We start from the raw sequence: 55,517 nt of genomic DNA on the forward strand, positions 1-55,517 counted from the left end.
GCCGTCTTGCTCGGTAAAGTACGCTGCCTCCGGCTTGATCGTCGCCAGGATACGCTCAATGACCTCGCCCACCTTCCCGCCCCTGACGAGAACGTTGAAGGGCTCATGAGGAAATTCGACTGTGAGTAGCATCTTCATGATCCACCTTCTCCTTACATAGTCGCTGCCCGGTAGCCAGACTGTTGCCTCAGGCGCTCCTGCCGCTTAACGTTGTCGCTGGCGGTGGGTGGGCAAACCGATGCCGCCGCTCGCCGGCGCGCCGATACTACAAGATAGCACCGGCCACTGAAAAAGCTAGTTGGCGGCCCGTCCAAGCGCGCCGCGGACATTCTTGAACGCTTGAGCACGCGATCCTCCTTGGCAGTGGCACAGCAGGAGCGACTGCGTTGTTAGGCCGAGTGGCGTTCGGCGCTGCTTCGGCTGCTAGCCAACTCCGGCTTGATGGGGCGCTTGCATTCGGAACCGGATCGCCGACTGGGTAATGCTCGAGGCTTGGCCGGGATTCGGGGTGAGACGCTCATGCCGTCTTCTCCGAAGGCGCAGGTTCGAAGATGAAATTCGCGGCGGCGTAGCTGGCGTTGCAGTCCCAGACTTCCTTGCCGTCGCGGAAGAAAGTGCACCAGCGGCCATCACTGACACAGCGCGCCCGCGGAAACACTTCCTCGTGGCCATTCACAATGGCCAGCATATGGCTGGTCGGCCACCACCACCACCGCAACCGGCGCCTGGTCGTGCTGTGCCTCCGCCTCGCTCGCCTGCAGCACCACCTCCGTACGCAAAGCGGCCAGCTCACCGGCGGCGGCCGGCCTGCCAGATAGACTGCACGGCATTGGCGGAGATCGACTTGAGCGCACCCGGCAGTTCAGGGAGCGCGATGGTCACGCGCATCTTGTCGCACAGGTCCTCTCAGAACTGTGCCAGGACCTCGGCTGGCGTGCCCATGCGGGCCATAGAGCTTGTTGGCGGTGGGGGTGATGCCGTACCTAAAAAAGCAAGGCACAGACCTCGCGGGTCTCGGGGAACTGCGCACGGACGGCGGCCACGTCTGCGGAGAGATGCGGTTGGGAGAATCAGGAGCCGAGCGCTGTGAGGGCCACTCAGACCGCGGCATGGCCGCAGTGTCGCGCTGTCGCCTGACCGCACTAACCGTTCGATGTCCAAGCGTCGTCCGTTGGCGCGAGGCCAATTTGATTGGCCGCCAGATAGGGCCCCAATCCGGGAAAGTCGAACAGCCGAGTTGGCATACCTGCTAGTACCAGTTGGGCACGGTCATCGAAGATAGCAACGCTAGGCTCCCCGCCAGGCGTGACTGAAAATACAAGCCGTCGATCCGAGGAAATGCCGCGTGCAGCGCCGAACTCCACAGGTTCGGGCCAAGGTAATCAGTGACCGAAAACACGCGAGCGTCCATGCCAAGGGTAGTCAGCGGGCCGGTAAGATCAGCGAGCACTAAAGGTCGCCTATCGGCCACGGCCAGCCGGCAAATGCATCGACTGCTTAGTTCATGCTCATCGAGCAGTAGCGGCAGGTGTTGTCCTTGGAAGCGCTCCCGAATGACCGCTTCGGCCATGCACGCGGCAAAGCTGGGAGCTGCATAAAGGACGCCGAACTCGCCGCCGGCTGCATCGAACCGGTAATGGGTCACGCCCGGCGCGCGGCGGTTGTAGTAAATAGGGTCCAGGTGCGCGCGATGGATCCGCCAGAGCGCTACCCTCTCGAGATCGAGCATCTTTGTGGTAAGCCGACGGTCGGCCAGGTCGGCCGGCGGCAGCGGACACCCCAGATCTTCTGCGCTAAAGGTCATGCGGCGCCCTGCTCGTCGCGGTACCGCGCGTCGACGAGCCGCACAACGGCGTTTATTGGGGCCGCTGCATCGGCGATCCAATCCGCCGGCGTGCGTCCCTCCAGGCCTTCTTGCGGGCGATGCAGAAAATTATGGATAACCCAACTGCTCGCGCCGGCAGCCACAAATGGTGCAAGCACAGCGGTCAGCCGCTCGGAATCGACGTGGAACTGCCACGACGGATAGCGAAACCCTCGCTCGCGCCCCGGCAGCACGAGGGCATAGAGGCGACCCGCCTGGCGGTCCTGGTTGATGGCGCGGTCCGAACGTCCTGCATAAAGCGCGGCGTCCTTAAGAGACAGGTTTTCTGGCTGTTCCCACTCCCGGGCAGCTGCCAGTCGACCACGTTCGCGCGCCTCTTGCAGCGGATCGGAATGCGCTGCCCCGCCGGCATGTGCCACAGTCTCCCCGGCAGCAATAAAAGGACGCTCGCGGACCGGACGATTTGGCTTCGCAAAGATGCGGACGATCCGACCGAGTGCCGCGTCCAGTTCGTGTTGGACTTCGACGGACAACGCGACCTCACGGGATGCGTCGTTGACGAGCGCCACTGCCGTCTCAATTAGCTCCCGGGGGTGGCGTGTTGCTGGTCGCGCGCTACCGCAGACGATGCAGCACGACGAGCGCGGGCACTCGGGAGCTGCGTAGCTTCGAGCCGGACAGGGGCGGCCGGGAAACGCGCGCGAAGAGAGATACGGCGGTGTAGGGTCATGAACATATGATAGTTCATGAAGTTCATGACGCCAACTATTTTGGCCAAGCGTAGCAGTCGAGCACCCCGCCCCTGGTCTATGGCGACTCCCCATCACTTTGAAAGATGGCAAATATGTCTTTTTGTCCACTTTCATGAGGCATTGTGCCTACCAGCACCCGGCTTAGACGTGGCTTAGACGGGAAAGGCGCTACGCTTGAGCCCCCTCTTTCGTCAGACAGAAAGTGAACCGCAGATTGGGTAGTCTTCAGGACTCCATACAACGGGCAGCCGGCTTTTCGCTAGCGTCCATAGCACCTTCGGAGATATGCCGATTCTGCAGGTGGCTGTGCATCGCCTCACAGCGGATCAACATCGTCGCCGCGGGTTCCCCGTCAGCGCCGGGACTGCCAGCTTCCGCGGCGCCCCGCAGATAGACTTGCCGGGAGACCACGGCGATGTTCACAACCGACGCCGAACGCTCGGACTGCAAGGAGGAGGTATTGCGCCATGGCGAAACTGCACCTTATAGCAGCGAGGAGATTTGGCGGTGAGGCTACACGAGGATGTCTCGGGACGGTGCCACGCCGTTGCGGGATTGACACAATCCGGCTCGCCGCGGCGGGTCGGATCGCGCGTTGCGTGACAGCGCATGGCGGTACTGAAGAGAATGTCCAGAAAAGCGATCGAGGCCTTACCGACCGGCCGCTACTGGGCCACGCCACGCGCGCCCTTCCCGCTGGACGGTCCCAATGGCCATGATGAGGTCTTCCCCGGCGCCCAATGCATCAGCGACGGCAAATGGGTCACCTTCTATAAGGACGGGGAAGAAGTATGGGCGTGCAATGCCGTGTATGCCGCCGCCCATTTCGATTTTGCACCGGTTCCAACCCACCGCTCGCCGACGGACAACTGAGGGTCGGACGGTTCCCCGGGCCGTGGGGTACGTTTCGACAAACAGTCGAGTCCATGTCCAGGCTAAATTCAAATGTCCGCCCAGTGGCTAGATCAGAATGTCCGGTTTAATGCAGGATGGTTTTGGTTCTTTTGCGTCTTTTTCTTGGCTGTTTCCGTAAGGCAGTCGAGCTGGCCTGAGGCGGTAAGGTATCTACAGGGTGGGGCGGTTGCGCCAGTTCATCGATGGCGCGACGCAAGTCTTCCGCATTCAGCTGCCGTTGTGGTTTCGTGCCCGGGGTCGCCTGTTCGGGCCGTTGCCGCGGTTTTTGACCGGTCAGCGTGCGCGATGGTGTCGCTAGGATGCGACGATTGTCGCGCTGGGCCTGCACGCGCTGGGCGATCTCCAGCACATGTCCCAGCCGCTTGTTTTCCACCACCGCACCCTGATTGATCTCGGACAGCCGGTCATAGAGGACGTAGGGCAGGGAAGTCCCGTCGGCCCACAACTCGATGCGGCCGTCCGGATACTCGGCCACTTCGATGTAGCGATGAATCAAGGAGCGCTGCTCGGGTTGGTCCGTGATGAGGTACAGCTTGCGGTCGTATTGCAGCGTCAGTCGGTTGGAGACTTTGCGCCATTCACGCCAGGTAAAGATGCGCTCGAGGTCCTCGTCGGGCCGCACGGGACGGTGCGCGTTGAAGTCGCTTCTTGGCATCTTGGCGAACCGCACATTGAAGTCCGCCAGGAAGACCGGGGCAAAGGCATTGGCCTCGGCCAGCGTCGAGATGCCGCGCTGGCGCAGCTCCTTGACCAGCCGGTCCTGCAGCGTGCCATTCATTCGCTCCACACGGCCCTTGGCCTGACTGCTGTTGGCGCACAGGCTCTCGATGTTCAGCTCGTACAGCACGCGCCCGAACTGCGTATAGTCCCGCCCAGTCGTAACACCTTTGGCATTGACCCGAAAGATACTGGCCTTGTCGCTGTAGAACGCCACCGGCTTGCCATGGCGCTCAATATAGGCCCGCGTCGCGGCAAAATAGGCGAAAGTCGATTCGGTCGGCACGAACAGCAACTGCATCAGGCGGCTGGTGGCATCGTCGACATAGACCAGCAGCGTGCACATGGGCGCCCGCTCCTCGAACCACGCGTGCTCGCTACCATCGATCTGCACCAGTTCACCCAGGCAGGCGCGGCGCTTGCGCGGCTGGTGCATCTTGGGCGGGCGCAGCTTCCTGGGGACCCAGAAGCCGGCGTCAATCATGATCCGGCGCACCGTCTCCTTGGCCAGCTCGATGCCATGGCGCTCGCGCAGCTTCTCGCAGGCGAGCGTGGGGCCGTAATCGGCGTAATGCTGCTGGATTAGCGCGCGTGCCTGCGCTTCGAGCATCCGTGGCAGTTGGCGATGGCCTGGCTGCCCACGCTGGCGCGACAGCAAGCCCATAGGGCCATCGGCTCGCCAGCGCTGGACCAGCCGCCGGACTTGCCGCGCCGTCAAATCCAGGCGCTCTGCGGCGCGCCATTGCGCCAGGAGGCCCTCGGCCGTTGCCTGAATGACCTTGAAGCGGTCAACTTCGCGCAGACTCATGGTGATCAACCCTCGATCCTTCATGGCGCGCTCCCGTCCAACCCAGGCGCTACCAGTATAGGTCTATCCAGAGGACATTCTAATGTGGCTGGAAGCGGACATTCTGATTTGGCCTTTACAGTCCATTTTTCGCGGACCGGGCGTTATGTTAAACAAGGTGAATACGTTGGCAGAGCAGCTGCGGGCGGTGGCGACGTTGCCAGGCAAGGGCTGTGACAGGCCTGGATCGGCCCGGCATCAATCCTGGCCTTTCCTGACGCCAGTTGGTGCTATCTGCACTTGACTTGCAACACTGAAATAATCATTTCTCAACATTAGACATGCGAATGGCTGCCTCACCGGCTGCGAAGGTGGTCGTCAACGAGGCGATTTGGCAATGGAAACAGCGATGAGACGCCGTCAGAAGCGCGCGCGGGCAATCCTACGAGGTCGGTCGCGTGTCGTTGCGTGGCGTTGGCCACTGGAATTTCTGGGACTTGCGATTCAGGCCGTCGCGAAACGCAAGTCCGGTAAATTCCATGCGCAGCCACTGCGTGACCAGACCGGCCGTGACGGGCTGATTCATGCGCCATGGTGCGACCGCGTTCATCGGGAAGGTCTCGACAAGCACCAGACTCAGCAGTTGGTTCAAAGTCCAGGCCATCGAGCGAATTTGCATCCACAACTCCAGCACGGTGCGCGATTGCTGCCAGAGATTGCTCACGCCGAACCAGCGCTTGAGATTGTGAAACAGCGGTTCTATGCCCCAGCGGCGCGCGTACAACTGCACGATCTCCTGGGCGCTCAAGTCCGTTTCGCTCGCGAGCAGCAGACGGGGCTTGGTCCAGGCCTGTTTCTTCGCATCGAAGAACTGGCACCAGACGGCACGCACCAACGCGCCCTTGAGGAAGCGCGCGCGAGCCTCGGCAGAGCGCAGGCGAACCTGCTGGTCTTTGCCATAGAGCGGCATGCGCAGTTCGATCGCGGGCAGTGCTTCGATGGCCTCGGCGTTCAGGCGCTCGCCATAGATGCGCTTGCGACCACGTCTGGGTGTGGTTGGCGGTGGCGGCACGAGAAACAGCGCGGTGTCGATGCGCGCCTGTCCAATCACGTGCATTTGTCTGCGCAGCAAAGGCAATACCAGGCGGGCGCGCATGAACCACGAATCGAACAGTACGCGCACCGGCTTGTTGGCCACGCCCGCCAGAGAGCGGACCAGCACCAGCGCGATTTTCAGCTTGTTGCGGTTGCCGGTGTTTGGCACCAGCCGCGAGAGAATTGGCAGCACCAGGTTGACCCCGCCGTTGCCCAGCGCGCTCACGCCCAGCGTAACCCAGCACTGGGCCCGTATGAATTGCGGCCGATTGATCTTGCGGCTGTGGTCGTGGCGATACGCGCAACCGGGCGCCTGCTCCGAGGAGCGCGGCACCAGCGTATCGTCGATGACCAGTGTCAGCACATCGCATGGCAGCACTGTGAGCACCAGCAAGAACAATTGGCGGGCCAAACGCACGGTGCGCAAGCTGCCGCGCCCGAGAAGCTTGTAGTAGGTCGTCCAGTGCCTGCGTCGCGCGATGGCGCTGATAGCGCGCGTCACCCAGCCTTCTGGCGAAACCATACAGCCGCACAGCAGCTCGACAAAGCTCCCGCGAGAGCGAATTGGCACGGCCAGAAGCAGAAGGTTGATCCATTCGGACAGACACAGTCGTACACGGTTGGACAAAGACATGGGCAATCGCAAGAGGACCGAAAACGATCCTCATTGGCCGCCGCGCTGCTTGCGCTAAAACCCGCGCAAGCAGCGCGGCGGCCACACGATCATTGCCCCATGTCAAGCATTTTTCGATTTCTTGAATCCGTTTCCGACCCGCTCGTTGAGCGGGCCTGAATGTCTAAAGTTGAGTAATCATTTGTCAACGCGAAGAATGCCCCGACAACTACTGCTTGTCGGGGCGGGCGGTGAGTGCTGTCAAGAGAATCAGCTCTCCTTAACTGCCTCGATTACCTTCTCGGCAACCACGGTAACGACAGCAACCACAACAGCCTTGAACACTTCTCCCCACATGATGATCTCCTTCAAAAATTAATCTGTAGCAACACTACTGCCAGATGTTTTGGAACTTCCGCACGCCACAAGGGCTGCGCTTGGCGTGAACTATAAACACCCCCAATACCCGGTGCAATACTCGTGCACCAGTGGTGCACTGGTGCATAAGTCAGTGCACTTGCTTCGGGTTGGCGACCCCACCTATCATTGACCCCGTTCACAAAAGGGGCAGGACATGCACAAACCGATTACATCGCGACTAGCAAGAAAAGGTATTAATTCTTTAGAGGCACTTGCGCGGGAACTCATTCAGATATATCCCAGTGAATTTGCCGAACTTGAAGCACGTAGCCTCAGCGCCAGGATCGGGGCACTCAACAAAGGAAATCCGGTCTGGTGGGAAAAGCGGCCGGAACAATTAAAATGCCTGCTTGAATTATCAAACGGGCTCCTGCACCAGGTCAATCCCAGCTGCGCCAACCCTCAAGAAACGTTCTTCGGAAGGGGTAGAAGGCCGATGGGAAAGGTTGGCGTCGCTATCTGTTTCTGGCATATGGTTAGGTGGCCTGCTCGTCGTTCCGAGGCCGCCGATGGCGCCACCAAGGTCGCGTAGCATGTCCAACCTGAAACCGTCACCGCTCACGGTTCAACAGCGAGCGAGACAGGTCCGGAGTCGATCCACCTCGACACTTCATCCCTCACGCTGCCTGGCACCGTTCCGCTCAACACCGCGCCGGGCATCGCATCCAGCGCGAGCGACAAAGCTGTCGTGAACACCTCGTCAGCGAATCCGAAATGCGGCCCGGCGTCGATATTGGCGTCCGCCGTTGAAAGGCGGTCGATGGTGAGCGTCGGCACCGTGCCTTTCGTCGTTTGCGGATCGACTAGTGGCCAGGCCACGCCGGTGGCTTCGATCAGGGGCTCTACTCGGTCAGTCGGAGCGTGACTGTATGTGACGTCGAATCAGGACGCCCGACCGATTCCATAGTGGCTTCGCAGTGGTTAAGGTGGGACCACATCACACCTTCAGCAGTTTTTCGTGCGCCCACGGCAACTGCCGTTTGAATGGAACTCGCGAGCGCTTCGTTGTTGATCGAAAACAGCCATCCGCCTCGAATCGCGATCCCAACGGTAGAAAATGTCCCCGCCTCAACACGGTCCCCGATATTGTCCACCCGCTTGAGCTTTTCAGCGTTACCCGCGGTTGCGCACATGGCCTTAGAAGCCTTGCAAAGCGATGAGTTTTCCGCACCTGGAACACGAATTCGATCATCACCTACCGCCTCAAACAAAACACGTACTAAATCGGAAACGACGGCATTTGGGTCCACCTTGTTGGTAGATACCCGGCGGTTTCAAGTCCCAAGTGCAACACCCGCGTCAGTGAATTGAAGTTGGGGGTGAGAAACTTGTTTGAGCATACGAGCGAACACCTCCAGTGGGGAGTGGAACGCGTGCGTAGCACGAGGTCGCTTGTTCAAGCTGTCGGCAATTGCGTCGAGTTCTTCTTGTGTGTGCACGGACAAGTCGGTGCCCTTGGGCAGGTACTGGCGCAGCAGCCCATTGGTGTTCTCACAAGTGCCACGCTGCCAGGGGCTGTGCGGATCGCAGAAGTACACCTTGACGCCAGTGTTGGCGCTGAGCTCACTGTGGCGCGTCATCTCCTTTCCCTGGTCGTACGTCAGGCTCTGGCGCAGCGGCTCAGCAATCGAATTGAGCTTGGCAGAAAAGCCGGCCAGCGCCGAGGCCGCAGTAGCGTCATCCATCTTGGCCAACAGCACCAGACGACTGCTGCGTTCGACCAGCACGCCCACCGAAGACTTGTTGCCCGCGCCCTTGATGAAGTCACCCTCCCAGTGGCCCGGCATGACGCGGTCCTCGACCTCGGGCGGGCGCACATGGATGCTGACCATCTCAGGAATCTGCCCGCGTCGATCAACCCCGCGCTTGCGTGGCATGCGTGTGCTGCGGCCATGGCGCAGGCAGGCGATGAGCTGGCGGCGCAACTCGCCCCTGGGCTGCGCGTAAATGGCCGTGTAGATCGTCTCGTGAGATACATGCATGCTGGGGTCCTCGGGCCACACTCGCTTAAGGATACCGGCGATCTGTTGCGGCGACCACTTCCAATCCAACAAAGTCAGCACCGCGCCCCACCGAGCGTGTTGCGGATCGAGCTTCGCTACCGGGCGCGCCTGAACCCGCCGCGCCTGCCTCATGGCCTGCGCCGGCAGGCTCGCGTAGCCACGCAGCGCACAGCTGTTTCGCCTCAGTTCACGGCTGACGGTGCCCGCCGAGCGCCTGAGTGTGCGGGCCATGGCCCGCACACTCGAACCGCTCTGGCTCATGCTCGCAATCGTCATGCGCTCCTCAGGCTGAAGTTGTTGGTACGAAGTTCTGCTTTGCATCTGAGCACCTTACCCGAAGCAAGGTGTTGCACTTCAGATTTGAGGCCGCCCCCACTTCCTGCGCTTCAAGCAGCTCCTTGAGCTGGTATTGCGCCAAGCCCCAATTGCCACCGTTGGCTGCCCAATAGATATTAGTTAAACGGTAAGCCATCTCATGCATCACGGTCCCCAGCCCCGGCTGAATGGACGCGAGGGTCTTAACTCGGTTCTCAATGGGGCCTTGCTCAATGCTTTTTTCCGGCTCTGCCTTGGTCTGTGCTGCAGACCATGTTCCAAGGCCGAGACAAAGGAGAATGAATAGTCCGCGAAGCATGCCGTTCCCTCTCATGGGTGCTCAATCGTGCGTATATTGATATTCAGCTACGCCAGCCTCGCCGGCTTGCCGACACAGATTTTTACAATAGATCACGCTAACAAAAACACAAGCCCGTACGCGAGGGGAAGCCCACCGCCTCGAGGAAAGATTTCCACTTTGCGAGATACATAGACTTGCGCAAAGTTTGACACAAGGAGGCTTGCCGGCACTGAGTGGTTTGATTTGACCGGATGCACTGTGGGCGCGACGTTTCAAGACTCTCAAGAAGAAAAACAGAAGACGACAACTGTCATGCGGCCATCCCCATGGGATTGATTTGGAAGCCCAGTGCGGCGGCTCGGCGTTTGAAGGCGGCGATGCTGCGCTGGCGCTGTTGTTCTTCGTAACGCTGCCGGCCCTGATTGACGAAGGCCTCTCTGCGGGTCAGCATGAAGTACACCATCCGCGCGAGCTTGTGTGCGGCGGCGGTGTTGGCCCGCGGCTTGCCCATGCGGGCGCACAGCCGGCAGTAGAACGCGTCGAGTGCGGAGTCACTATGCGACAGCGCCATCTTCAACGCCTGCCCCGCCCGGTTGGCTGAACGTTTGGTACCTGAGGACAGCACCCTGCCGCCACTGTTCTTCCTGCCCGGACACAGCCCCGGCCAGGAACAGAAGTGCTTAACGCTGGCGAATCGGCGCAGGTCCGGGCCCATCCCCGACAGCAGCCATGCCAATCACGATGCCGGCGGAGCGGCGTGCCAGGTCTGTCGCCACCTCGACACGCGCGGCGCAGCCGGCATTCGCATCGAGGTCAACCAGTACTGTCTTGAAATCCATGCGGACGCCCTCGTGTCCCCGATTGCTGTTCAGATTTGGATTCAGACCCGCACCGGCGACCGGGCGGCCCAGCAATTCGCCTTGTACTGCGGCGCGTGCTGGGCGGGCGACAGCACGGAGCCGCCCCCGGCGGTGCTTGATGCCGCGCTGATCTTCGCGCCTGTCGGCGCGCCGATGTCGCTCGCGCTGCAAGTCGTGGCCAAGGGCGGTACGGTAGTCTGCGGTGGCATCCATGTGAGCGACATCCCTGCTTTCCCCTATCGCCTGCTTTAGGAGGAACGCCGCCTGCTCTCGGTGGCCAAACTGACCTGCACGGATGGCGAGGAATTGATGCGCATCGCCGCCGCCACGCCGCTGCGCACGCACACCACCGTCTATCCGATTGAGGACGCCAATCGGGCCCTGGCGGATTTGCGCGAGGGACAGCTTGCCGGCGCCGCGGTGTTGCGAATCCGCAGCTAAGCACCCCGCTGCGCTTGACATACGTCAGACCCTTAACGGCGTCATCCGTTACACTCAAAGCAATACAACGAGCCGGCGCCCTTCAATACGCTTGACCACCTCAGGAGACACGCCATGTACCAGAGAATCCTCCTTGCCGTCGATGGCAGCCGCGCCTCGGAACTCGCCTTGAGGCAGGCGGCCATCATCGCCCACGCGACAGGCAGCGAGGTCGAAGCGCTATTTGTAGCCGACAACAGCGACGTCTTCTTCGGGCTCAGCTTTTACAACCCAGCGAAAGTGATGGAGGGCGTCCTCTCGTTCGGGCGCGAGGCGCTCGCGGGCGCCGCCGCGTGCCTGGAGTCCGCCGGCATCAAGAACACCACAGTACTCCTGGAAAGACCCTTGGCGCCTGGAAAGATCTCCGCCACCCTCGTCGCCGAGGCCGACGCCTGGAACGCCGACCTGATCGTAATGGGCACGCACGGCCGGCGCGGAGTCGGGCGGCTGGTCATGGGCAGCGTGGCGGAAGGAGTGGTACGCAAGACCAACAAGCCCGTGCTGCTGATTCGCAGCGAGAGCGAGGATTAAGCGGCTCGCATGCGAAGCGAATGAAACCGGACTCGATATCATGAACCGCGCATTCAAATCGTTGTGCATCGTCAGCACCGCCTGGCTCGGTCTGTCGACACTTGACAGGCTAGCGCAGAGCAGCCCGTCCCAGTCCGGCAAGTCCTCCGCCCCTGCCGCCGTGCGCGGGGCCGACCTGCCAAGCAGCAACGAAAAGGCAGATTTCTGCGCCCGTATGCAGGCCGCCAGTACGCCAGAAGAATGCCGGGAGATCGCGCGGCGCATGCGCGATGTCATGCATACGTGCATCCTCTAGAATTTCCTCTCGCAGCATTGTTGCCTGCGCCGACGGCCAGAAAGGTGCATCGGCAACCATAACATCGGCTGGCAGGGGTAAGCGCGCGACAAGAAACTCACGGATACCATCTTCATTTGCAGGCGAGCTTGCGCAAACAACTCAGAGGGCTTTATCGCAGTAAGCTCGGGGTAGAATTCACCGGTGTCGAACTCAACGCGTGCGGGCAACGGTCATGAACCCGGAGATTGCACTGGTAGGCATGGCGGACATCGGGATCCGGCCCGGCGGTGCGCAGGCACACCACCTCGTCGGCGCTGGCGCGGACCGCCGCCAGCCCTTGAGGGGTGCCCACGGGAACCGCGCAAACCAGCCTGGCAGGCTGCTGCCGGAGCACTGCGTGGATCGCCGCCATCATGGTGGCGCCAGTGCAGATTCCATCGTCTACCAGAATCACGATGCGGCCATGCGGGTCAAGCCGTGTGCGATGCGATGTGTAGATCGCGCATTGCTGCCGCAGCAGATCGAGCTTTGCCAGCCGCTCCTGGGCGAAATGCATAGGATCGGGCTGCCCGCCCACCGGGTTCTCCACGCGGTAGGTCCAGCCGTTCTCGGTCACGGCGCCGATCGTGGCGATGCCATTGGCCGGGCCGACCAGCTTGCTGACCAGTGCCACATCGAGTTGCCCCTCCAGCGCGTCGGCGAGTCCGCGACCAACCGGTACGCCGCCCTTCGGAATAGCAAGGATCAAGGGATGCTGACCCCGATAATCGGAGAGCGCCTCGGCTAGCTGCGCCGCGGCCTCCTCCCGGCCTGCAAAGCGGGCAAGTGGCGGATTCATCGATTTGCCTCCCATTCTTCGTGCGCCGGCTGCGCGCTGCGAGCTAGTTCCGGCTTGCGCCCAGAATAAGCCGTTGGCGAAGCCAGTCCTTGTGCTATGTCAAGGGTTGGGCCACGGATCCCTGGATAGCGCCTCAGTCGATCGCAAACCGCCGGATCAGCCATCCTCGCAGCGCATAGGTCAGGCAGCAATAGCCGAGGATGATCGGCGGCAGGAATAGCCAGAGCGTGCCCGGCGGAGACAACAGGCCCAGCGGCGCCGCCAGCGGCGAGTACGGCAGCCAGATGCCGATCAGGCAAATCGCCAATGTGGTGGCAATCAGCGTGGTGCTGCCACGACTTTGCACAAAGGGAATGTTCCGAGTGCGAATCACATGAACGATCAGGGTCTGCGACAGCAGCGATTCCAGGAACCAGCCGGTCTGGAACAGGTGCTGCTGCGCGGGCGTGCTGGCGCCCAGTACCCAGTAGAGCGTCGCAAAGGTGATGTAGTCGAACAGCGAGCTGATCGGGCCGATGCACAGGATATAGCGGCCGAGCTTGCCGATCTCCCAGCGGCGCGGGCGGCTGACGGCATCGTCGTCCACGTTGTCGGTAGGCAGCGCAGTCTGCGAAAAATCGTAGAGCAGGTTGTTGGTCAGCACCTGGATCGGCGCCATCGGCAGGAACGGCAGCCAGGCACTCGCGCCGAGCACGCTGAACATATTGCCGAAGTTGGAGCTCGCACCCATGCGCAGGTACTTGAGCAGGTTGGCAAAGACCTTGCGACCTTCGATCACGCCGTCATGCAGCACCAGCAGGCTCTTTTCCAGCAGGATGATGCTGGCGGACTCCTTGGCGATATCGGCGCCGCTGTCCACCGAGATGCCCACGTCGGCCGCCTTTAGCGCGGGCCCGTCGTTGATGCCATCGCCCAGTACGCCCACCACCCGTCCGCGTGCCCGCAGGGCCTTGACGATGGCCGCCTTGTGCGCCGGCGCCAGCTTGGTGAACAGCTGCGTGCGCTCCGCGAGTTCCCCAGCTCTTGCGGCGAGAGCCCGTCGAGTTCCGCGCCGAGTACGGCCCGATCCACGTCAAGGCCGACTTCCCGGCATATCTTGCGCGCGATCACCGGGCTGTCGCCGGTCAGTACCTTGACCTCGATGCCGCTGTCGCGCAGCGCGGCCAGCGCCGGTGCCGCGCTATCCTTGGGCGGGTCGATGAACGCGATATAGCCAAGCAGGATCAGCGCGGATTCGTCCGCCACCGAGTACGGTTGCATGTCCGGCGCCGGCGGCAAAGCTTGTAGGCGATCGCGATCACCCTGAAGCCATCTTCGTTGAGTGCATTGCAGACCGTCATCAGCGAGTGGCGATGCGAGTCATCAAGCGCCATGGCCTGCCCGCCGAGTTCGGCGCTGGCGCATGTGGCATAGACTTCCTCCACCGCACCCTTGCAGACCAGGAGCCTGCCCTGCGGCCCGTCCACCACAACCGACATGCGGCGCCGCTCAAAATCGAACGGCACTTCGTCGATCTTGCGGTAGCCGCCCTCCTGCCGCAGCGTTTCACCCACCTCGTCATGCAGCAGCACCGCCTTGTCCAGCAGGTTGTGTAAGCCGGACTGGTGGTAGCTGTTCAGGTAGGCGAATTCCAGCACGCGCGCGGTCTCCTGCCCCGCCAAGTCCACATGCTTCTTCAGGATGATGCGGTCCTGCGTCAGGGTGCCGGTCTTGTCGGTACACAGCACATCCATGGCGCCCAGGTTCTGGATGGCGCTGAGGTGTTTCACGATCACCTTGCGGCGCGACATGGCAAGCGCGCCTTTTGCCAGGTTCACCGTCACCAGCATCGGCAGCATCTCGGGCGTCAGCCCCACGGCGACTGCCACCGCGAACAGCAGCGCCTCCAGCCAGTCGCCCTTGGTCAGCCCGTTGATCAGGAACACCAGCGGCGCAAGGATCACGATCAGGCCGATCATCAGGCGTGCGAAACGCTGCAGGCCTTGCTCGAACACGGTGCCGGACGTTTCCTCGGACAACGAGCGGGCGATGCTGCCGAACACGGCGCGCGGCCCGGTCAGCACCACCACGATGGTAGCGCTTCCGCTGACCACGGCCGTGCCCATCAGCACGATGTTCTCCAGCGTGCCGGGTCCGTCGCCGCTGGCGCTCTCCAGCGCGAACTTTTCCACGGGCAGCGATTCTCCGGTGAGGGCCGATTGGTTGACGAACAGGTCCTTGGAAGCCAGCAGCCGGGCATCGGCGGGAACGAGGTCGCCTGCCGACAGGTGAACGATGTCGCCCGGCACCAGTGCGCCGATCGGCAGTTCGCTGGTGATGGGCACTGCCCCTGGCTCCGACCGGCGCTGCGTGGCGGCGGTGGTATGCACCATGGCGCGCAGCGCCGCAGCAGCACGTCCGGAGCGCCGCTCCTGCACCGTGGCCAGGCCAACGCTGAGCATCACCATCACGGCGATCACCGCGGCGGCGTCGTAGTCGTGGATGGCTGAGGATACCGCTGCCAGGGTCAGCAGCATCACATTGAGCGGATTGAGCAAACGGCGCAGCAGGTCGAGCACCGCCGGGCGCGGACGCTCATGTTCCACCAGGTTCGGGCCTACGTTTTGCAGGCGCGCGATGGCCTCGGCGCTTGTCAGCCCCTCCGGGCTGGTATCCAGTTGCTGGAGCAGGGTCGCGGGCGGCATGCCGGCGGCCCGCAGCAGGGCGTCCGGCACGCCGCCGGACGAAGCCGGCTTCTGCCTGGCAGTCGGCGCGGTATCTGCCGCGCCTTGCGTCGATGCGGGAGGCTGGCGTCGTAGCCGGCCCACCGTCTCGCCCAGGTACTGGATCGCCCGGCCAATCATGATGGCGGTCTTGCCTGTGCTTGCGCAGCGCTGGCGTCCCAGCCCCCGCCCAGCGCCAGGAACAAGGCCACGGTGTCCTGCAGCCGCTGGGTCCTGGCCTGCAGGTAGCCGATATCGGCCTGGTGGTACTGCGCGTCCGCCACCAGCACCTGCAGGTAGCCGGCGGTGCCGGCCTGGAAGTTGGCCTGCAACTCCTGCAGCGCCTCGTGCGCGAGGTCGCGCGCCTGGCCGGTGGCGGCGACCAGTTCGCCGTCGTGCTCCAGGGCGCGCAGCGCATCGGCCACCTGCCCGAACGCAGCCAGCACGACCTGGCGGTAGCCGGCCTGCGCCGCTTCCAGCTGAGCCACGGCGGCTTGCCGCCGGTAATACAGTTCGCCACCATGGAACAGCGGCGCCGTCAGGCCGGCCCCAAGGCTCCACACCGCACTATTGCCGCCAAACAGTGAGCCGATCTGCAAGCTGTCGCGGCCATAGCCCACACTCAGGGTAATGGCGGGAAACATGGCGGCGGTGGCCACCCCACTTCAGCATTGGCGACGTGAAGCTGCGCTTCGGCCAGCAGCACATCGGGACGGCGCCGGACCAACTCCGCCGGCAGCAGCCGGGGAATGTCCGCCGGCAAACGCGAGGTCTCCAGCGTCACAGCAACTGGCTCGCCCTCGGCAGGATAATGGCCAGACAGGGTCGCCGCCAGATGATCGGTCTGCTCCAGCTTTTGCCGTAGCGGCGGCAGCGTGGCCTCCAGCGAGGCAAGCTGCACCGCCAGGCTCAGTTCGCTGGCGTGCGCTGCCGTGCCTGCCTGCACCTGCGCGCGTGTGATCACCACCTGCTCGCGCACCAGGGCCGCCAACTCGGTGGTGGCCTGGATCTGGGCCGCGTAGCCGGCCTGGGCGACCACGGTGTTGACCAGGTTGCCGGTCAGTGCCAGGTAGGCGGCCCCCAGCGTCTGCCGCTGCAGGTCGGCTTGCGCGGAGAGCGCCTCGACAGCGCGACGGTTCAGGCCGAACAGGTCTAGCGTATAGCTGACCGTGGCGTTCAGCGCGAACAGGTTGAAGATGCTGGTAGGGCCGGCCTGGCCAAAGCGGACAGGCGAGGCCGCCTGCCGCGTGGCCCCGGCGGCGGCGTCCAGTTGTGGATAGAACACGCCGGCGCCGGCACGCAAGGCGGCCTCGGCCTGGCGCAGGTTCGCCTGCGCCGCCTGCAACGTGGGGTTGGCTGCGAGGGCGTCGGCCACGGCGCCGTCCAGCGCGGCGCTGCCGAACATGCGCCACCAGTCCGCCGGCAGTGCGGACACGTCGGCAAAGCGTTGCGAGACGCCATCGCCCGGCGTCGTCCGAACCGCGTCTCCCCCGCGCGTGAAGCTGGCCGGCACCGCCGGGTCGGGCCGCACGAAATCCGGTCCCACGGCGCAGCCACCCAGCAGTGCAAGGACGGCCGCGATCCCGGGCAGCGCAAGACCCTTCACGATGCACCGCCCACGTAGACATCGACCAGCTGGCCCGGATATACATTGACGCCGGGCGGCGGACTGAACTTGAACAGCAAGGGCAGCACGCGTACGTCCACGCGTTCGGTACGCTGGTCGGAAAGCTGGATCTTGGGGGTGACATAAGGCTGCATGCGCAAGAACTCCAGCGGGATGCTGGTGTTCGTGCCGCGCACGAACATCCTCGCCTGGATGCCCTGCCCCGCCTTCGCGCCGGGCAGGCGTTGCAGCAGGATCTCGTCGACATACACGCGCACCGCCAGCGTGCCCGGGGCGCTGCCCATTACCATTACGGGCGTGTTCCCCTGCGTATAAGTGCCATAGGTGCCCTGCGAAGACACGAAGGCGCCCACCGCCGTATTGACCGACATCACCACGCCGTCCACCGGCGCGCGGATCACATACTTGCCAAGCAGCGCCGTCGAGGCGGCAGCGGCCTTGCGCAAGGCATCCACCTGCCTTTCCTGATTACGGATATCGTAGACCCAGGCGCCGGCACGGGTCAGCTCCAGCTGGCGGCGCGCCACGTCGAGGTTGCCTCGCGCTACGCGCACGGCGTTGCTCGCGTTGTCCAGGGCGTCCTGGCTGACGGAGCGGGCGTTGAGCAGATAGGACCGCTGCAGCTTGTCGAACTGGTCCTGCACTGTCTTCAGGCCCGCGGCACTCGCCTCGGCCTGTGCGCGCGCCACCTCCAGCGTCTCCTTGCGCGGCTGTGCCTTCAGTTGCGCCAACTGGGCCTCGGCGGCCTCTGCCTGCGCCTGCTGCTGCGCGGCCAGCGCGCGCTGGACCGAGTCCTCGATCACCAGCAGATCCGCCCCCTGCCTGACCTCCTGCCCCTCGTGCACTGGAATGCGCGCCACCGTTCCCGCGACTTCGGGATAAAGGTTGATATTGGAGCCGTTCTCCTGGTAGCTCTCGATGATGCCGTTGGCGTAGATACCGTTCTTGTATGGGTTGGCGGCCGGCTGGAACACCGGCGGGAGCGGCGGCTTCTGCTGGGCATACAGAATGGCGGCCACCACGCCAACGACGACGCCGATCCCGGAGAGAACAAACAGCCAGCGGTTCTTCATCGCGCCTCTCCCCGCTCGATACCCTTGAGCTTTCCATCTTCCATATCGAGGATGCGGCTGGCCATGTCGAAGATGCGCGCATCGTGGGTGACAATCACGATGCAGCGCTTGTCGTTGAGGATATGCAACTTGACGAACTCCATGATGGCGTGGCCGGTGTCGCCATCCAGCGATGCCGTCGGCTCGTCGAGAATCAGGATGTCCGGCTGGCTGACGATGGCACGGGCGATTGCCACGCGCTGCTGCTCGCCGCCACTGAGCTTGATCGGCGGCAACTGGGCGCGGTTGGCCAGCCCGACGATCTCCAGGTAGTGCTTGGCATCGTTCAGCGCGTCGTTCCAGTCGCGGCCCTTGAGGATCAGCGGGATAGCCACATTCTCCAGCGTGGTCAGGCGCGGAAAAAGATGGAAGTCCTGGAACACGAAGCCGATCCTGGCGAGGCGGAACGCGGCCAGCCCGTCGTTGTCCATGGTCCAGATGCTGGTGCCGTCGATCATCACCTCACCGCTGTCCGGGCGCAGGATGCCCGAGATCACACTCAGCAGCGTAGTCTTGCCGCTGCCGGACGGACCCACGATAAACAGGATCTCGCCGAAATAGGCTTCGAAGCTCACCTGCCGCAGCGCGTAAGTGCGGGCTTCCTCTTCGCCGAACCACTTTTCCAGCGCCTTCGCGGCAATGGCGACACGCGGCATGCTTACCCCCGGAAGATATCGAAGGGTTCGATGCGCAGTACCTTGCGCACGCCGATATAGCCCGACACCCCGGCGATCGCGATGACCATGACCAGCGCCAGCCCCAGGTTATAGAACGTGATCATGGCGGCGTAGTCGGGAATGCGCAGCCGCGCCAGGCTGATCAGGATGGCGCACAGGCCGATGCCCAGTCCATAGCCGGTCAGCGCGGTGAAGGGTGCCTGGAACAAGATCATCGCCACCAGTTCGTGCCCTTTGGCGCCGATGGCCTTGAGCGCGCCGAACTTCTCCAGATTCTCCAGGATAAAGGTGTAGAAAGTCTGCCCCGAGATCGACAGCCCGACGATGAAGCTGATCACCGTCATCAGCAGGATATTGGTGCCGAGGCCGGTCTGGTATTTGTAGAAATCTGAGATGCGCTGGATGAACTGGTCCTTGGTGAGTGCGCGGTAGCCCAGCCGCTGCACTTCGCGCTGGATTCGCGCGACGTCCGCCGTGGACTTGGGCTCCACGAGAATGTAGGAGATCGTGTAGCGCGTGGTCGGCAAGTATTGGATCGCGCGCTGGTAGGTGGTGTACAGCGTGGGCACACCAAACAGGCCCGAGGTGGAGACCTGCGCCACGCCGACGATGACGCCGCGGTTGTCGTTGATCTCGAACTCAGTGCCGACAGCCGGGTTCTCCAGCTTCGCGAACTCGGCATCCTTGACCACCAGGAAAGCATTCTCGGCGTAGATGTCCTCAATCTTGCCGTTGAGTACCTCGGGCCGCCCGAACAGGCTGGCATCGTCAATGCCAACTACCGTCACCGGCTGGTAGGTGCCACTCCTCAGGCGCACCGACGCGCCGCCGGAGTACAGCGGTACCGCGAACTTGACGCCTTCTATGCTGCGCACGGCATCGAGCATGTAGTCCGGCATGCCGATGGTATTGGCCACGGTATTGACCGCCGGGTCCATGACCCAGATGCTGGCGCCAATGTTGTACACGGTCGATGACGAGCGGTTGAGCACGCCTGCGAACAGCGAGGTCATCTCGATCATCAGGAACACCGCGAAGGTGATCCCGACCAGCAGGCCGGTGAACTTGGCCCGGTCGTTGACCAGTAACTTGTAAGCGAGCTTGAGAATGCCAGGCACCATGGTCTTGCTCTCTTATTCGTGTGCTGCACTGGACTGCACCGCCGTCCGGTCCCGGCGGGGTCTGGGAGAGACATCGGGCACGGGCCAAGCCGCGCCCGCCTGCGATTCAGGCGTGCAGCGGTGTCTGCACGCTGCCGGAACGTTCGCGCTCCCGCTCGTTGTGTAGCACGCTGGCGAGCATGTTCCACTGAGAGCCCAGGGCGTCAACGAGATCGTCCAGCGACAGCACGCCAACCACCGCTTCGGCATCCGTTACCGCGAGGCGGCGCACGCCGTGCGCCAGCATCGCCTGCAATGCATCGTCGATGCCCGCATCCTTGCCGATAGCCACCACGCCGCGCGTCATCACGTCCGCCACTGTCGCCTGTTCAGGCGCCGTGCCTGCGGCGGTGCTCTCTAGCACGATGTCGCGATCCGTAACGATGCCCATCGCGCGCTGGCCGCCTCCGAATGGCTCTGTCACCACCAGCGCACCAACGTGGCAGTCGCGCATCTGCACCGCAGCGTCGCGCAGCGTGCACGTATGCGGGATATGAACGGCGGACAGCGAGCAAATCTCTTCGATCCTCATCATGCTTCTCCTGGCTTGACCTGGGTACGGGCTGATTAAGACGCCCATGGAGTACATCGGCGATGCGCAGGGGTCGAGGGGTTGTCAAGGCACGCCGGTGCCGTGCACTCAGTCTAGTGTCGGGCGCACGGCGGCCGTTGATGCAGATCAATCGCACCTGCGGCGCGGAGCGTCCGCCCCGGACTTGATGCCGATCAACTGGCGCGCCGGAGCCCTGCCTATAGTTGGAGATGCCATTCCGCTATCCCCCATGGCGGATCCGACACATCTCACCCCACCGCATTCACTTCATTTAACCCGCCGGGAGAACGCCGTGAACGACCTCAGATCCGCCCTGTCCGCGCACCGTGCCACGCTGCAGCACGATATCAACGTCCTGTTGTCCGATGTTCAAGCGTTGCTGCGCGACGCCGCCGCCTTGACAGGCGAGCAAGCCGGTCAAGCCCGTGAGCAGTTCAAGGCGCGGCTGGAGACGCTGCAGCTGCGCCTGCGGGAGCTGCAGGCACAAGGCCGTGACCAGGTCCGCGATTGGGCCGATGCCGGTGAGGAGTACGTGCGTGCGCACCCATGGCGCACGCTTGGCGCGACCGCGGCTCTTGCCGCTGCCTGCGGGGCGCTTTTCACTATCGCGCTCACCCGCCGCGATTGATCTTGACATGGCGCTTCCGGAGCTTCGCCACCACCGCTGGCTCAATATGGGGCTCCTGGCGGCCTCCGCAGTCACGCTAGCCGCGGGATCGCTGCTGTATTGGTTCGGATCGGCAGAGCTCGCCCGCACCGTGTGGCTGATCGGCATCCTACCGGTGTTGATCGCCCTGAGCGCCAGCACAGTCCTGGCGGCATGGCGCCGCAAAGCGGGGGTCGATGTCCTTGCGCTGCTGGCCATCGGCTTCGCATGGTGGCTTGGCGAGCACTTCGCCGCGGCAGTGATTGCCCTGATGCTGGCAAGCGGACGCGCACTGGAGAGTTACGCGGAAGCGCGCGCCTCAAGCGAGATGAGCGCACTGCTGCGCCATGCCCCGCGCGAGGCGAGCCGCTATGAAGAGGGCGAATGGCGGCCGGTGCCCCTGGACCACGTGCATCCGGGCGACCGCCTGCTGGTACGCGCTGGCGAAGTGGTACCTGCCGACGGGACGCTGATCGAGGCCGCCGACCTGGACGAATCCACCCTGACCGGCGAGGTCATGCCGCAGCGCCGCGCGCCGGGCGAGCCGCTGCGCAGCGGCGTGGTTAACGCCGGCGCGCCGTTCGAGATGCTCGCCGGCGCCACGGCGGCGCAAAGTACCTACTCTGGCATTGTCCGCCTGGTGATGGAGGCGCAGCAAAGCCGCAGCCCGTCGATGCGCATGGCCGACCGCTATGCCCTGCTGCTGGTGCCGCTGGCGCTGGCCGTGGCTGGTGCGGCCTGGTTCATGACCGGCGATGCGCGCCGGGCGCTTGCGGTGCTGGTCGTAGCGACGCCCTGCCCGCTGATCCTGGCGGTGCCCGTGGCCATCGTCTGCGGCATGTCGCGCAGTGCCAGCCGGGGCATCCTGATCAAAAGCGGCGCCGCGCTCGAAAGGCTGGCGCAGGGCCGCGTGCTGTTCTTCGACAAGACGGGCACGCTGACCGTCGGCCACGCCCACGTCTCGGCAATCGAGGCAGCGCCGGGACACGCGCCCGACGAAGTGCTTCGCCTGGCGGCCTCGCTGGCACAGGCGTCGGTGCACGTGAGTTCCCGCGCGCTGGTGGCTGCGGCACGCGAGCGCGGCCTGGCGCTGGCGTTGCCAGTCAAGGTCAGCGAGGAGCCCGGCGCCGGCCTGAGTGGCACCGTCGAAGGGCACGTTCTCACCATGGGGTCCTTGGCCCATGTGGCTAAGACAACCGTGCCCAAGCCGTGGAGCACGGCGTTGTTGCGGCGCATGAGCCATGAAGGCACGTCGGCCGTCTTCCTTGGCGTCGATGGCGCCATGCGCGGCGCGCTGCAGCTCGCGGACCAGATCCGACTCGAAACGCCCCGCGCGCTGAGGTTACTCAGGCAGGCCGGCATCCGGCGCATCGTAATGGTGACCGGCGATCGCGACGACGTGGCGCAGATGACCGGCGCGATGCTTGGCGTGACGGAAGTGCACGCCCAGCAGACGCCCGCGCAAAAGCTCGCGGCAATCCGCGAGGCGCAGTGCCACGATACGGTCATCATGGTCGGCGACGGCGTCAACGACGCGCCCGCGCTGGCGGCCGCCGACGTCGGCGTGGCAATGGGCGCGGCAGGCGTGGCTGCGTCGGCGCAGGCAGCGGACGTCGTACTGCTGGTGGACCGCCTGGACCGCTTGGCCGAGGCCATCCAGATCGCCCGGCGCGTGCGCCGCATCGCCATGCAAAGCGTCGTGGCGGGCATGGCGCTTTCCCTGGCGGCGATGACCGCAGCCGCATTCGGCTACCTGCCGCCGCTGGCGGGTGCGCTGCTGCAGGAACTGATCGATGTCGCGGTGATCCTGAACGCACTGCGGGCACGCAAGCCGGGGCCGGACTGGCGGCCCGCGCAGATCACGCCGGCCGAAGCCACGAAACTGAAGACCGAACACAGCGAACTGGGGCAGGTGCTCGACCAGGTGAGATCGATGGCAGATCGCGTAGCCAGCCTCTCCGGGGAAGCCGCCGCCGTGGAACTCGCGCAACTCAACCGCGCACTGCGCCATCAGTTGCTCGCGCATGAGCTCCATGACGACACCGACCTCTATCCGGAACTGGCGCAGCGGCTCGGCGGCAAGGACCCGCTGGCCGCGCTAAGCGGCGGGCACCGCGAGATATTCCGCCTGGTGGGCATGCTGGAGCGCATCGCCGCGGATCAGCCCGCGGACGGCATCGACCTGGAAAGCGCGCAGGAGGTCCGGCGCCTGTTGTATGAGCTGAATGCGATCCTGCGCCTGCATTTCGCGCAGGAGGACGAGCTGTATCATGCGCTGGGCGACGCCTGACCGACAACGCGGCCGCAGGGCAAAAGAACGGCCGGCGGCCCGTGCCACCTTGCGCGGCATTGCGCTGGATCAAGCCACGCGCCGCGCCACCGACAATACTGGAACTGCCGGCGCCCTGTTGACGCAGGCAGATCAACACGGACCAAAGCCATCATGGCTAGCAAGCGTGTCGTCGCCTGTCTCGCGGCAGCGGCGTTGATCGGGCTCGTCAATCCAGCGTTGCCCGTCCATGGGGCGCAAGCGTATGCTGATACCCCGCTTCAGGTACAGGAGATGAACGGGATCACCTATGTTTCCGGCGGTGTCGGCGACGACGAGGTGAAAGCCATTCGCTCGATAGCGGGTCGCTTCAATGTGCGGCTTGGCTTCTACAACGCGAAGGGCGGCGAGGCGCTGTCCGACGTCGCGGTCTCGGTGGTGGATAGCAACGGCAAGCGGCGTCTGCGGGTCGTCTCGTCCGGTCCCCTGCTATACATGCGGCTGCCGGCGGGCGCCTATACCTTGCGTGCCGAATATCAAGACGACAGCCAGGCGCGCCGATTCACGGCCGGGCATACCCCAGTCAGCTACGTATTTCGCCTGCGCGTCAATGAGATGGAAGACGACTGGGTCTATTGCGAGTCGAAGTGCCCGCGACGCGGCCGGTGACACAGGAGCCGTTTAACGGCGCGGCGTGCACGCCAGCGCTAATGCGCGTCAAAGTTGCCGTAGATCAAAGCCACCGGCAGCCATCTGGCTATATTGGGCTCGTGCAGCCGCCGGAATGCGAATCAAACCCGGCGACGCCACACCTGTATTTAACGGGCTATCAAACGGAGGACGCTGTGCAAACCAATATCGGTACGGTTGACCGGACTCTCAGGATCGTCGTCGGCCTGGCCTTAATCGGCCTTGCCGTCACCGGCACGATCGGCGTGTGGGGATGGATCGGGGTGATTCCGGTCCTGACAGGGCTCGTCCGCATCTGCCCCCTCTACAGCCTGCTCGGCGTCAGGACCTGCCCGGCCTCGGGCGGAAAGCCCGGCTGATCCGGCCGACGCCCGCGGTAACGCCAGGAGCCGCTGCCATTCCCACTGGCGCCACGCCATAGGAGGCCAAAGCTCGATGCGGATCAACGAGCGCGGCCGCCACGCTTCAGAATCATTTCGCAGACGAGTTGCCTGACATGCATGCCCTGCACTCGTCCTTTCCAGCAATGCCAATCCAGGGTTCTTCCCGCGTGAGAGTACGCATGGCATTGCAGCGGCACAGGGTATGCGCGCCAATCACGGAGAGACACCATGACAGACCAGACTGACGTCCCACTCGCGTTCTTCAGCGCCAATTGCGAGGTGGGCCTGCGTGCGCTGACCCTGCTGCAGGAGAGCCGCCAGCGTTTCCTTGAAATCCAGCTGGAAGCCATCCGCAAGGACATCAAGACAACGCACGAAGTGGGTGCGCAGCTTGCCAATGCAAGCAACTTCGCCGCGCTCGCCGCGCTGCCAGTCACCTTCCTGCGCAACGAAGCCGAGCATTGCGCGCACCTGATGCAAGCGTGGATGAGTCTAGCCATCCACAACCAGACCGCCATCGTCGAACAGATGCGCGAAATCGGCGAGTCCTGGCAGCGATGCCAGGCGATGAGCTTGCAGCAGGCGGGGAATACCGCTTCGATGGTGGCGCCGGTGCAGGATATATTCGAGAAATTCAGACAGGGCACGGCGTGGAGTCCCGCGTTGAACGGCACCGGCGCGCAGGCGGGAGGCGGCGCCGCAGCCAGTCCGCGAAAGGGGCCCGTCCATGCCAGTTGAGCACGCAGGCGAGGCGCCGGCCAGCCTCTCTTCAAGGCGGATCGCGCTGGTGACCGGCGGCATGGGTGGACTGGGTGAAGCCATTGCGATCCGCCTGCACGACGCCGGCTACCGCGTGGCAGTCACCCATTCGCCGAGCAATGACCACGTGCAGGCCTGGCTCGACCGCCAGGGCGCCGCCGAGCGCGCGTTCAGCGCGTTCGCCGTCGACGTTGCCGATTTCGCCGCCTGCCAGCGCTGTGCCGCGCAGGCCCTTGCCGAGCTGGGACAGGTCGATATCCTGGTGAACAACGCGGGCATTACCCGCGACATCACTTTCCGGCGCATGACCAAGGCCGATTGGGACGCCGTGCTCAGGACGGACCTGGACTCGATCTTCAACATGACCAAGCCCCTGTGCGACGGCATGGTCAGCCGCGGATGGGGCCGCATCATCAATATCGCTTCGGTGAATGGCTCCAAGGGCGCCTTTGGCCAGACTAACTATTCCGCTGCCAAGGCGGGGGTGCACGGGTTCAGCAAGGCACTAGCGCTGGAAGTGGCCAGCAAGGGAGTGACAGTCAACACGGTATCGCCCGGCTACCTTGCTACGCACATGGTCACGGACATCCCCGCCGACATACTCCAGACCAGGATCCTGCCGCAGATCCCTGTCGGCAGGCTGGGGCGGCCGGACGAAGTGGCCGCGCTGATTACCTTCCTGTGCTCCGATGACGCAGCGTTTGTCACCGGCGCCAATATTGCCATCAATGGCGGGCAGCACATGCAATGAACGCACCGACACCCGGCAAGGAACTCACCGCCGCGCCCGAGGCGGAATGTGGCTGCGACCCCGTCGCGGCGGAGCCTGACCAGCTCGACGAGCAGGTCCGCTCGATGTTGGCCGGCGCCACCCAGGGCATGTCGCTCGCCTCGCTCTGGCTGGCCGAGCTGGACTGGGTATTGCACCTGGCCGTTTCCCCCGGCAAGGTGGCCACCGCCCTGGGCCAGTGGGTGAGCGGCGCGGTAGCCGCGACCGCCGGGATGTGGCCCGGCCCGGCGGCCGCGGAGCCAACACCCGGCGTGCCGGCACCGCCATCGGACCTGCGCTTCGCTGACCCCGCCTGGCTGCAGTGGCCTTACCGCTGCTGGCGCGACGCGTTCCACAACCACGAAGCGCTATGGGAGTCGCTCACGCGCGGCCTGCCCGGCGTATCCCCGCACCATGAGCGGCTGGTGTCGTTCTGCGCGCGACAGGTGCTCGATACCCTATCGCCCGGCAATGCGTGGTGGCTCAATCCCGTGGTGCTGCGGGCCACCGCAGCCAGCGGCGGCGCCAATCTGCTCAATGGCGCCCAGCACTGGCAGCACGACATGCAGAACGCAGTGGCCGACCTGGCACGCGCGCCGAAGCTGCGCCGCGCGCCCGCCTTCAAGGTCGGACGGGACGTCGCGATCACGCCGGGCAAGGTGGTGTTTCGCAATGCGCTGATCGAGCTGATCCAGTACGCGCCTGCCAGCGCCGAGGTGTGGCGGGAACCGGTGCTGATCGTGCCCTCTTGGATCATGAAGTACTACATTCTGGACCTGCAGCCGCGAGACTCAATGGTGCGCTACCTGGTCGAACAGGGCCATACGGTCTTCATGATCTCGTGGAAGAACCCGGGCGCCGAAGCCCGCGACTTCGGGCTCAACGACTACCTGCGCCTCGGCGTGCAGGCAGCCTTGCGCGCGGTGCAAGAGCGCTGCCCCGATACACTCATCCACGCCGCCGGCTATTGCCTGGGCGGTACGCTGCTGTCGATCTGCGCGGCGGCGCTTAGCCGCGACGACAGCGGCTTGCCGTTGCAAAGTCTGACCTTGTTCGCCAGCGAGACGGACTTCAGCGAGCCAGGAGAACTGGGCCTGTTCATTGACAGCAGCGCCTTGTCCACGCTGGACGCGATGATGGGCCAGCAAGGTTACCTGGACGGCACCCAAATGGCCGCAGCCTTCCAGATGCTGCACTCGCGCGACCTGGTATGGTCCCGCATGATGAGCGAGTACCTGCTCGGCAAGCGGCTGCGCCCGAACGACTTGGTGTCATGGAACCGGGATGTCACCCGCCTGCCCTTCCGCATGCATTCGGAGTGCCTGCACAAGTTGTTCCTCAACAACGACCTGGCGGAGGGACGCTATTGCGTGGATGGCCGCCCCGTCGCCCTGTCAGACATCGGCATGCCGATCTTCGCAGTAGGCACAGAGCACGACCATGTCTCGCCCTGGCGCTCGGTCTACAAGCTGCATCTGCTGACGTCGGCGCCGTTGACGTTCCTGCTGACCTCCGGTGGCCACAATGCTGGCATCGTGGCCGACCCTCGCATCCCGGCCGCCGATACAGGGTGGAAACGCGCGCGGCGCAGGCAACCTATGGCAGCCCCGAACGCTACCTCTCGACTGCGGAACGGCATGATGAATCCTGGTGGCCCTGCTGGCAGGGCTGGCTGGCGTCGCACTCGACTGGTCGGATCCCCGCGCGCGACGCAGCGCACGGCGCACTCGCCGACGCACCCGGGAGATATGTGCTGGAGCGCTAGGGAGACCGTTGCGATGCGAGCCCGCGCGCACCGCACCTACGGCGTGCGGAAGTCAGCGCATTAACTGCTGCACGATCTTCCAGCTGGCGTCGGGGTTGTACTCTGTCATCTGGCGCGCGATGACACCCGTTTTCGGGCCAAGGTTTTTCTCGAATACGATACCGTGGTGATTCACCAGGAGGGTCATGACGCCCGAATCGCCATACTTCGCCGGAAAAGCAACCATGGCGAATCCATCCGTCATTTTTCCGTCGGCCACGTAATCGCGGGCGCCGCCTGGCGCACTCGTGCCCTGCCGCGTCAGGATACGGTACAGATAGCCGTGGGACGGCGCTAGCCCTTCGCCATTCGCCGCGCCATAGCCATGAGCACGGCGGCGGCCAGCGGGCCGAGCGGGCTTTCGTCCTCGCGCGCGGATGCAGGCCAATGAGCCCGGCGCGCTTGCCCGGGGTACTCGCGACCTTGTGTGCGTACTCGTGGCGTCCGTCGGCCAGCCAGTGCATCGCGGCTTAGAGGTCTGTTGCGCCTCGACATAGGTGCGGCAGACATCGATGGCATTGGACTCGTTGCGTCCGATCCGGCGGTCGATGATCTGCTCCGCGCCGGCCTTAACGTCGAAGCGCTAGCCCGTCTCCTCCCTGGCCGGCGGGATCGGGTAAGGCCCGTTGCCGCAAGGTCGGATCACTATAGGGCACGCCGGCGCGATGCACTGGCGCATGCTCCCACACGGCTGCTGGCGGCGCGCGATTACCGTTCAGGCTGGCAAAGCGGGGTGCGGTCGATATCAATGCGATGATGACCCCAATCCCAGTGACTCCAACCCGACGAAGCGGCCCGACGATCGCCACGCCCACCCACCCGAACCCAACACCGAAGCTACCCACGATCACATCGTCAAAGTAGCCGGGAAAGTAAAACGGCGGGAAGGCAGGATAAGGCTAGACACCATACACGAGCTGCGGATCGTAGACCGGGATATAGACCATATCCGGCCTCGCCGGCTCGATCTCGATAGCCGAGACTTGCGTCGTCACCACGGCCTGCGGCGTCGAGGAGAGGCCACCGGCCGCTTTGGCCCGGTGGCGCAGCCGCTGTATCGAATCCATTACCCCAGCCTGATCGGCTAGGAAGGCATCGCCGAGGCGCTCCATCCAGTCGCGGTTGCCGTCCATCAAGCGCAGGATCTGCGGAAAGCGTAGCAGGGATTTCACGCTCGGCTCCCACGGGAGCCTATCCAGCGCCGCTGCCAACTGATCGCCGGAGAGCGCAGCGTTGGCGGGATCCTGCAGCCATTGGTCCGCCTGGACCACTTCGAGAGGATAGGTGGCCGCCAGCAGGATCTGCGAAACCAGCGCGTCCGGATACTGCGCGATCGGCGCCAGGATCTGATCCAGCACTTCGGGCGATGACCCGGGCGGCCGTAAGGCCTGTGAAAACGCATCGGACACCAGGAGGATCAGGACCGCCAGGGCTACCGCCATCGACCGCATCATGCTTGTTTTCATCGCCTGCCCCAAAATCCCGGAGCGCGACACGCTTCGCTCTCCCCTATTTTTCATTATTGGGTTAGCCCCCCTGCCGGCACTTGACGCACATCAACACCACGGGACGCACTCGCGGTGGCGGCTAGCGTACGATCTGCGGATAGATCCTGGCGCTCAGGATCACCATGCCGAGCATGGGTAAGCCCGAGCCCTGCCCCATCCATCGCCAGGCCGATGTGATTGCCGGAGCGTCCCCCGGCAGCAGCAGGATCCGCAACGCATCCACCTAGTAAGTCAGCGGATTGAGGTGGGAAATGATCTGCAGGCTGCGCGGCATCAGGGAAGTCGGGTAGATTGCATTGCTGGCGAAGAACAGAGGTATGGTCAGCAGTTGCCCCACACCCATGAAGCGCTCCCGCGTCTTTACCAGGCAGGCGATGATCAGCGAGAAGTTGGAGAATACCGCCGCGCCGAGCAGCACGAACACGATCAGCCCCGCCAGCGCGGCCGGGTCCAGCCGCATCCTGACGCCAAGCACCGCGGCCAGCGCCATCACCACCACGGCCTGGACCAGTGCGCGAACGCCGCCGCCAAGCGCCTTGCCCAGCACCAGTGACGCGCGCGGCGTCGGGCTGGCGAGAAACTTGTGCACGATCCCCAGGTCGCGTTCCCAGATGATGGAGATACCATTAAAGATGGCAATGAACAGCACGCTCTGCGCCAGGATGCCGGGAACAAGAAAATCGAGATACGGCACGCCGCCAGTATCGATCACCCGGCCATGGCTCATGACCTGGCCGAAAATCAACAGCCAGAGCGCGGGCTGTACCGCGCGCGTCGCCAACTCGGTGGGGTCATGGTGTAGCTTGCGCACCATCCATGTCGGCGATGGCAAACGTCTTCGCGACAAAGGCCACGACCGGCCAGGGCCTTGCGGCTTTGCGTTCCGGAGCAACACTCTGACATGGCCTCAGGCGAGGCGGCCGGCTGAACGGCGGGTCTGAGAGGTTTCATCGTAGGCACCTTGCTGGACAACATCCGCACTTGTGTAGCGTTCGAAGACTTCCTCGAAACTGGCATTCGCGCCGACGGCGGCGATTCGGCCGTGATTCATGATCCCGACACGGTCGCACAGGCGCTCCGCCTCTTCCAGGTAATGCGTGGTCAGCAGGATCGCGCTGCCGAATTCCGACTGCAATTTCTCGATCTGTTCCCAGACGGAGATACGCGCGACAGGATCCAGGCCGACGGTAGGCTCGTCGAGGAATAGGACTTGCGGCCGGTGCAGCGTGGACTGTGCGATCTCTAGGCGCCGGATCATGCCGCCGGAATAGGTCTTGACCAGCTTGTCGCCGAAATCGGCCAGGTCCACGAAAGCAAGCGCCTCGCGAATCCGGCGAGTACGCTCGGCACGGGGAATGTCATACAGCTTGGCGAACACGAGCAGGTTCTCGAAGCCGGTCAGGTCGCCATCCACCGACAGCGCTTGCGGCACGTAACCGATAATGCGCCGCACGGAAGCGGCCTCCCGCACGATATCGAAACCGCCGACCGAACGTTGCTGGCCGCAACGCGACATTCCGGCATCGTAGCCCATGTGAGCGGGATTGCCCGCCTCAATGATTTTGGCGGGACCTGAGACAACTACGCAATCCGAAGCTTAAGCAGCTTGAATCTAGCCGCGGACCAATAGCACAGGCAGATTGGTATGTCGGACCAGCCCCTCCGCGACGCTGCCAAGCAGCAATCGACGCGTACCGTGACGGCCGTGCGTGCCAATTACCAGCAACTCGACTCCTTCCTCTTGGGCAGCTTGCTCGACAACCATTGATATGTCGCCCATGGCAACCGGCTCATCAAGCAGCCGTGTCTTGCAGGGGATCTGCTGCGCCTGGACTTGAGCGCATGCGGCTACAAGCAGCGCCTGGCCAGCCTCTTTCAGCGCCGCGCGGACTTCCGCAGGATCGATATAGCCTTGGTCGTATTTCAGATAACTGTTATCAATGACATGCGCGACTGTTACCTCGCTCCCGCATGCCTTCGCCAACTGAATCGCTTCGGCTAGTGCGAGTTCGGCGTTCTTGCTGCCGTCTACCGCCACCATGATCTTTCCGTACATACCTTCTCCTAATCGCCCATGAGGTTGGAGACTCAGTTCCTTAGTCCAAGTAGTAGAAGCTGGCAACAAGGAGCGCTCCAAACACTACACCGCCCAAGGAGAGCGCGGTGACGAGGCCCACCGCTTCCTCGATGAAGGTTAGATCCGCATCGACACGCCGATGTGATCTGCGTCAAGGAATGCAGCCGCGTCCCAAATTGAGCCGCGGTGGTCATGACGGCGAGCGGCCCGACAGCACGCTGTGCCGCCGCCTGCAGCAGGAGTTGCCAAGGAGAAGGCTTGATCTGGCTGAAGGCCGGCCCCAAGTGCCCAGCATGCACTCAGGGTTCCCCGCCCAGGTGTGACGTGGACGAGCCGACTACCTTCAGGAGAGGAACAAACACCGTCGGCGTCTGCCCTTTTTGGGAGGCTTTCAACGCCACTTACCGACCACATTGAGAATGCGTTGGCCCTCTCTGGTCAGGCGAAATTGCCTCCGATCAGGCCTCGAGGTCTCGAGCCGCGCCAGCTGGCGCTCGACGAGCGCACTGATGTCAGCCGGGTCCAATTTGCCGTCTGTTCCGAATCGCTGAGAATCATAAGCGCTGCGATCTCGTGGGGCTTAGCATCTCTGTCTCCGGCAGAGGACACGTGGGGCGCTGCAAGACGGAGCCGGATGGGCCACGCGTTGCATGCAGCAACTGAATTTTAGGGGCCGCTGTGTCAGGGCGTGGCCCTGAGTGCGGATCTTTTGAGGTAGGTCAACTCGGCCTATCGTTCGGCCAAGCTCCGGTCCCGCCGCTCGCGATAAGGAGGCTCGCGCTTGCGTACGCCTAGGATGACCCCGCCTCTAGAGCCGCCAAGCAAACTGATGTACTGACGGCCCGGTCGACATTGGATCGCCGGGCGAGGATAAACCACATTCGTTCAGTTTTTGGTCTGGCATGCACGTTCACAGACAAGGGATTTGGTGCGCCGCAGCAGTCCGGCAGATCCGGACTGGGTGTGAGGACCGGCTGGTTCCAGTGGAGTGGCGCGTTGCTGAAGGCCCGCCGCTGGTAGCCGTCCAGCGCGAGGCGCGGCTGGACGAACTGTTCATCGTGGGTCACGACGACCCCGACGAGCCGACGGCGTTTGTCGCAAGCCAGTTCGTGGAGACGATCATCCTGGAAGCTAGCCGTCCGGTGCTGGCCATCCGCCGGCTGGCTCCGCGAGATCGGCAGGCGCGTCATGTGGAATGGCAGCCGCGAATCCGCCAGGGCGATCCCTTCGGCGGCGCAAGCCAGTCATCGCGGCGCTTGCCCACCACAGCGCATGACACCACATCCACCGAATCGGCACGCCGCAGTCGCAAGGAAGGCAAGGCATCATGGCACTCGGGCCTGAATGCCATGCCTGGCCAACCAGGCGTCCGGATACGTTCGCGAGCAGCAACTCGTGTAGTCGGACCCATACGCCCGCCTTCTGCCAGTCGCGCAAACGCCGCCAGCAGGCTGCGCGAGGCCGGCCAACTCGATTTCTCACGTGCGGCCGTCGATTGGTCGTCGGTGCGAGCTGTTGGGGCGGGCGAAAAACGGGTCAAAACCCAACGGATCGCTCGCGACCAGGTTCCAAGCATCACATTCTCGTCGACGCGAATGGAGTCCCCGTCTGTGCACTCCTGACCGGCGCGAACCGCAACGACGTCACCCAACTGCTGCCACTCGTTGACGCGATTCCACCGATTCGCGGCGTGCGTGGTCGACCACTTCAAAAGCCCAAAGTCATCTACCCCGATCGCGGCTACGATTCCGAACCGCATCGTCCGCGACTTCGCGAGCGCGGCATCAAGCCAGTGATCGCGAAGCGCCGAACCGAACCGAACACGGTAGCGGTCTTGGCAGCTTTCGCTGGGTGGTCGAACGCACTCATGCGTGGCTCCACAATTTCCGTCGTCTTCGCATTCGCTTCGAGCGTCGGGCTGATATTCACGAAGCATTCCTGAAGCTTGGCTGTTCCCTCGTCTGCTGGAATATCTTCAGGCGTCCGTAGCAGTCTTTTTGAAACGGTCTCTAAGGTTCCCTTATGGCCCTGACGATCATCGCAAAGAGGCGGCCGAAATCTGCCTCTACCTTGACGCCGCCGAACGGATCGCGGTTTGAGCCAAACGCCTCATCCAGTGCGTTCCAGTCCTCCTCCGTCAGCCATTGACGCGCGGCAGGCAGAATCACCTCTTCTTCCAGACGCCTGTGATTTGCGGAGAACGCAGCGTATTCTTCGACCAGCTTGCGCAACGCCGGGAGCGCGGACTCGTCAGCCAACTCGTATCGGGTGAACGCATGTTCGATGTCTCGGATTTGCGCTTTGCCCTGAACGTGCTGTTCCTCTAGCTCGTCGATGGTTTTGTCGAGGTTGTTGGCACGGTGCCGCAAGCGCGCGAACAGATAGCGCTCTTCCTTGGGATGATGTAGCCGCTCCGGATATTCGCTAATGTAAAACAGCATGGACCGAAACATCACTGGCCTAGGCACATCTACGCCGGCACCGAGCAGTTTGACAAGGCGTTGCATGCCAGTGACAACCATCGATAGCTGCTGATGCTCCCTCTGGATGACTAGTATGGCTTTTCTCTCTGCCGGCGTTTGCATATCATCCCCCTTACTTGTGGACGCGGCATCTTCAACCTGCAATCCAATATTAGTATAGAGGGCGCGACGCGTAACCCTATGATCTGCATCAAAGGCTGTGACGACCAGATCCAGGTCAACTATCGGCCTCAACATGTCGGGATGCTACTGAAATTGTAAGGAACCGGAATTAGCTAGACTACGTACGGTTTTGCTGGACTGGAAATCCTGAATTAGTTGGACTGGCGCGCAGCCAATCCCGACGCACGGCGCTCAACAAGCCACTGCGGGAGGCCATGACCCGGTCGCCGGGCTGGGATTCCGGTCCCTGGGTGGAGCAAATGAAAAAGCGGCGGCCTCCGAATGTGGTGGTCGTTGCGCCGGCCAACAAAATGGCGCGCATGATATGGGCGGTACTGGCCCATGACCGGCCGTACCAGAAGGATTAGGTGAGCATGAAGCCGGTTTGAATGGTGAGCACCACGTTGGAGATTAACGTCTTTGCAGGGTGAAACGTCGAAGGTTGCGTTGGTAATCGAGTGTGATGACAAGTCAGGTAGGACCGGGACCTGCTAAGCCTGCGGGGTAATACGAGCCTTGAGCTCACAGTACGAATGAGGCGCGGGTCAGCGCATTTCATAGGGGCCAGCAGCGGTGCTACCGGCTGCAAGAAGGCCGGATATAGGCTTCGCCCGGCAGGCTAGTGTCATCACGCAATGGCGTAATGCCCGGCGGGAATCGGAAAATCCAGTCCGGCTAGATCAAGTGCGCATGGGCACCAAGTGTCCAGGTTGTCACACCGAATGCGTTATGTCGTACAACAATGGCGTGTAGGTCAGTGGGACCAGAAGATAGGCACAGATCTTGTCATACTGGTCCAGAGGATGGGCGCGATGACGAAACAGATCAGCAAGGCCTGCCAATTCCCCCGAAATCGAGCCGCCGTGTCAGCAGCATCACGGATGAAGTCTCCGATCCTGCCAGCTTTGCCATGAACTCCTGCATCAGCAGTTCGTAGCGCGCGAACCACTGCACGATCGTCCCGAACAATTGCAGGTGTTGTGGTGTGAGACAGTCTTGCGAGCCACTTTTCATCATTCCGTGCCTCCGCTGGCTAGTCCAGCGAATATGAACGAAGATACTCCGGCATCGTGACCGGCCAGCGCAGCTTCCGCTCAATCCGCTGCCGCAGGGCGTCGCTCGCAGCCGGCTCGCCGTGCACCACGAAGGTCTGTCGTGGCGGGCTGCCGAAGCCGCCAAGCCATGTCATCAGTTCGTTGGCGTCCGGATGTGCCGAAAGCGAGGTGATCTGCTCCACCGAAGCCTGGATGGCAACCTGTTTGCCGTGGATGCGCAGTTCACGCATGCCCGAGGCCAGCGCCGCGCCGCGCGTACCGGCGGCCTGGAAGCCGGATAGCAAAATCGTGTTGCGCGCATCCTGCCCATATGTCTCCAGGTGATGCACCACCCGCCCTCCGGTTGCCATGCCGCTGCCGGCCAGGATGATCTTGGGCGCGCGGTCGCGGTTCAGCCAGACGGACTGCTCCATGCTCTGCACCAGGATGGCTAAGTTGCACGCTGCCGTGCAGGCCGCGCGGTCGATTCGAAGTTCGTCCGGGTGCAAGCCAAAAACCGTGGTGGCGTCGATGGCCATCGGGCTGTTGAGGTAGACCGGCACGTGCGGAATACGGTTTTGCTGGCGCAGCTTGTAGAGGCAGTACAGCAGCGCCTGGGTGCGCCCGACGGCAAACGCAGGAATCACCACGCTGCCGCCGCGGCCGATGGTGCGGCTGACGATTTCACCCAGCGTGTCGAGCGGATCGTCCGCGGGATGGGCGCGGTCGCCATAGGTGGACTCCACCAGCAGGTAATCCGCTTCGCGGATGATCTCCGGGGCGCGCATCACGATGTCCTGCTGCCGCCCCAGGTCGCCGGAGAAAACGACGATACCGATGACTTAGTAGCCATGTCAGACAGTCCGTGCCGCGAAGTGAGCTTAAGGACACGTAAGGACGGCTTGCGAGTGTATGTGCATCGCGTATGATGGACGCTACAATATCGAGTGCCCTGCTAGGCTCACCGCCAAAGATTGGGGCAGCGAAAGGAGGTGCGTTGTGGATGAGTCATCGGCAGGCCAATTTTCGGAGATCGAAGACAGGGTATTGTTGTGCATATACTTGCTGTCGGACACGACTAAACCAGCGAAGCGCGAACTACATGACGATTGGGACTCCGCTCATACATGGTGCTCTCGCTATGTCCACGATGGGTTTACGTTAGGTGATGGTTCCGCGCAAGATCGATACCCGCCGCATCAAATCTACAAGATTAGGTGCGTCCCTGTGAAGCGCGTCACGGAGGGATTTTCGGAAAGTGAAACTCACGAGAATCTGGATGACCGCATCACTCATTTTGAAGATGACGACGGCCGCAGGATTGACATCTGGACTATGTCAGTGTGAGTCGCTTGAACTCTCCAATGAGAAACTTATCCCTCATTGAATCGTGCTTCTCGATTCAACGCCCCGACTACCTGTCAGATCGAGTGCTGGCCCATCTGCCGGTCCGTGACCCCCGTTACGCCGAACCGGCGCACGTGCGCCTCATGGGCCACGCGAAAACGCACCGGAATCAGGTCCGCCAGAGGGCAGCCGATCATGTCCGCGGCGGCGTAGCCAAAAAGACGCTCCGCCGTGGGGTTGAACAACACGATGCGCTGCCCTTCGTCCACCGTGATGATCGCTTCCATTGACGAGCGGATGATCCCTGCCAGCCGGGCTTCGCTGCCCTGGGTACGCGCCAGGTTCTCTTCTGCGTCACGCCGCAGCCGCCGCAAGCGCACCAGCAGCAGGGACAGCATCACGGCCACGGCCAGTCCCCAGGCGCCTAGCATCGGCGCGGCCAAGCCGCCAGGCCGGGGGCAAGCGCGGTGATGAACCACAGTGCCAGCAGCATCAGCAGCACGAGCACGGCGCCGCCCGCCGCCAGTTCGCCAAGCGTGGTATGAAACGATGTCTTCGGCGCAGAAGGCAGATTCGGTGAAGGAGGCTCTTTGGTCGCCATGGCAGGTCACGGAGTGCTTCTGGATGCTCAGCAAGTCCTGCGGGGGACCGCCGGAGGCTCTGCCGTAAAGGTAGCCGATTTGCGCGAAATGCACACGCTAATTGTGATGTGCTCATAATTTGGCGAGGAGGGAGCGGCTGGCGCCATCAGTCGGATAGCCGACGGCCCTTGTCAGGCTTTCCTGACAAGGAGGTTCTCTTTCCGGACGACACTCTCAGCCGCCCCTTCTTTCGAGAGGCCCCGCCATTCACCATACTCGGAAGCATGAACCACCCGGCCCGCCCCGAACCCCTGACCGTACTGCTGCTCGAGGACTCTACCCTGATCGGGGCGCGGCAGACAAGGATGCTGAGATCGATCAAAGAGCTGGAACTGCTCGCCTTGGCCCGGGATCCGCGCGCGGCCCTGCTGGCAGCACAGATCCTCCTGCCCGATGTCGTCATTCTCAGCCTGAACCGGAATGAAAAATCCTGGCTGAACGTGCTGCAGGACCTGAAGCGGATGCGTCGCCACGCAACAGTGGTAGTGCTGAGCAACTGCTCGGTGCCGCCGATGCGCAGTGCCTACCTGCAGGCCGGTGCGTCGCTCTTTTTCGACAAGACCACGGAGTTCGACGCGTTGCGCCGCGCCCTGCTCCGCCTGGCTGCGGACAAGAGCGCGGCGACGGGTACGGTCCAGGAGTTCACAACAGCATAGCCAGCGCGGGGCCTTTGTGCCTCGCTTGGTGCCGGCAGCGAGAGCGAACCACAACAGCGGCCAGCCGATCCGGCTGGGCGCAAGAGACAAAGGAAGCAACCATGTCAGAGTATCTGCAGCGGGCAACACCGGCAGCAATGCCTTTCGCCCCCTCGGTGCCGAAGTCCTTGAGCCTCTGTCCATGTACAGGGACACCGCCCCGCCTGCAAGTGTGCCCCGCAAGGCAAATTGCTCAAGCTGCGCAATGCGCGCCATCTGCATGGGTGGCAACCTGAACGACGCGGATCGCACCAGGCTGGATAGCGTGATCCATAACTGGCGCATGGTGCGGCGCGGCGAAGCGCTCTATCGTGCCGGCGACGCGTTCCAGAGCATCTATGCCCTGCGTTCCGGATCGTTCAAGACGGTGGTGTCCCACCAGAACGGATGCGAGCAGACGACCGGCTTCTTCGTCACCGGCGAGACGCTCGGGCTCGACGGCATCTGCACCGAGCGGCACGCCTGTGACGCCATCGCCCTGGAAGACAGCGCGGTATGCGTGATTCCCTTCCATCTGCTCGAAGCACTCTGCCGGGAAATGCGTTCGCTGCAACAGCATGTGCACCGGATGCTAAGTAGCGAAATCGTGCGCGAATCAGGCGTCATGCTCCTGCTCGCCAGCCTGTCCGCGGAGCAGCGCGTGGCGGCATTCCTGCTCAATATCTCGGCCCGCCAGCAGGCGCGCGGCTACTCCCGCCGCGAACTCACGCTGCGCATGACGCGCGAAGAGATCGGCAGCTACCTGGGCATGAAGCTCGAGACCGTCAGCCGCACCTTGTCGCGCTTCCAGCGTGACGGCCTCATCGATGTCAAGGGAAAACGCGTGACCCTGATGGATCTTGACGCGCTGGACCGGATCTAGGGTCCTGCAGTGGGGCTTGCATGGTGCGCTTGAGCAGCACCTGCATCGCCGCCAGCGAGCGGGTATTGGCGGCCATCTGCGCGGCGGCGGGCCTGCCGCGGCCCAAGACGTCGCATTCTCTCCCGCCGCCACCGCCGACGCAGCCATGGAAGTACTGGCCAGGGTCGCGCTGAGCGCGAGGGAGATGCGCCACTGCGTGGCCGTGCACGCGGTACTCACGGGCTGCGCCTACACGTAACAGCATGCAGTTGCCTCCGACATCGTCAATTGCGACACCATTGCCCATCCGACGAACGTGATTGCACTGACTGCGTCGCTGGCTGACGCGGTTGCTGCAATGGCGTCACGGTAAGTGCAAGCCCCGACCATTAGGGCCGGCTTGACGTGGGTCAGGAAACCCCGCGGTTCGGCTTGCGGCTGCAACGGTAGCGCATAGACTGGCAGAGCAGAGAGCCGCTGCGCGCGCTTGCCGCTTTGTGCTTTTCCTTGCCCTGTCTTTTCTTCGCTCCGGGGGTCGATGCCATGACCATCAAACAGATCTGTTTCCCCAAAGCCAGCCCCTCCTATTGCCCGGCCGATCTCTCTCTCGAATGTCCTGTCAGCGTGAACGGTACGCCGGCTAGCTACGCAATTACGGCCGAGGCACTGGAAGACCACTTTGGCGCGCGTTCGCACCGGCCGGAAGACCTGCTCCAGGCTTTTGAAGGACATCGCGAGGATATCGAAGGCGTGGCGCGGCAGTTGTTCGAAATGACTGAGGCCCACAATATCGTGCTGCACAGCGGCCATTTCCGTTTCGTGATCTAGCGCGCGCCAACGCCCGCAAGGCTGGATCATGACCGGCATTGTCACGATCACGCTGAATTCCCGCCGTGGATGTGGCGTTACTGTACATCGGGATTGCCAGCAAGACGCGCGAGAATTCTTCCGTTAGCGCGACATCCAGCGGGAGCGAGTTCCGGTTCATTTCAGCTTCGTGCTACCGGGTCCGACTGTCATCCAGGACGAATGGAAGCGTTGCCTCGGCCAGTGCGCGCGACACGCACTACCCCGAGCCCCCGACCACGATGAGCATCCGTAACCTAGAACATCTGTTCCATCCGCGCTCGGTCGCGGTGATCGGCGCTTCCGCAAGACCGCACAGTGTAGGGGCCACAGTGTTCGCCAACCTCCATGCCGACGGTTTTGCCGGCCCGGTGCACGCGGTGAACCCAAAGTACCGTGCACTGGATGGCCGGCCTTGCTACCGCTCCGTCGCCGCGCTGCCCGATACGCCTGAACTGGCGGTGATCTGCACGCCGCCCGACACGGTGCCGGGCCTGATCGCCGAACTGGGCGAACGCGGCACCCTGGCCGCCGTGGTCCTGACCGCGGGCATGGCGCGCCCGGCCGGCGCGAGCGGGCAAACGCGGCAGGATGCGATGCTCGGCGCCGCCAGGCCATATCGGCTGCGTATCCTCGGCCCCAACTGCGTGGGGCTGCTCGTACCAGGACTGGGGTTGAACGCCAGCTTTGCGCACGCGCCGCCCCTGCCCGGCAAGCTGGCCTTCGTCTCGCAGTCCGGCGCCCTGACCACGGCGGTGCTCGACTGGGCGAGATCGCGCCAGATCGGCTTTTCGCACTTCGTCTCGCTGGGGGACAGTGCCGACGTCGACCTGGCGGACATGCTCGACTATCTCGGCAGCGACCCGGGCACGCAGGCGATCCTGCTCTATGTGGAAGCGGTCAGGTCCGGCCGAAAATTCATGTCTGCCGCGCGCGCCGCTGCGCGGAACAAGCCAGTACTGATCATCAAGGCGGGCCGCGTTCCCGAAGGCGCGAAGGCGGCCACTTCGCATACCGGCGCGCTGGCCGGTGCCGACGATATCTATGACGCGGCGATACGCCGGGCCGGGATGCTGCGCGTGGATACCACCGAGGAAATGTTCGACGCGGTTGAAACGCTCGCGCGGGCACGGCCACTAGCAGGCGGTCGGCTGGCGATCATGACCAACGGCGGTGGCGCGGGCGTCATGGCGACCGATGCGCTGATTCTTGGCGGCGGCCGGCTGGCCAGGCTGGGAGACAACACGTTGAAGCAGTTGGACGCGGTACTGCCGCCAACCTGGTCGCACGCCAATCCCGTCGACATCGTCGGGGATGCTCCCATCGAGCGTTACGTCGACACCTTGAAGCGACTTGCGGCAGACCCCAGCAGCGATGCCATCCTAATGATCCACGCTCCCACCGCGATCGTGCCAAGCAGTGATATCGCCACTGCGCTGACCTGCGCCATCATGCCGGCCACGCCGTTGACGGCATCGCTCCCCATCTTCACGAGCTGGCTCGGCGGCGACTCGGTGGCCCGCGCCCGCGACATCTGCCGGCACGCGGGCCTTCCCACCTACGACACGCCGGAACAGGCCGTGCGCGGCTTCCTGCAGGTTGTGGCCTATCGCCACAACCAGGAACTCCTGATGGAGACGCCACCATCGGTTCCGGCAGGCCCCGAGCCCGACAGCGAGCGGGCGCGACAGTGCATCCGCAACGCGCTCGCCGCCGGCCGTTCGATGCTGACCGAGCCCGAAGCCCGCACGGTCCTGACAGCCTATGGCATCCCTTTGGTAGAGACCCGGACCGCTGCCGATATCGATACCGCCGTCGCCGCCGCCGAAGGCATCGGCTTTCCGGTTGTCGCCAAGATCCTGTCGCGGGACATTACGCACAAGTCCGATGTCGGCGGCGTGGCACTGGACCTGCAGTCTGCCACCCAGGTACGGCAGACCCTGGAGCACATGGAAGCCCGCATTCGCGGCGAACGGCCCGGGGCTCGCCTGGACGGCTTCACGGTACAGCGCATGATCAGCCGGCCGGGCGCTTTCGAATTGATCCTCGGCGCCGCCACCGATCCGGTGTTCGGCCCGGTGGTGCTGTTTGGCCACGGGGGCACCGCCGCCGAGCGTATCGCCGACCGCGCCATCGCCCTGCCGCCGCTGAACGTCAACCTGGCGAAGGATCTTGTCGGCCGCACGCGCGTTGCGAAGCTGCTTGCAGGCTATCGGGACCAGGCGCCGATCCGGCATGAGGCCCTGTACCAGGTCCTGATCCAACTGTCGCAACTGCTATGTGACCTGCCTGAAATCACCGAACTGGATATCAATCCGCTGCTGGCCGACAGCGCGGGCGTGCTGGCCCTGGACATGCGTATCAGCGTGGCCACGGCCACGCAGCCAGGCGCCGCCCGCCTTGCCATTCGCCCCTATCCCAAGGAACTGGAGGAGACTGTGACGTGGCACGGCGCACCGTTGCTGCTGCGCCCCGTGCATCCCGAAGACGAGCCCGCCTACCAGGCCTTCTTCGCCGCCATGACGCCGGAGGATATCCGCATGCGCTTTTTCTGCATGATCCGGCAACCGCCGCACAGCCAGCTCGCGCGCATGACCCAGATCGACTACGCCCGCGAAATGGCGTTCGTCGCGGTCGGTCCTGCGACCGGGGGCCGCCGCCCATCCTGGGCGAAGTACGGGCCGTGGCCGACCCCGACAACCTGCGCGCCGAGTTCGCCGTGGCGGTGCGCTCCGACTGCAAGCACCAGGGCATCGGCAGCTTGCTGCTGGGCAAAATGGTGGCCTACTGCCGCGCACATGGCACGCGGGAACTGGTCGGCACCACGCTGGCCACCAACACGGCGATGCTCAGGCTCGCCGAAAGCAGCGGTATCCAGGTTCTGCGCACTGGCCGGCCGGCCAGCGAGGGCGTTGAACTCCGACTCCCGCTGGCAGCGCCCAACCCAGACGATGTGCGGTGGTGAGTTCTATCGCATGCGTGCCGACATGACGCGCGTGTAGGTCGCGCACGGCGAAGTGGTCGCCATTGCCATCGAGGGCGACTGGCCCGATGCCTGGCGCGAACCGCATGGTCCGGGGCAAGGGCAGCGACGACGCGTAGCGCGGACCTCTGGCATCAGCCCCAGGAGATAACCATCAGGGCAGTGCACCAGGTCGCGGCGGCGGCCAGCACAAGCCCGCTGCCCACGCGACACGCGAAGGCGCGTCCACCTGCCGCGGCCACCACGATCTTGGTCATGGTGTTGGAGGAAAGTGCCGCCAGCACCGGCCAGACCGCAGCCTCGGGGGACAGTCGCCCGGCTGCTACTTGCGCCGCGACCGATACCGTCGCGGCGTGCGCGTCGGCAAATCCGCCGGCCACCGCAACGCCAAGCAGTAGCCCGGACCCGGCCCATGCCCGCGCGGCGGCGTTTGCGAGCAACAGCAGCGCCATTAGCAGCACGAAGCCCGCCGCCACCCGCCAGTCCATGGACCGGCCGGCCGGTTGCGTGCCGTTCTGCGCGGCCGGTTCGCGGGCCGAGCGCCACAGCCAGGCGCCCGCGTAGAGGAGCATGGTGGCCAGCCCAGCGGTGAGGGGCAGTGCCAGTTCCCGGAATGCAGCCGCACTGGTGGCGGCAAGCAGCAACAGCATCTGCACGAAGGTGGCCACGCTGGAGAGCGAGGCGGACGCCACTGCCGCCTCGTGCGTGCCAGGTGCCTTGCGCACCATCGCCGCCATCGAACCGATCGTCGCCACACTGGAAATGAAGCCGCCGAACAATCCGGTCAGCGGCAGGCCAGCCTGTTCGCCGAACAGGCGCGTGGCGATATGCCCGCCCGCCCCCAACAGCATGACCAGCACAGCCACCAGCCAGAGCGTGCGCGGGTTCCAAGCATCGAACGGCCCCATATACCGGTCTGGCAGCAAGGGCCAGATCACGAGGGCGGCGGCGGCGAGCGTCAGGGCATCGCTCACCTCCTGCCGGGTCAGCGCATTGCGCACCAGCCGGTGCAGGGTAGCCTTGCCGTGCAGCAGGATTACAAGGACCGTGGCGATGCCGGCGGCTAGCGCAGGCTGTGAGACGGCGAGCGCGCCGAGCAGTACCGTGCACAGCAGCGCAATCTCTGTGGTCAGCCCCGGGTCGCTGGCTGCGGTGTGGCGGTATCCCATGGCGGCCAGGGCGGCCACCGCCAGCAAGACCGCCGGCAGCAATCCGGCAATCGGCAGGAACGCGCCGAGCGCGCCGCACACGCTGGCAATGGCAAACGTGCGCAGGCCTGCGGAGGCCTCGGCGCCGTCCGGCGCCTGGCTGCGCTCCCGCTCAAGCCCGAACCCCAAACCGATAGCCAACGCGACGCAGAACACGACCACCGTTTGATTCATGCCGGGATTCCCTAGGCAACGAACAAGAGGTAAGAGCGCGAGAGCGAGTGCAATGCCAACGCCCGCCTTTCAGGCTGGACATGCAATCGGTGGGGGGATATGCCCATCGGCACGCCGCCGCGTGGGATAGCCAACACACGGGAATCGGTGTCAGCGTACTTGGAAAGCGCTTCGGCCAGCCGCGTGGCAGCTTCGTTCCTGACCTGGAAAGTCATAACATCTCCCGTTGCCAGTTGACGCTTGGCATTTTTCAGGCTCGCGGTGTTCAATCGCGGTGCCAATGAACATGCAGGGTCTCATCGGCGTCGGGATAGTCGACTTCCAGCTTGCCCCGATACGCATGGTGCACGGCAGAGCCGATATCGCGTGCCAGGTGAAAGCCCGTGGTCGTAATGCTGACACGATCCTCCTGGGTCTGCGTGGCCATGATGCGCTCCATCGGATGGCTCTCCCTCATCAGGGTTTCGCGGTGCCGCACCAGCGCTAGAATCTCTTCCTGGTGCGCTATCTGGAACGCCCCATCCAGCGTCACTTGCGCCGCGGGAACATGGTCGGCGACACGATGGCAGGCCGGGCACATCAGTGCCTTGGCGCCGGGCGGCACGGCCCGCCATTGCCAGCGTCCTTTCAGGAAGACCGCATGGCAAGTGGGACAGGATGCGACCGCAGGCGCCTGCACCGGCTGCTTGTAGGCATCGTGGTTGGGATCCTGGGGAAGCCGGTCCCAACGGGCCGGCCTGACTTGGCTGGAACGCTCACGTACTTTCATGTCAGACTCCTGAGATCGAATCCGGCGGCACCCACGCGGAGGACCTCCTGTATTGCGGACTCACCTGGCGGGTCCGACCACGGGAAAGCCTGGCCATGCTCATCGCATACCGGTCGGCGTCCGCAACATGTGCTCGTGCTTGCGCTGGCATGGCGTGCAGCGCTTGGCCGTGGGATACGCTTGCAGACGCGGATAGGGGATAGGCTCGCCGCAGTCCAGGCACACGCCGCAGCTCAGCTCGGCGATCCGCTCACGGGCCGCCGCTATGTCGGCCAGTTCCATACGGTAGTGTTCCGCCACGGCATCGTCCATGCGCTCTTCGGTGCCATGCCCGGCAAGATTCGCATCGTCGCTCGGTTCGCTTTCGGCGGACAGAGTGCGGGAAACGGCAGCAGCGTCCATCTGGCCGCGGATCCTCTGCTCTCTGCTGTCCAGCAAGGTGACCAGGCTGGACAACTGCTCTTTGGTCAAATCGGACATCGGGGGCTCCCGGGCATGTAAAGGTGGATCCTCTCAATGCGGCGATGAGATCGGGCAAGCGGCTTGCGCAAGGTCAAGTGTCGCGATCCGGATCTTGTCGCCCTCAGCCGCATTGCGGGCAACGCCGGGCTCGTTAGGTACGGTGGCGTCTGCCCTGGGCTTGGGCGGCCGGAACCAATCCGGTCCCGACGCGCAGCCGGCGCAGAGCATGGCGGCAAGGCAGGCTGCAAGGCCACGCGAACGCGTGGAGCCGCCACCCAGACCCTCTTCAGAATTCCTCATTCTCATCGCTACTCTCCCGTCGCAGGCGCATGGGCCGCCGGCAAGAAGTGCCCGCAGCGTCGCGCGCCGAACCTTCATTCCGCTTCAAGCTTCAATATAGGCGGGTGGCTGCCGGCCAACTTGATCCGCGTCAATCCAAATTCCGGCCACGTGCATAGCATGGGCATATGACCTGCCCGATCGGGGAGGCAGGCACCTGGAGAGCCCGGCATGGAACCGGCGGTACTCACGCAAGCGTTGATGCGCCCCACGGCCTACCCACATCCCGTGGGCAAAGTCAGCCTCATCGAGACGCACATCTCGCAAGTGTTCCTGGCCGGCGCCTTCGCCTACAAAGTGCGCAAGCCGGTGCGCTTGGATTTTGTCGACCTCTCCACGCTGGCTGCGCGCAAAGCGGATTGCGAAGCCGAACTGGAATTGAATCGCAGGATGGCGGCGGCGCTCTACCTCGGCCTGGTACCGATCGTGGCGGGCCCTGGTCAGCGGGATGTCCGGGTAGGAGGCACTGGCGAAGCGCTGGAGTATGCGGTGAAGATGCACCGCTTCCGCCAGCGAGACCTGTTCTGCGCCATGGCAGAGTCGGAGCGGTTGACCGCATCGCATATCGAGACGCTGGCTCAGGGGCTTGCCGCGATCCATCTGGCTGCACCCATAGCCGGGGCCGGCAGCGGGCACGGCACGCCGGAGCGGATCGCGGCGGTGGCGGAACAAGCCATCGCGCGCGTTGCCGAGCTCGCCTCGGCCACCGATGCAACGGCACACCTGGCGGCGCTGCTGCGCGAGCGCGCCGCTTCGCTGCACCCCGCCTTTGAAAAGCGGCGGGCGAGCGGGCATGTCAGGGAGTGCCATGGCGATTTGCATCTCGGTAATATCGCCTTGATCGACGGCGTGCCTACGCCTTTCGACTGCCTTGAATTCGATGCCGGGCTGCGCTGGATCGACACGATCAGCGATATCGCCTTTCTCTTCATGGACCTGTTGCACGCCGGCAGGCAAGACCTTGCCTATCGCCTGATCAATACCTACCTGGAGTGCAGCGGCGACTACGCCGGCCTGGCATTATTGCCGTTCTACACGGCCCTGCGCGCCGTGGTGCGCGCCCGCGTGCTGCTTGAGCGGGAGCACCAGCGCAACGTGGCGGGCACGAGCACCGCCGCGGAAATGGCAACGATGCAGATGCGCTGCGTCGATTTGCTTGCGCTGGCCAGCGTCACCCTGACGCGGCCTCCGGGCGCGATCACCATCATGCATGGCCTCTCGGGCAGCGGCAAGAGCACCGTTGCCCAGCAGCTCGCGCTAGCCGCAGCCATGGTGCGCGTGCGCGCGGACGTTGAGCGCAAACGTCTTCCACACAGGCACGTCGCTGCACAAGGCGATCTTTACACGGCTGAACACACCGCCCGCGTCTATGGGCGACTACTGGCAATCTGCCGGCTTGGCAGTGCCGCTGGCTTCCCCATGATCGCCGACGCGACCTTCCTTGCACGCGAGCAGCGGCTGCGGTTTGCGTCGCTGGCCGCGCGCCGGGGCGTGGCGTTCTCCATCGTTGACTGCAATGCCGACCTGGCTACCCTGCGCGAACGCATCGCGGCGCGCGCGCGCCAGGGCGGGGACCCCTCCGATGCTGACCTTCAGGTGCTGGAGTGGCAGCGGCGCGTGCAGGAGCCGCTGGGCAGCGATGAATGGCGCCATGTAGTGCGAATTGGCGACGCCAGATCAACCGGCTGATGCAGATCAAGCTGTGCCATCGATGCGGAACTAAGCTCGAATGACTCCGGCGGTGCGCGTCGCAGGCCGGTCCGCAAATCCCGAGCTCCAGGAAGAGGTAGGACATGAGCGAAGTAAAGAGGCTACAGTACCAGCCGATCACCGGCTTATTGCCACGCCCCGCAAGCGGCGAGGCTGACAAGCACATTGACCTGCCCGCACCCGATATGTCTGGGGGCCTGCCCTTGATGGGCGCGCTTTGGCAACGCCGGAGCACCCGGTCGTTCACAGAGGAAGCGTTAAGCACCCGGCAACTCGGCGATCTGCTGTGGGCCGCCGACGGGGTCAGCCGGGAGGGCGGCGGGCGCACCGCGCCCTCGCCTCATGGCTTGAACGAGATCGACATCTATGTGGCGCTGCCCCAAGGCCTGTATCGCTACGACACGGCCCATCACCGCCTTATCCTGAAACGTGCGATTGACGTGCGTAACCCGACTGGCTATCAGGATTTTGTCGGCCTCGCGCCGCTGGACTTGATCTTTGTCGCGAACTATAGCCGGATGACCGGGCTCGTGCCACAGCAGCGCGAGGTATTCGCGGCGGTCAGCGCGGGCGCGATTGCGCAGAATGTCTACCTGTATTGCGCCTCGGCGGGGCTGGGCACAGTAGCACGCGGATGGCTGAACCACCGGGCGCTCGCCGAAGCCATGTCGCTGAACGAGGACGAGGTGCCGTTGCTCGCGCAGACCGTGGGCTTTCCCGTCGACGCCGTGAAACCACAGTAGCGCAGTAGCCGGCCGGCCTGCAACCACAACTGAAGGATGTGCGGGCTTGGCCGGGTCCTCGGCGTGTGCCGGTTCAGGCTTCTCTAGGTGATAGCCATGCAGGCCGCTGCGCGGTGCCGGTACGTGCATTCGCCGCCTCTACCTGCTCTGCAAAAGCACGCAGCGCCTCCAGCGCTGCCCCGCTGGTCACATCGCTCTGGCGCAGCGCAATGACCGGTGACGGTGCCTCCGAGGCCAGGCGGGCGACTTCCTCTGCCGCATTGAACCCACCTTGCCGGGCCATCACGCAGATCACCGACGTCTTGCAGGTCAGTGGCAGGCTGTCACGCAGGAAGCTGCGCATAGGCGCGGCCAGGTGGCCAACCCAGATGGGCGCGACGATGACAATCTGCTGGCACTCGTCCAGTGAAGGGCCGGCGTAGCGGTAGCCTACATGCCGCTGCAACAGGACATCCAGTACGCAGCGGGCATCGCCCAGCAAGACCCGCGCGGCTGGCCTGGTCGCCGACTTCCGCGATCGGCCAGCCGGTATGCGCCGCCAGTTCTTCCGCGGCTTGGCGTGACGTGCCGGTACGTGAGTAATAAACGATCAGGATCTTTTCCATCGATGGCTCCTCAGCTCTCGATCCGCGTTATCCGCGTGCCGACCAGCGACAGGTTGATCATGATGCCGCTGTTGGTCAGCACGAAGCCCACAATGTCGCCTCGCACGGTATTGCTGTCTACGCTGGCACCGATGCCCAGGCTCAGGATCGATACCGATCCGTCCACACCCACGGTCCAGCCCTGGCTGGCGCGAAAGCGCTCAAGCGCCTGCTCTGTCAGGAACACCAGCACCACGGCCTTGGATCCCATGCCCGCCTGCACCCCGAGCGAGGCGCCGACCAGCCGGTAATAGGCCTTGTCTCCGCCGGCGCCACGCATCATGCCGTCACCCTGCTCCACGCCTGCCACCGCGCCGCCGGCCAGCACATCGGGAAAGACCAGCACACCGCTGGACTTGCCCACCAAGGCCCGCGCGCCGGGATTGCGTACGTACAGGCGCGCCAGTACGGCTTCGCAGCGTGTATCGAGCTCGTCGGCATCCAGCACGAGCTTGTCGGCGGCACCTGCCCACGTGGCCGCCGGCAGGCCTGCGGCGCAGCACAGCACGGCAGCCCCGGCGAGCGCTTGGCATACCAGGCGCCGCTGCATGGCGGCAGGCGGCAACGTGCGGGTCATGGCCCCACCATCATGCGGTCCACCATCTGGGCCACGCCGGGAGCGGACCACGCCGTCTCGCGGGCGGCGCGGATCTCGGCCCAGTTGCGCAGCGTGCCGGACAACGTGACCGTGCCGCCGGCGACGGCGATGCGCAGGCGTAATGCATCGGCGATCGCCTGGCGCGAAAGCGCAGTGGTAATACGCTGTGCGAGATCTGCCCGGACGACCGTCGGGCGCACGCTGATGCCGTTGGCAATGCTGGCCGCGCCGCGCACCTGCCGCACCGTGTCGGCGGCGGCCGCGCGCTGGTAACCGTGGTCCACCTCGCCCGTCAGCGTCACCGCGCCCTGTTCCACCATCACCTTGACGGTGTCGGGGAGTATGGCGGCGTTCCACATCAGCGCGTTTTCGATCCCGAGCGCGATATCGGCATCCGGCCGCTGCCCCTCGGGCGACAGGCGCACGTCGAGTTCGACCACCACCGCGCCGACGCCGGAAACACGCCGCACCGCTTCTTCCACTGCGTGCTTGGCGGCAAAGCTGTCAAGCTGGCCATTCAAGGTCACCACGCCATCGTTGACCTGGACACCGATGCCCTCCACGCGGATTTCGGGATCCCACTCCAACTCCTCGCAGACGTCCTGCTTGAGTTGCGCATCGCTCTTCATCCTGTTCTCCGGTGCGCTTGTATATCGTCGCGGCGCCGTGCCGGCAGTTAATGTGACATCAGTACCGGCACCGTCATGGTGTCCAGCAAAGTCGCGGTGACACCGCCCAGTACCAGCTCGCGCAGGCGGCCGCGCCCGTAGGCGCCCATCACCACCAGATCGGCGCCGAAATCCGCCGCGCGCGAGAGCAAGGTCTCGCCGATGGCGATGTCCGATCCTTCCTGGCAGTGTTCGATGTCTGCGTGGACACCATGGCTTGCCAGCGCAGCAACGGCATGGCTCGGTGGGCTCGCATCGGGCCGCGCGCCCGCGCCTTGCGCGCAAAGCACCTTGGCCTGGCCACCGGCGATCAGGGGCATGGCGTCATGCAAGGCACGCGCGGCCTCGCGTCCGCCGTTCCACGCCACCATGGCACGTGCGCCGGGCACGGCGAACTGGCCGGCGAATGGAATGACAAGGACCGGCCTGCCACCGTCGAGGATGATGGATTCCAGGAACTGGGTCGCGACAAAGCTGTCAGGGTCGGCGGGATCGTATTGCCCGGCAACGACAAGGTCGGCCTCGCGCACTTCGCGCAGTGCCATCGTCAATGGATCGCCCTCCACCGCTCGCCACTCGGTTTCCACCCCCAGGTCCTGCGTTGCGGCCGCGAAGCGGCGGCGCACTTCCTCGCGTGCATCGCTGCGCCGCTGGCGGTCCTCGTCGATATAGGTCGCGGCACCCTCCATCAAGTAAAACCAGGCCGCATCCGGCATAAAGCCGGCAAACAGCCCGATCAGCCGCGCATGGCGGGCCACGGCGAGCCGGGCAGCGATTTCAAGCCGGTCCAGCGCGCGTGGACTGGTGTCCAGGTGGACCATGATGCTGGCGTAATCCATGACATTCCTGTGCGGTTGGGAGGCCTGTATCCAGTCTAGGAAACGCCAGGATACGGCTATTGACTCAGGTCAAGCCGATGACCCCCGCTTACTTCGGCTTACGCCGACTTTGCGCCGGCGCTCCCTTCTGCCAACGGCGCGTGCACTAGCAATACCGGCTGGCGGCATTGCCGGACCAGTCCCTCCGCCACGCTGCCCATCAGCAGGCGCCGCACGCCGCGGCGCCCATGCGTACCCAGCACGAGCAACTCGGCGCCCGTCTGTTGCGCCACCTGCTCGATCGCGTTGGCGACGTCGCCCAGCGCCAGCGGTTCGTCCACCATCAGCGCGTTGCATGCCACCTTCTGCGCCGCAGCCTTGGCCTTGGCTTCGTCGAGCAGGATCTGACCGCCCTCAAGCAGGCTCGCGCGCAGGTCGGTCAGGTCGACGTAGCCCACCTCGTACCTGAGATAGCTGTTATCGATCACATGCACCACCGTCAGCTCGGAGCCTAGCGCAGTCGCCAGGCGAAGCGCCTCCTCCAGTGCCCGATTGGCGGATTCGCTGCCGTCCACGGCAACCAGTATCTTGCTGTACATCATGCACCTCCTGCATCAGGGAAATCTGCGGATGGCCGGCACGGACACGCCTGCGCGCCGCCCTTGGATGCATCTAGTGTGTATGCCCGGACGCGCTCGGTGTTGACGCGGATCATGGCATCCGCAACTTTATGGGGCGCCCGCCTGGCGCACGCCATTGACGCGAATCAAGCGGCGGCGGCGGGCGTCGCCTAGCATGAATGCTGGGCGCCTCTGGGGGCGTTCGCGGAGGATGGCAACATGCAAGATACGATGCGCGCGATGATCTTCGACGGCACCGGGCCGGCCCTGCGCCTGGCGCGCGTCCCCGTGCCGGTTCCCGGCCCCGGCGAAGTGCGTATCGCTGTGAGCACCTGCGGCGTCTGCCGCACTGACCTGCACATTCTCGACGGCGAACTCGCGCACCCTAAGGCGGCGCTGATTCCTGGACACGAAATCGTCGGCAGGGTCGAGTCCTGTGGCGCAAGCGTGACGGGCCTTGCCCCGGGCGACCGGGTAGGCGTGCCCTGGCTCGGGCAGACCTGCGGGCACTGCGGCTATTGCGCGGCGCATCGCGAGAACCTGTGCGATGCGCCGCAGTTCACCGGCTATACGCGCGACGGCGGCTACGCCGAGTACGTGGTGGCCGACAGCCGCTATTGCTTCCCCATCCCGGAGCACTACAACGACGAGCATGCGGCGCCCTTGCTGTGCGCGGGCCTGATTGGCTACCGCACGCTGTGCATGGCGGGGGACGCCCGTGACGTCCGGTCTATCGGCATCTACGGCTTTGGCGCGGCTGCCCACCTGGTGGCGCAGATCGCAGTAGCCCAGCAGCGCAAGATCTTCGCCTTCACACGCCCCGGCGACGCCGCTGCCTGCCAGCTCGCCCGCGACACCGGAGCCTGCTGGACCGGTCCGAGCGACCAGCCCGCGCCGCAGCCGCTCGATGCCGCGCTGATCTTCGCGCCGGTGGGTGCGCTGGTGCCGATGGCGCTGCAAGCCGTCGCCAAGGGCGGCACGGTGGTTTGCGGTGGTATCCACATGAGCGATATTCCGGCCTTCCCCTATCGCCTGCTATGGGAGGAGCGGTCGATCGTGTCGGTGGCCAACCTCACGCGCAACGACGGGCTGGAACTGATGCGAATCGCCCGGGCCACGCCGCTGCGCACCACCACGACGGTCTATCCGCTGGAGCAGGCCAATGCCGCACTAGCCGACCTGCGCGCGGGCCGCCTGGCCGGCGCGGCGGTACTGCGCATCGCCTAGCCTGCCTGCTGCCGGTGCTTGATGCAAGTCAATACGTCATCTGGCCCGCCCCCTATGCTGCAGATGACGGTGGCGCCCATGCGCGCGCGCCTACTTATATCCAGCCAGGAGGACGAACCATGTATCAGCGAATACTGCTCGCGGTGGACGGCAGTCACTCTTCCGACCTCGCCCTGAGCCAGGCCATCACCGTCGCCAAGGCCACCGGCAGCGAGGTCAAGGTGCTCTTCGTGGCGGACGACAGCGATGTCTTCTTCTCTGCTGGCAGCTACGATGCCAACAAGCTCATGGAGAGCATCCTGGCCGTGGGGCGCGATGCGCTGGCAGCCGCCGCCAAGCGCCTGTCGGAAGCGGGTATCCAGCATACGACGAAGATTCTCGAAAGGCCCGTTTCCCCCGGGCAGATATCCACCACCATCGCGGAAGAAGCCGATCGCTGGAGTGCGGATCTCATCGTGATTGGCACGCACGGCCGCCGCGGCTTCCGGCGCCTGATCATGGGCAGCGTTTCCGAAGGCGTGGTGCACAAGAGCAACAAGCCTGTGCTGATGGTCCGCAGCGAGATCCCGGAATGAGCGTAGAACGCGCACGACAGGCGTCGTGCTGGCGGCGCGCGGCTTGATGCGAGGCGTCTCGCTGATCCGCCGCGCCGGCACGCCCAGAATTGTGGCAGGCTTGCTGGCCGCATGGGCCTTGAGTTGGCAAGCGGGAGCGCTGGCCGAGGACGCCGCGCTCTGGTTTTCGCAGGAGCGCCCCACTGCCGACGCGCGGCAGGCCGCGGATATCCTGGTCGCCGCCGCGGCCGACGGGCTGGAACCCCGCGACTATGACGCCGACGGCCTGCATCGTGCGCTTGGCCAGGCCGCACAAGGGCCGCCACTGGCGCCGGAAGCCGTGGCGCGGCTTGACGGCGATCTGACCGCGGCAATGCTGCGCTATCTGTCCGACCTGCACGGCGGCCGCGTCGAGCCGCGTCAGATCCACGAGAATTTTGCCGCCGCACCGGATGGGCAGTTCGATCCTTCGGCCTACCTGCACGCAGCCGTCGCCAGGCACAACCTGCCCAAGGCCGTCCAGCAGGCCGCGCCGTCGTTTCCGCTGTATGGCACCCTGCGCGAGGCGCTCGCCCGTTACCGGGCGCTGGCAGGTGATCCGGCCTGGCAGGCACCGCTGCCGCCGCTACCGGGCAAGAAGCTGGCGCGCGGCCAGGCCTACGCTGGCGTGCCGGTGCTGACGCAGCGGCTGATCGCGCTGGGCGACCTGCCCACGGGCACGCCCGTCCCGGAGCGCTATGAAGGCGCGCTGGTGGAAGGTGTCAAGGCATTCCAGGCCCGCCACGGGCTGGAGGCCGACGGCGCTATCGGCGCCGGCACACTAGCGCAGTTGAATGCCTCGCCCACCAGCCGCGTACGACAAATCGAACTGACCCTGGAGCGCCTTCGCTGGACGCCCCTGCTGGAGGGCCCGCGCATGATCGTGGTCAACGTGCCGGAGTTCGTGCTGCGCGCCTATGAAGTCCACGACGGCAACGTCCAGGTCAAGGTGGAGATGAAAGTCATCGTCGGCAAGGCGCTCGACACGCGGACACCGCTCTTCAAGGAGGACATGCGTTTCATCGAGTTCAGTCCGTACTGGAACGTGCCACCCTCTATTGCGCACGCGGAGACCGTGCCCAGGCTGCGGCGCGACCCCGGTTATTTCGAGCGGCAGGGCTTCGAATTCGTCGGTGCCGACGGCAAGGCGGTGACCACGCTGTCGGCGGCCAGCCTCGACGCCGTCCAACGCGGGCAAATGCGCATCCGGCAGCGCCCAGGGCCGATGAATGCGCTTGGGGACATCAAGTTCATCTTCCCCAACAACGACAATATCTACCTGCATCACACGCCCGCACCCGGGCTGTTCACGCGGGACCGGCGCGACCTGAGCCACGGCTGCATCCGGGTCGAAGATCCGGTGGCTCTGGCCAGCTTTGTGCTGCAGGACACGCCCGGCTGGACCGAAGCGCGCATTCGCGAGGCCATGGGCAAAGGGCAGTCCAGCACGCTGCGGTTGCAGCAGCCGCTGCCGGTGGTGCTCGCGTACGGCACGGTCATCGTCAAGGCCGACGGGCGCGTGTATTTTTCTCCGATATCTATGGGCTCGACCGGGTGCTGGACGAGGCGCTGCGGCAACGCTCCGCCAGCCGGCGGACTTTCGCCTGGACGAAAACGCGCGCAAGATTGAGTCGTTGAGCCAACCGAGAGCGCGTCCGATGACCAAACCGTCCAGCGACCCTCGTCGCCTGTTTCTGTGCAACACTGGAAAGCTGGCCCTGGCCGGCGCGCTGCTGCCGCTGTCGGCCCGCCCTGCCTTTGCGGCCCTGGCAACGTTGCCGGAAGCCCGCAGCCTCGCCTTCGACCATACCCACACCGGCGAGCGCATTGCCATCGTCTACGCCGTGGGCGAGCAGTTCGTGCCCGAGGCGCTGGCCGCGCTCAACCGGTTCCTGCGCGATCACTACTCCGGCGAAGTCGGGATGATCGACCCGCAACTGTTCGCGCTGCTTTACCGCTTGAAGCAAACGCTGTCCTGCGAGTCACCCTTCCAGGTCATCTCCGGCTATCGCAGCCCGGCCACCAACGCGCACCTACGCAAGACGCGCGGCGGCGGTGTGGCCAGCCACAGCCTGCATATGGATGGCAAGGCCATCGATATCCGCCTGCCGGGCGTGTCGCTGGTGGACCTGCGCGATGCCGCCCTGTCGCTGCGCGGCGGCGGTGTGGGCTTCTATCCGCAAGAGCAGTTCGTGCATGCGGATACGGGACGCGTGCGGAATTGGTAAGTGGCAAGGTTCTGTCGCGTTCGCTTGCGCGCGCTCGGCCCGCCGCAGAGCGGCTTCCAATTTGGTCAGCAGGCGCCCCCGCTCTGCCTGCCCCTGCATGCGTGCCTGCTCCGCTGCTCTCCACTGCCGGCTGAAGGTCGCGCCGGGCTTCAGCCTCGCTCACCTGCAGCCGCGCCGCGGCTCGCCAGATCGACTGCACCGCATCCGCAGCTCACGCTT

Annotated in this window: 51 protein-coding genes and 12 pseudogenes (1 of these 63 running past the window's edge); 26 read left to right on the forward strand and 37 right to left on the reverse strand. The window is 64.3% G+C overall.

Going from position 1 to position 55,517, the window contains the following annotated elements:
• Positions 1-517: 517 nt before the first annotated feature.
• The 3 genes from OMK73_RS06835 to OMK73_RS06850 form a co-directional block, all read right to left on the reverse strand.
• On the reverse strand, positions 518-688 hold the full coding sequence (locus OMK73_RS06835; RefSeq protein WP_267601383.1) for a hypothetical protein: 171 nt from the start codon (positions 686-688) through the stop codon (positions 518-520).
• Positions 689-1,249: 561 nt separating this feature from the next.
• Positions 1,250-1,804: an RES family NAD+ phosphorylase gene (locus OMK73_RS06845; RefSeq protein WP_267601384.1), complete on the reverse strand. Its 555-nt coding sequence runs from the start codon at positions 1,802-1,804 to the stop codon at positions 1,250-1,252.
• The gene (locus OMK73_RS06850) at positions 1,801-2,394 is read right to left on the reverse strand and encodes a hypothetical protein (protein ID WP_267601385.1); all 594 of its coding nucleotides are present in this window, start codon (positions 2,392-2,394) and stop codon (positions 1,801-1,803) included. The genes OMK73_RS06845 and OMK73_RS06850 overlap by 4 nt, the downstream gene beginning before the upstream one ends.
• Before the next feature lie 792 nt (positions 2,395-3,186).
• On the opposite strand from OMK73_RS06850, the gene OMK73_RS06860 reads away from it, so the two are divergent.
• Positions 3,187-3,450: a hypothetical protein gene (locus OMK73_RS06860; protein ID WP_267601386.1), complete on the forward strand. Its 264-nt coding sequence runs from the start codon at positions 3,187-3,189 to the stop codon at positions 3,448-3,450.
• A gap of 106 nt (positions 3,451-3,556) precedes the next feature.
• Here OMK73_RS06860 and OMK73_RS06865 read toward each other — a convergent pair whose 3' ends face one another.
• A complete protein-coding gene (locus tag OMK73_RS06865; RefSeq protein ID WP_267601387.1) occupies positions 3,557-5,041 on the reverse strand; it encodes an ISNCY family transposase in 1,485 nt (494 codons plus the stop codon).
• A gap of 397 nt (positions 5,042-5,438) precedes the next feature.
• Entirely contained in the window at positions 5,439-6,725 is a 1,287-nt protein-coding gene (locus OMK73_RS06870) for a transposase (RefSeq protein ID WP_267600424.1), read from the reverse strand.
• A 553-nt stretch (positions 6,726-7,278) separates the two neighbouring features.
• Between OMK73_RS06870 and OMK73_RS06875 the strand changes: the two genes are divergently transcribed.
• The gene (locus OMK73_RS06875; RefSeq protein ID WP_267601388.1) at positions 7,279-7,656 is read left to right on the forward strand and encodes a hypothetical protein; all 378 of its coding nucleotides are present in this window, start codon (positions 7,279-7,281) and stop codon (positions 7,654-7,656) included.
• 26 nt (positions 7,657-7,682) lie between these two features.
• Here the strand turns inward: OMK73_RS06875 and OMK73_RS06880 are convergent, their stop codons facing one another.
• The 5 genes and pseudogenes from OMK73_RS06880 to OMK73_RS06900 all read right to left on the reverse strand — a co-directional run.
• On the reverse strand, positions 7,683-7,901 hold the full coding sequence (locus tag OMK73_RS06880; RefSeq protein ID WP_267601389.1) for a hypothetical protein: 219 nt from the start codon (positions 7,899-7,901) through the stop codon (positions 7,683-7,685).
• A gap of 65 nt (positions 7,902-7,966) precedes the next feature.
• A complete protein-coding gene (locus tag OMK73_RS06885; protein ID WP_267601390.1) occupies positions 7,967-8,374 on the reverse strand; it encodes a hypothetical protein in 408 nt (135 codons plus the stop codon).
• Between the two features lie 24 nt (positions 8,375-8,398).
• Positions 8,399-9,448 carry an IS30 family transposase gene (locus tag OMK73_RS06890; RefSeq protein WP_420715483.1) on the reverse strand — a complete coding sequence of 350 codons (1,050 nt, stop codon included), beginning with the start codon at positions 9,446-9,448 and terminating at the stop codon, positions 8,399-8,401.
• On the reverse strand, positions 9,411-9,761 hold the full coding sequence (locus OMK73_RS06895) for a hypothetical protein (RefSeq protein WP_267601392.1): 351 nt from the start codon (positions 9,759-9,761) through the stop codon (positions 9,411-9,413). Before OMK73_RS06895 ends, OMK73_RS06890 begins: the two co-directional genes overlap by 38 nt.
• A 292-nt stretch (positions 9,762-10,053) precedes the next feature.
• A pseudogene (locus OMK73_RS06900) lies at positions 10,054-10,470 on the reverse strand (transposase); the annotation flags it as partial.
• A 157-nt stretch (positions 10,471-10,627) separates the two neighbouring features.
• Between OMK73_RS06900 and OMK73_RS06905 the strand changes: the two are divergent.
• From OMK73_RS06905 to OMK73_RS06915, 3 genes and pseudogenes are all read left to right on the forward strand, one after another.
• Positions 10,628-11,044 (forward strand): annotated as a pseudogene (locus OMK73_RS06905) (alcohol dehydrogenase); the annotation flags it as partial.
• A 114-nt stretch (positions 11,045-11,158) separates the two neighbouring features.
• Positions 11,159-11,614: a universal stress protein gene (locus tag OMK73_RS06910; RefSeq protein ID WP_267601393.1), complete on the forward strand. Its 456-nt coding sequence runs from the start codon at positions 11,159-11,161 to the stop codon at positions 11,612-11,614.
• Between the two features lie 40 nt (positions 11,615-11,654).
• Complete coding sequence (locus OMK73_RS06915) at positions 11,655-11,909, forward strand: hypothetical protein (RefSeq protein WP_267602098.1); 255 nt, start codon at positions 11,655-11,657, stop codon at positions 11,907-11,909.
• 151 nt (positions 11,910-12,060) lie between these two features.
• Here OMK73_RS06915 and OMK73_RS06925 read toward each other — a convergent pair whose 3' ends face one another.
• From OMK73_RS06925 to OMK73_RS06955, 7 genes and pseudogenes are all read right to left on the reverse strand, one after another.
• Positions 12,061-12,729, reverse strand: coding sequence for a phosphoribosyltransferase (locus tag OMK73_RS06925; protein ID WP_267601394.1), 669 nt, complete (start codon positions 12,727-12,729; stop codon positions 12,061-12,063).
• A 133-nt stretch (positions 12,730-12,862) separates the two neighbouring features.
• Positions 12,863-15,413: pseudogene (mgtA, locus tag OMK73_RS38920) on the reverse strand (magnesium-translocating P-type ATPase).
• A 155-nt stretch (positions 15,414-15,568) separates the two neighbouring features.
• Positions 15,569-17,040 (reverse strand): annotated as a pseudogene (locus tag OMK73_RS06935) (efflux transporter outer membrane subunit).
• On the reverse strand, positions 17,034-18,131 hold the full coding sequence (locus OMK73_RS06940; RefSeq protein ID WP_267601395.1) for an HlyD family secretion protein: 1,098 nt from the start codon (positions 18,129-18,131) through the stop codon (positions 17,034-17,036). Before OMK73_RS06940 ends, OMK73_RS06935 begins: the two are co-directional and overlap by 7 nt.
• Entirely contained in the window at positions 18,128-18,826 is a 699-nt protein-coding gene (locus OMK73_RS06945; RefSeq protein WP_267601396.1) for an ABC transporter ATP-binding protein, read from the reverse strand. The genes OMK73_RS06940 and OMK73_RS06945 overlap by 4 nt, the downstream gene beginning before the upstream one ends.
• 2 nt (positions 18,827-18,828) lie before the next feature.
• Positions 18,829-19,965, reverse strand: a complete 1,137-nt coding sequence (locus OMK73_RS06950) for an ABC transporter permease (protein WP_267602049.1) — start codon at positions 19,963-19,965, stop codon at positions 18,829-18,831.
• Between the two features lie 109 nt (positions 19,966-20,074).
• Positions 20,075-20,539: a CBS domain-containing protein gene (locus tag OMK73_RS06955; RefSeq protein WP_267601397.1), complete on the reverse strand. Its 465-nt coding sequence runs from the start codon at positions 20,537-20,539 to the stop codon at positions 20,075-20,077.
• Between the two features lie 313 nt (positions 20,540-20,852).
• Between OMK73_RS06955 and OMK73_RS06960 the strand changes: the two genes are divergently transcribed.
• From OMK73_RS06960 to OMK73_RS06990, 7 genes and pseudogenes are all read left to right on the forward strand, one after another.
• Entirely contained in the window at positions 20,853-21,188 is a 336-nt protein-coding gene (locus OMK73_RS06960; RefSeq protein WP_267601398.1) for a DUF883 family protein, read from the forward strand.
• 7 nt (positions 21,189-21,195) lie between these two features.
• Entirely contained in the window at positions 21,196-23,496 is a 2,301-nt protein-coding gene (locus OMK73_RS06965; protein ID WP_267601399.1) for a heavy metal translocating P-type ATPase, read from the forward strand.
• A gap of 153 nt (positions 23,497-23,649) precedes the next feature.
• On the forward strand, positions 23,650-24,144 hold the full coding sequence (locus OMK73_RS06970) for a hypothetical protein (RefSeq protein ID WP_267601400.1): 495 nt from the start codon (positions 23,650-23,652) through the stop codon (positions 24,142-24,144).
• 176 nt (positions 24,145-24,320) lie between these two features.
• On the forward strand, positions 24,321-24,524 hold the full coding sequence (locus OMK73_RS06975) for a YgaP family membrane protein (RefSeq protein WP_267601401.1): 204 nt from the start codon (positions 24,321-24,323) through the stop codon (positions 24,522-24,524).
• A gap of 252 nt (positions 24,525-24,776) precedes the next feature.
• Positions 24,777-25,286, forward strand: coding sequence for a hypothetical protein (locus tag OMK73_RS06980; protein ID WP_267601402.1), 510 nt, complete (start codon positions 24,777-24,779; stop codon positions 25,284-25,286).
• On the forward strand, positions 25,276-26,058 hold the full coding sequence (gene phbB, locus OMK73_RS06985) for an acetoacetyl-CoA reductase (protein WP_267601403.1): 783 nt from the start codon (positions 25,276-25,278) through the stop codon (positions 26,056-26,058). The genes OMK73_RS06980 and phbB overlap by 11 nt, the downstream gene beginning before the upstream one ends.
• Positions 26,055-27,841 (forward strand): annotated as a pseudogene (locus OMK73_RS06990) (PHA/PHB synthase family protein). Before phbB ends, OMK73_RS06990 begins: the two are co-directional and overlap by 4 nt.
• Positions 27,842-27,893: 52 nt before the next feature.
• On the opposite strand, the pseudogene OMK73_RS06995 reads toward OMK73_RS06990, so the two are convergent.
• From OMK73_RS06995 to OMK73_RS07015, 5 genes and pseudogenes are all read right to left on the reverse strand, one after another.
• A pseudogene (locus OMK73_RS06995) lies at positions 27,894-28,451 on the reverse strand (DUF2950 family protein); the annotation flags it as partial.
• Positions 28,452-28,779: 328 nt separating this feature from the next.
• On the reverse strand, positions 28,780-29,376 hold the full coding sequence (locus OMK73_RS07000) for a DUF3300 domain-containing protein (RefSeq protein WP_267601404.1): 597 nt from the start codon (positions 29,374-29,376) through the stop codon (positions 28,780-28,782).
• 235 nt (positions 29,377-29,611) lie between these two features.
• The gene (locus tag OMK73_RS07005) at positions 29,612-30,202 is read right to left on the reverse strand and encodes an ABC transporter permease (protein ID WP_267601405.1); all 591 of its coding nucleotides are present in this window, start codon (positions 30,200-30,202) and stop codon (positions 29,612-29,614) included.
• A gap of 93 nt (positions 30,203-30,295) precedes the next feature.
• Positions 30,296-30,922, reverse strand: a complete 627-nt coding sequence (locus tag OMK73_RS07010; protein ID WP_267601406.1) for an ATP-binding cassette domain-containing protein — start codon at positions 30,920-30,922, stop codon at positions 30,296-30,298.
• Between the two features lie 78 nt (positions 30,923-31,000).
• Positions 31,001-31,444 (reverse strand): universal stress protein, encoded by a 444-nt coding sequence (locus OMK73_RS07015; RefSeq protein ID WP_267601407.1) that lies wholly within the window; start codon positions 31,442-31,444, stop codon positions 31,001-31,003.
• A gap of 1,466 nt (positions 31,445-32,910) precedes the next feature.
• Here OMK73_RS07015 and OMK73_RS07020 point away from each other — a divergent pair.
• Positions 32,911-33,454: pseudogene (locus tag OMK73_RS07020) on the forward strand (IS5 family transposase); the annotation flags it as partial.
• Positions 33,455-33,474: 20 nt separating this feature from the next.
• Here the strand turns inward: OMK73_RS07020 and OMK73_RS07025 are convergent.
• Positions 33,475-34,185 (reverse strand): hemerythrin domain-containing protein, encoded by a 711-nt coding sequence (locus OMK73_RS07025; RefSeq protein ID WP_324291681.1) that lies wholly within the window; start codon positions 34,183-34,185, stop codon positions 33,475-33,477.
• A gap of 161 nt (positions 34,186-34,346) precedes the next feature.
• Here OMK73_RS07025 and OMK73_RS07030 point away from each other — a divergent pair.
• Positions 34,347-34,478: pseudogene (locus tag OMK73_RS07030) on the forward strand (IS110 family transposase); the annotation flags it as partial.
• Positions 34,479-34,935: 457 nt separating this feature from the next.
• Here OMK73_RS07030 and OMK73_RS07035 read toward each other — a convergent pair.
• The 4 genes and pseudogenes from OMK73_RS07035 to OMK73_RS07050 form a co-directional block, all read right to left on the reverse strand.
• A complete protein-coding gene (locus OMK73_RS07035; RefSeq protein ID WP_267601408.1) occupies positions 34,936-35,127 on the reverse strand; it encodes a hypothetical protein in 192 nt (63 codons plus the stop codon).
• Between the two features lie 16 nt (positions 35,128-35,143).
• Positions 35,144-35,974: pseudogene (locus OMK73_RS07040) on the reverse strand (MBL fold metallo-hydrolase RNA specificity domain-containing protein); the annotation flags it as partial.
• A 591-nt stretch (positions 35,975-36,565) separates the two neighbouring features.
• Complete coding sequence (locus OMK73_RS07045) at positions 36,566-36,922, reverse strand: PAS domain S-box protein (RefSeq protein WP_267601409.1); 357 nt, start codon at positions 36,920-36,922, stop codon at positions 36,566-36,568.
• Complete coding sequence (locus tag OMK73_RS07050; RefSeq protein WP_267601410.1) at positions 36,916-37,092, reverse strand: hypothetical protein; 177 nt, start codon at positions 37,090-37,092, stop codon at positions 36,916-36,918. The genes OMK73_RS07045 and OMK73_RS07050 overlap by 7 nt, the downstream gene beginning before the upstream one ends.
• 264 nt (positions 37,093-37,356) lie before the next feature.
• Here OMK73_RS07050 and OMK73_RS07055 point away from each other — a divergent pair, with 264 nt between their 5' ends.
• The 6 genes and pseudogenes from OMK73_RS07055 (at position 37,357) to OMK73_RS38180 (ending at position 42,479) form a co-directional block, all read left to right on the forward strand.
• On the forward strand, positions 37,357-37,788 hold the full coding sequence (locus OMK73_RS07055) for a response regulator (RefSeq protein WP_267601411.1): 432 nt from the start codon (positions 37,357-37,359) through the stop codon (positions 37,786-37,788).
• A gap of 181 nt (positions 37,789-37,969) precedes the next feature.
• Positions 37,970-38,689, forward strand: a complete 720-nt coding sequence (gene fnr, locus OMK73_RS07060; protein WP_267601412.1) for a fumarate/nitrate reduction transcriptional regulator Fnr — start codon at positions 37,970-37,972, stop codon at positions 38,687-38,689.
• A gap of 16 nt (positions 38,690-38,705) precedes the next feature.
• The gene (locus OMK73_RS07065) at positions 38,706-38,927 is read left to right on the forward strand and encodes a hypothetical protein (RefSeq protein WP_267601413.1); all 222 of its coding nucleotides are present in this window, start codon (positions 38,706-38,708) and stop codon (positions 38,925-38,927) included.
• 284 nt (positions 38,928-39,211) lie between these two features.
• On the forward strand, positions 39,212-39,496 hold the full coding sequence (locus OMK73_RS07070; RefSeq protein WP_267601414.1) for a DUF1488 domain-containing protein: 285 nt from the start codon (positions 39,212-39,214) through the stop codon (positions 39,494-39,496).
• Between the two features lie 260 nt (positions 39,497-39,756).
• Positions 39,757-41,823: pseudogene (locus tag OMK73_RS07075) on the forward strand (acetate--CoA ligase family protein); the annotation flags it as partial.
• Positions 41,824-42,233: 410 nt separating this feature from the next.
• The gene (locus OMK73_RS38180) at positions 42,234-42,479 is read left to right on the forward strand and encodes a GNAT family N-acetyltransferase (protein WP_324291710.1); all 246 of its coding nucleotides are present in this window, start codon (positions 42,234-42,236) and stop codon (positions 42,477-42,479) included.
• A gap of 152 nt (positions 42,480-42,631) precedes the next feature.
• On the opposite strand, the gene OMK73_RS07080 is transcribed toward OMK73_RS38180, so the two are convergent.
• The 4 genes from OMK73_RS07080 to OMK73_RS07095 all read right to left on the reverse strand — a co-directional run bounded on the left by OMK73_RS07080 (position 42,632) and on the right by OMK73_RS07095 (position 45,128).
• A complete protein-coding gene (locus OMK73_RS07080) occupies positions 42,632-43,879 on the reverse strand; it encodes an MgtC/SapB family protein (protein WP_267601415.1) in 1,248 nt (415 codons plus the stop codon).
• 11 nt (positions 43,880-43,890) lie between these two features.
• Positions 43,891-44,148 carry a hypothetical protein gene (locus tag OMK73_RS07085; RefSeq protein ID WP_267601416.1) on the reverse strand — a complete coding sequence of 86 codons (258 nt, stop codon included), beginning with the start codon at positions 44,146-44,148 and terminating at the stop codon, positions 43,891-43,893.
• Positions 44,145-44,648 carry a BCAM0308 family protein gene (locus OMK73_RS07090; RefSeq protein ID WP_267601417.1) on the reverse strand — a complete coding sequence of 168 codons (504 nt, stop codon included), beginning with the start codon at positions 44,646-44,648 and terminating at the stop codon, positions 44,145-44,147. The genes OMK73_RS07085 and OMK73_RS07090 overlap by 4 nt, the downstream gene beginning before the upstream one ends.
• A gap of 99 nt (positions 44,649-44,747) precedes the next feature.
• Complete coding sequence (locus OMK73_RS07095) at positions 44,748-45,128, reverse strand: TraR/DksA family transcriptional regulator (protein ID WP_267601418.1); 381 nt, start codon at positions 45,126-45,128, stop codon at positions 44,748-44,750.
• Positions 45,129-45,620: 492 nt separating this feature from the next.
• Here OMK73_RS07095 and OMK73_RS07100 point away from each other — a divergent pair, with 492 nt between their 5' ends.
• Complete coding sequence (locus OMK73_RS07100; protein WP_267601419.1) at positions 45,621-47,138, forward strand: AAA family ATPase; 1,518 nt, start codon at positions 45,621-45,623, stop codon at positions 47,136-47,138.
• Positions 47,139-47,242: 104 nt separating this feature from the next.
• Entirely contained in the window at positions 47,243-47,902 is a 660-nt protein-coding gene (locus tag OMK73_RS07105; RefSeq protein WP_267601420.1) for a SagB/ThcOx family dehydrogenase, read from the forward strand.
• Positions 47,903-47,975: 73 nt separating this feature from the next.
• Here the strand turns inward: OMK73_RS07105 and OMK73_RS07110 are convergent.
• The 5 genes and pseudogenes from OMK73_RS07110 to OMK73_RS07130 form a co-directional block, all read right to left on the reverse strand.
• Positions 47,976-48,507 (reverse strand): annotated as a pseudogene (locus OMK73_RS07110) (flavodoxin family protein).
• Positions 48,508-48,517: 10 nt separating this feature from the next.
• Positions 48,518-49,123 (reverse strand): YSC84-related protein, encoded by a 606-nt coding sequence (locus tag OMK73_RS07115; RefSeq protein ID WP_267601421.1) that lies wholly within the window; start codon positions 49,121-49,123, stop codon positions 48,518-48,520.
• The gene (locus OMK73_RS07120; RefSeq protein ID WP_267601422.1) at positions 49,120-49,773 is read right to left on the reverse strand and encodes a BON domain-containing protein; all 654 of its coding nucleotides are present in this window, start codon (positions 49,771-49,773) and stop codon (positions 49,120-49,122) included. Before OMK73_RS07120 ends, OMK73_RS07115 begins: the two co-directional genes overlap by 4 nt.
• Positions 49,774-49,820: 47 nt before the next feature.
• Entirely contained in the window at positions 49,821-50,651 is an 831-nt protein-coding gene (locus tag OMK73_RS07125) for a universal stress protein (RefSeq protein ID WP_267601423.1), read from the reverse strand.
• Between the two features lie 98 nt (positions 50,652-50,749).
• A complete protein-coding gene (locus tag OMK73_RS07130; RefSeq protein WP_267601424.1) occupies positions 50,750-51,229 on the reverse strand; it encodes a universal stress protein in 480 nt (159 codons plus the stop codon).
• A 240-nt stretch (positions 51,230-51,469) separates the two neighbouring features.
• Between OMK73_RS07130 and OMK73_RS07135 the strand changes: the two genes are divergently transcribed.
• The 4 genes and pseudogenes from OMK73_RS07135 (at position 51,470) to OMK73_RS07150 (ending at position 55,298) form a co-directional block, all read left to right on the forward strand.
• Positions 51,470-52,477 (forward strand): zinc-dependent alcohol dehydrogenase family protein, encoded by a 1,008-nt coding sequence (locus OMK73_RS07135; protein ID WP_267601425.1) that lies wholly within the window; start codon positions 51,470-51,472, stop codon positions 52,475-52,477.
• A 119-nt stretch (positions 52,478-52,596) separates the two neighbouring features.
• A complete protein-coding gene (locus OMK73_RS07140; protein WP_267601426.1) occupies positions 52,597-53,052 on the forward strand; it encodes a universal stress protein in 456 nt (151 codons plus the stop codon).
• Between the two features lie 46 nt (positions 53,053-53,098).
• Positions 53,099-54,708, forward strand: a pseudogene (locus OMK73_RS07145) (L,D-transpeptidase family protein).
• A gap of 20 nt (positions 54,709-54,728) precedes the next feature.
• The gene (locus OMK73_RS07150; protein ID WP_267601427.1) at positions 54,729-55,298 is read left to right on the forward strand and encodes a DUF882 domain-containing protein; all 570 of its coding nucleotides are present in this window, start codon (positions 54,729-54,731) and stop codon (positions 55,296-55,298) included.
• Positions 55,299-55,509: 211 nt separating this feature from the next.
• Here OMK73_RS07150 and OMK73_RS07155 read toward each other — a convergent pair whose 3' ends face one another.
• Positions 55,510-55,517: the 3' end of a universal stress protein gene (locus tag OMK73_RS07155; RefSeq protein WP_267601428.1), read on the reverse strand. 424 nt of this gene lie beyond the right edge of the window; only the last 8 of its 432 coding nucleotides appear in the window; its start codon lies beyond the right edge, outside the window; the stop codon is at positions 55,510-55,512.

Origin of the sequence: Cupriavidus sp. D39, assembly GCF_026627925.1 — a bacterium.
Taxonomy (GTDB): Bacteria; Pseudomonadota; Gammaproteobacteria; order Burkholderiales; family Burkholderiaceae; genus Cupriavidus; species Cupriavidus ulmosensis.

Excerpts from the sequence above, each read along its gene's own strand:
- OMK73_RS06835 (WP_267601383.1), bottom strand. The coding sequence starts at position 688 with ATGCTGGCCATTGTGAATGGCCACGAGGAAGTGTTTCCGCGGGCGCGC.
- OMK73_RS06845 (WP_267601384.1), bottom strand. The coding sequence starts at position 1,804 with ATGACCTTTAGCGCAGAAGATCTGGGGTGTCCGCTGCCGCCGGCCGAC.
- OMK73_RS06860 (WP_267601386.1), top strand. The coding sequence starts at position 3,187 with ATGGCGGTACTGAAGAGAATGTCCAGAAAAGCGATCGAGGCCTTACCG.
- OMK73_RS06865 (WP_267601387.1), bottom strand. The coding sequence starts at position 5,041 with ATGAAGGATCGAGGGTTGATCACCATGAGTCTGCGCGAAGTTGACCGC.
- OMK73_RS06870 (WP_267600424.1), bottom strand. The coding sequence starts at position 6,725 with ATGTCTTTGTCCAACCGTGTACGACTGTGTCTGTCCGAATGGATCAAC.
- OMK73_RS06875 (WP_267601388.1), top strand. The coding sequence starts at position 7,279 with ATGCACAAACCGATTACATCGCGACTAGCAAGAAAAGGTATTAATTCT.
- OMK73_RS06890 (WP_420715483.1), bottom strand. The coding sequence starts at position 9,448 with ATGCAAAGCAGAACTTCGTACCAACAACTTCAGCCTGAGGAGCGCATG.
- OMK73_RS06895 (WP_267601392.1), bottom strand. The coding sequence starts at position 9,761 with ATGCTTCGCGGACTATTCATTCTCCTTTGTCTCGGCCTTGGAACATGG.
- OMK73_RS06910 (WP_267601393.1), top strand. The coding sequence starts at position 11,159 with ATGTACCAGAGAATCCTCCTTGCCGTCGATGGCAGCCGCGCCTCGGAA.
- OMK73_RS06915 (WP_267602098.1), top strand. The coding sequence starts at position 11,655 with ATGAACCGCGCATTCAAATCGTTGTGCATCGTCAGCACCGCCTGGCTC.
- OMK73_RS06925 (WP_267601394.1), bottom strand. The coding sequence starts at position 12,729 with ATGAATCCGCCACTTGCCCGCTTTGCAGGCCGGGAGGAGGCCGCGGCG.
- OMK73_RS06940 (WP_267601395.1), bottom strand. The coding sequence starts at position 18,131 with ATGAAGAACCGCTGGCTGTTTGTTCTCTCCGGGATCGGCGTCGTCGTT.
- OMK73_RS06945 (WP_267601396.1), bottom strand. The coding sequence starts at position 18,826 with ATGCCGCGTGTCGCCATTGCCGCGAAGGCGCTGGAAAAGTGGTTCGGC.
- OMK73_RS06955 (WP_267601397.1), bottom strand. The coding sequence starts at position 20,539 with ATGAGGATCGAAGAGATTTGCTCGCTGTCCGCCGTTCATATCCCGCAT.
- OMK73_RS06965 (WP_267601399.1), top strand. The coding sequence starts at position 21,196 with ATGGCGCTTCCGGAGCTTCGCCACCACCGCTGGCTCAATATGGGGCTC.
- OMK73_RS06970 (WP_267601400.1), top strand. The coding sequence starts at position 23,650 with ATGGCTAGCAAGCGTGTCGTCGCCTGTCTCGCGGCAGCGGCGTTGATC.
- OMK73_RS06980 (WP_267601402.1), top strand. The coding sequence starts at position 24,777 with ATGACAGACCAGACTGACGTCCCACTCGCGTTCTTCAGCGCCAATTGC.
- phbB (WP_267601403.1), top strand. The coding sequence starts at position 25,276 with ATGCCAGTTGAGCACGCAGGCGAGGCGCCGGCCAGCCTCTCTTCAAGG.
- OMK73_RS07005 (WP_267601405.1), bottom strand. The coding sequence starts at position 30,202 with ATGGTGCGCAAGCTACACCATGACCCCACCGAGTTGGCGACGCGCGCG.
- OMK73_RS07010 (WP_267601406.1), bottom strand. The coding sequence starts at position 30,922 with ATGGGCTACGATGCCGGAATGTCGCGTTGCGGCCAGCAACGTTCGGTC.
- OMK73_RS07015 (WP_267601407.1), bottom strand. The coding sequence starts at position 31,444 with ATGTACGGAAAGATCATGGTGGCGGTAGACGGCAGCAAGAACGCCGAA.
- OMK73_RS07025 (WP_324291681.1), bottom strand. The coding sequence starts at position 34,185 with ATGTTGAGGCCGATAGTTGACCTGGATCTGGTCGTCACAGCCTTTGAT.
- OMK73_RS07035 (WP_267601408.1), bottom strand. The coding sequence starts at position 35,127 with ATGATGAAAAGTGGCTCGCAAGACTGTCTCACACCACAACACCTGCAA.
- OMK73_RS07045 (WP_267601409.1), bottom strand. The coding sequence starts at position 36,922 with ATGCTAGGCGCCTGGGGACTGGCCGTGGCCGTGATGCTGTCCCTGCTG.
- OMK73_RS07050 (WP_267601410.1), bottom strand. The coding sequence starts at position 37,092 with ATGGCGACCAAAGAGCCTCCTTCACCGAATCTGCCTTCTGCGCCGAAG.
- OMK73_RS07055 (WP_267601411.1), top strand. The coding sequence starts at position 37,357 with ATGAACCACCCGGCCCGCCCCGAACCCCTGACCGTACTGCTGCTCGAG.
- fnr (WP_267601412.1), top strand. The coding sequence starts at position 37,970 with ATGTACAGGGACACCGCCCCGCCTGCAAGTGTGCCCCGCAAGGCAAAT.
- OMK73_RS07070 (WP_267601414.1), top strand. The coding sequence starts at position 39,212 with ATGACCATCAAACAGATCTGTTTCCCCAAAGCCAGCCCCTCCTATTGC.
- OMK73_RS07080 (WP_267601415.1), bottom strand. The coding sequence starts at position 43,879 with ATGAATCAAACGGTGGTCGTGTTCTGCGTCGCGTTGGCTATCGGTTTG.
- OMK73_RS07090 (WP_267601417.1), bottom strand. The coding sequence starts at position 44,648 with ATGAAAGTACGTGAGCGTTCCAGCCAAGTCAGGCCGGCCCGTTGGGAC.
- OMK73_RS07095 (WP_267601418.1), bottom strand. The coding sequence starts at position 45,128 with ATGTCCGATTTGACCAAAGAGCAGTTGTCCAGCCTGGTCACCTTGCTG.
- OMK73_RS07100 (WP_267601419.1), top strand. The coding sequence starts at position 45,621 with ATGGAACCGGCGGTACTCACGCAAGCGTTGATGCGCCCCACGGCCTAC.
- OMK73_RS07105 (WP_267601420.1), top strand. The coding sequence starts at position 47,243 with ATGAGCGAAGTAAAGAGGCTACAGTACCAGCCGATCACCGGCTTATTG.
- OMK73_RS07115 (WP_267601421.1), bottom strand. The coding sequence starts at position 49,123 with ATGACCCGCACGTTGCCGCCTGCCGCCATGCAGCGGCGCCTGGTATGC.
- OMK73_RS07120 (WP_267601422.1), bottom strand. The coding sequence starts at position 49,773 with ATGAAGAGCGATGCGCAACTCAAGCAGGACGTCTGCGAGGAGTTGGAG.
- OMK73_RS07125 (WP_267601423.1), bottom strand. The coding sequence starts at position 50,651 with ATGGATTACGCCAGCATCATGGTCCACCTGGACACCAGTCCACGCGCG.
- OMK73_RS07130 (WP_267601424.1), bottom strand. The coding sequence starts at position 51,229 with ATGTACAGCAAGATACTGGTTGCCGTGGACGGCAGCGAATCCGCCAAT.
- OMK73_RS07135 (WP_267601425.1), top strand. The coding sequence starts at position 51,470 with ATGCAAGATACGATGCGCGCGATGATCTTCGACGGCACCGGGCCGGCC.
- OMK73_RS07140 (WP_267601426.1), top strand. The coding sequence starts at position 52,597 with ATGTATCAGCGAATACTGCTCGCGGTGGACGGCAGTCACTCTTCCGAC.
- OMK73_RS07150 (WP_267601427.1), top strand. The coding sequence starts at position 54,729 with ATGACCAAACCGTCCAGCGACCCTCGTCGCCTGTTTCTGTGCAACACT.